This is a genomic window from Pseudomonas sp. KH_040, assembly GCF_057839305.1.
This window is the reverse complement of record NZ_CM174487.1, coordinates 1-57,073: the sequence shown is the minus strand read 5'-3', so window position 1 is coordinate 57,073 and position 57,073 is coordinate 1. Positions and strand designations below refer to the sequence as shown.

The 57,073-nt window shown below is 58.5% G+C and carries 55 protein-coding genes (1 of these 55 cut by a window edge); 28 read left to right on the top strand and 27 right to left on the bottom strand.

Annotated elements, in window-relative coordinates; all coding sequences use genetic code 11:
* Positions 1-274 carry the 5' portion of a sigma-54-dependent response regulator transcription factor AlgB gene (gene algB / locus AC3IUF_RS00275; RefSeq protein ID WP_007911789.1) on the bottom strand. Its footprint begins 1,073 nt before the window's first position, so 274 of the gene's 1,347 nt are visible here — the first part of the coding sequence; the start codon lies at positions 272-274; its stop codon lies off the left edge, out of view.
* 428 nt (positions 275-702) lie between these two features.
* On the opposite strand from algB, the gene AC3IUF_RS00270 reads away from it, so the two are divergent.
* The 5 genes from AC3IUF_RS00270 (at position 703) to AC3IUF_RS00250 (ending at position 5,091) form a co-directional block, all read left to right on the top strand.
* Positions 703-987, top strand: a complete 285-nt coding sequence (locus AC3IUF_RS00270; protein WP_489280044.1) for a hypothetical protein — start codon at positions 703-705, stop codon at positions 985-987.
* Between the two features lie 72 nt (positions 988-1,059).
* Positions 1,060-1,224 carry a DUF1328 domain-containing protein gene (locus AC3IUF_RS00265; protein WP_003177151.1) on the top strand — a complete coding sequence of 55 codons (165 nt, stop codon included), beginning with the start codon at positions 1,060-1,062 and terminating at the stop codon, positions 1,222-1,224.
* A gap of 2 nt (positions 1,225-1,226) precedes the next feature.
* Positions 1,227-1,691 (top strand): inhibitor of vertebrate lysozyme family protein, encoded by a 465-nt coding sequence (locus AC3IUF_RS00260; RefSeq protein ID WP_007911791.1) that lies wholly within the window; start codon positions 1,227-1,229, stop codon positions 1,689-1,691.
* Positions 1,692-2,393: 702 nt separating this feature from the next.
* Positions 2,394-3,725, top strand: a complete 1,332-nt coding sequence (gene gltP, locus AC3IUF_RS00255) for a glutamate/aspartate:proton symporter GltP (RefSeq protein WP_007911792.1) — start codon at positions 2,394-2,396, stop codon at positions 3,723-3,725.
* Between the two features lie 136 nt (positions 3,726-3,861).
* The gene (locus AC3IUF_RS00250) at positions 3,862-5,091 is read left to right on the top strand and encodes a nucleoside recognition domain-containing protein (protein ID WP_007911793.1); all 1,230 of its coding nucleotides are present in this window, start codon (positions 3,862-3,864) and stop codon (positions 5,089-5,091) included.
* A gap of 118 nt (positions 5,092-5,209) precedes the next feature.
* Here AC3IUF_RS00250 and AC3IUF_RS00245 read toward each other — a convergent pair whose 3' ends face one another.
* From AC3IUF_RS00245 to AC3IUF_RS00205, 9 genes are all read right to left on the bottom strand, one after another.
* Positions 5,210-5,836, bottom strand: coding sequence for an ABC-type transport auxiliary lipoprotein family protein (locus AC3IUF_RS00245; protein ID WP_489280042.1), 627 nt, complete (start codon positions 5,834-5,836; stop codon positions 5,210-5,212).
* Positions 5,833-6,771: an MlaD family protein gene (locus AC3IUF_RS00240; protein WP_016986431.1), complete on the bottom strand. Its 939-nt coding sequence runs from the start codon at positions 6,769-6,771 to the stop codon at positions 5,833-5,835. The genes AC3IUF_RS00245 and AC3IUF_RS00240 overlap by 4 nt, the downstream gene beginning before the upstream one ends.
* Position 6,772: 1 nt before the next feature.
* Positions 6,773-7,576 (bottom strand): ABC transporter ATP-binding protein, encoded by an 804-nt coding sequence (locus tag AC3IUF_RS00235; RefSeq protein ID WP_095113112.1) that lies wholly within the window; start codon positions 7,574-7,576, stop codon positions 6,773-6,775.
* On the bottom strand, positions 7,573-8,721 hold the full coding sequence (locus tag AC3IUF_RS00230) for an ABC transporter permease (protein WP_007911798.1): 1,149 nt from the start codon (positions 8,719-8,721) through the stop codon (positions 7,573-7,575). Before AC3IUF_RS00230 ends, AC3IUF_RS00235 begins: the two co-directional genes overlap by 4 nt.
* 54 nt (positions 8,722-8,775) lie before the next feature.
* On the bottom strand, positions 8,776-9,804 hold the full coding sequence (locus tag AC3IUF_RS00225; RefSeq protein WP_095049553.1) for a DUF5924 family protein: 1,029 nt from the start codon (positions 9,802-9,804) through the stop codon (positions 8,776-8,778).
* A gap of 185 nt (positions 9,805-9,989) precedes the next feature.
* Positions 9,990-11,369, bottom strand: a complete 1,380-nt coding sequence (locus AC3IUF_RS00220) for a M16 family metallopeptidase (RefSeq protein ID WP_123376021.1) — start codon at positions 11,367-11,369, stop codon at positions 9,990-9,992.
* Between the two features lie 169 nt (positions 11,370-11,538).
* Entirely contained in the window at positions 11,539-13,197 is a 1,659-nt protein-coding gene (locus AC3IUF_RS00215; RefSeq protein WP_007911815.1) for a Na/Pi cotransporter family protein, read from the bottom strand.
* 432 nt (positions 13,198-13,629) lie between these two features.
* Complete coding sequence (locus AC3IUF_RS00210; RefSeq protein WP_007911817.1) at positions 13,630-14,397, bottom strand: TerC family protein; 768 nt, start codon at positions 14,395-14,397, stop codon at positions 13,630-13,632.
* A gap of 85 nt (positions 14,398-14,482) precedes the next feature.
* Positions 14,483-15,790 carry a CitMHS family transporter gene (locus AC3IUF_RS00205; RefSeq protein WP_489280039.1) on the bottom strand — a complete coding sequence of 436 codons (1,308 nt, stop codon included), beginning with the start codon at positions 15,788-15,790 and terminating at the stop codon, positions 14,483-14,485.
* Positions 15,791-16,113: 323 nt separating this feature from the next.
* Between AC3IUF_RS00205 and AC3IUF_RS00200 the strand changes: the two genes are divergently transcribed.
* The gene (locus AC3IUF_RS00200) at positions 16,114-16,515 is read left to right on the top strand and encodes a GFA family protein (RefSeq protein ID WP_489280037.1); all 402 of its coding nucleotides are present in this window, start codon (positions 16,114-16,116) and stop codon (positions 16,513-16,515) included.
* Here AC3IUF_RS00200 and AC3IUF_RS00195 read toward each other — a convergent pair whose 3' ends face one another.
* Positions 16,516-16,842 (bottom strand): DOPA 4,5-dioxygenase family protein, encoded by a 327-nt coding sequence (locus tag AC3IUF_RS00195; protein WP_007911836.1) that lies wholly within the window; start codon positions 16,840-16,842, stop codon positions 16,516-16,518. It lies immediately after the preceding gene.
* Between the two features lie 83 nt (positions 16,843-16,925).
* Between AC3IUF_RS00195 and AC3IUF_RS00190 the strand changes: the two genes are divergently transcribed.
* Positions 16,926-17,591, top strand: coding sequence for an NAD(P)-dependent oxidoreductase (locus tag AC3IUF_RS00190; RefSeq protein ID WP_095113116.1), 666 nt, complete (start codon positions 16,926-16,928; stop codon positions 17,589-17,591).
* A gap of 80 nt (positions 17,592-17,671) precedes the next feature.
* Here AC3IUF_RS00190 and AC3IUF_RS00185 read toward each other — a convergent pair whose 3' ends face one another.
* Positions 17,672-18,622, bottom strand: coding sequence for a choline sulfate utilization transcriptional regulator (locus AC3IUF_RS00185; RefSeq protein WP_007911840.1), 951 nt, complete (start codon positions 18,620-18,622; stop codon positions 17,672-17,674).
* Between the two features lie 114 nt (positions 18,623-18,736).
* On the opposite strand from AC3IUF_RS00185, the gene betC reads away from it, so the two are divergent.
* From betC to AC3IUF_RS00170, 3 genes are all read left to right on the top strand, one after another.
* The gene (gene betC / locus AC3IUF_RS00180) at positions 18,737-20,251 is read left to right on the top strand and encodes a choline-sulfatase (protein WP_463543907.1); all 1,515 of its coding nucleotides are present in this window, start codon (positions 18,737-18,739) and stop codon (positions 20,249-20,251) included.
* 16 nt (positions 20,252-20,267) lie between these two features.
* Positions 20,268-21,188 carry a choline ABC transporter substrate-binding protein gene (gene choX, locus AC3IUF_RS00175; protein WP_095113118.1) on the top strand — a complete coding sequence of 307 codons (921 nt, stop codon included), beginning with the start codon at positions 20,268-20,270 and terminating at the stop codon, positions 21,186-21,188.
* A gap of 257 nt (positions 21,189-21,445) precedes the next feature.
* Positions 21,446-23,014, top strand: a complete 1,569-nt coding sequence (locus tag AC3IUF_RS00170) for a SulP family inorganic anion transporter (protein ID WP_095113119.1) — start codon at positions 21,446-21,448, stop codon at positions 23,012-23,014.
* Between the two features lie 116 nt (positions 23,015-23,130).
* On the opposite strand, the gene aroE is transcribed toward AC3IUF_RS00170, so the two are convergent.
* Positions 23,131-23,952, bottom strand: a complete 822-nt coding sequence (gene aroE, locus AC3IUF_RS00165) for a shikimate dehydrogenase (RefSeq protein WP_489280035.1) — start codon at positions 23,950-23,952, stop codon at positions 23,131-23,133.
* A gap of 9 nt (positions 23,953-23,961) precedes the next feature.
* Positions 23,962-24,876 (bottom strand): oxygen-dependent coproporphyrinogen oxidase, encoded by a 915-nt coding sequence (gene hemF, locus AC3IUF_RS00160; RefSeq protein ID WP_007911850.1) that lies wholly within the window; start codon positions 24,874-24,876, stop codon positions 23,962-23,964.
* A 149-nt stretch (positions 24,877-25,025) separates the two neighbouring features.
* On the opposite strand from hemF, the gene AC3IUF_RS00155 reads away from it, so the two are divergent.
* Positions 25,026-26,003, top strand: a complete 978-nt coding sequence (locus AC3IUF_RS00155; protein ID WP_007911852.1) for a quinone oxidoreductase family protein — start codon at positions 25,026-25,028, stop codon at positions 26,001-26,003.
* A gap of 64 nt (positions 26,004-26,067) precedes the next feature.
* Here AC3IUF_RS00155 and AC3IUF_RS00150 read toward each other — a convergent pair whose 3' ends face one another.
* From AC3IUF_RS00150 to AC3IUF_RS00135, 4 genes are all read right to left on the bottom strand, one after another.
* Positions 26,068-26,742, bottom strand: coding sequence for a hypothetical protein (locus AC3IUF_RS00150; RefSeq protein ID WP_007911853.1), 675 nt, complete (start codon positions 26,740-26,742; stop codon positions 26,068-26,070).
* A gap of 240 nt (positions 26,743-26,982) precedes the next feature.
* Complete coding sequence (tsaC, locus tag AC3IUF_RS00145; RefSeq protein ID WP_007911854.1) at positions 26,983-27,540, bottom strand: L-threonylcarbamoyladenylate synthase type 1 TsaC; 558 nt, start codon at positions 27,538-27,540, stop codon at positions 26,983-26,985.
* Between the two features lie 55 nt (positions 27,541-27,595).
* Entirely contained in the window at positions 27,596-28,696 is a 1,101-nt protein-coding gene (gene dprA / locus AC3IUF_RS00140; protein WP_007911856.1) for a DNA-processing protein DprA, read from the bottom strand.
* An 80-nt stretch (positions 28,697-28,776) separates the two neighbouring features.
* Entirely contained in the window at positions 28,777-29,802 is a 1,026-nt protein-coding gene (locus tag AC3IUF_RS00135) for a LysM peptidoglycan-binding domain-containing protein (RefSeq protein ID WP_007911857.1), read from the bottom strand.
* Between the two features lie 160 nt (positions 29,803-29,962).
* On the opposite strand from AC3IUF_RS00135, the gene def reads away from it, so the two are divergent.
* From def to AC3IUF_RS00110, 5 genes are all read left to right on the top strand, one after another.
* Entirely contained in the window at positions 29,963-30,469 is a 507-nt protein-coding gene (def, locus tag AC3IUF_RS00130) for a peptide deformylase (protein ID WP_007911858.1), read from the top strand.
* 58 nt (positions 30,470-30,527) lie between these two features.
* Complete coding sequence (gene fmt, locus AC3IUF_RS00125) at positions 30,528-31,487, top strand: methionyl-tRNA formyltransferase (protein ID WP_414916328.1); 960 nt, start codon at positions 30,528-30,530, stop codon at positions 31,485-31,487.
* Complete coding sequence (gene rsmB / locus AC3IUF_RS00120) at positions 31,484-32,794, top strand: 16S rRNA (cytosine(967)-C(5))-methyltransferase RsmB (protein WP_095113124.1); 1,311 nt, start codon at positions 31,484-31,486, stop codon at positions 32,792-32,794. Before fmt ends, rsmB begins: the two co-directional genes overlap by 4 nt.
* Positions 32,795-32,816: 22 nt before the next feature.
* The gene (trkA, locus tag AC3IUF_RS00115) at positions 32,817-34,193 is read left to right on the top strand and encodes a Trk system potassium transporter TrkA (protein WP_007911861.1); all 1,377 of its coding nucleotides are present in this window, start codon (positions 32,817-32,819) and stop codon (positions 34,191-34,193) included.
* Positions 34,194-34,360: 167 nt separating this feature from the next.
* Positions 34,361-34,675, top strand: coding sequence for a tetratricopeptide repeat protein (locus tag AC3IUF_RS00110; protein ID WP_025112265.1), 315 nt, complete (start codon positions 34,361-34,363; stop codon positions 34,673-34,675).
* 1 nt (position 34,676) lies between these two features.
* On the opposite strand, the gene AC3IUF_RS00105 is transcribed toward AC3IUF_RS00110, so the two are convergent.
* The 3 genes from AC3IUF_RS00105 to AC3IUF_RS00095 all read right to left on the bottom strand — a co-directional run bounded on the left by AC3IUF_RS00105 (position 34,677) and on the right by AC3IUF_RS00095 (position 36,475).
* A complete protein-coding gene (locus AC3IUF_RS00105) occupies positions 34,677-34,916 on the bottom strand; it encodes a PilZ domain-containing protein (protein WP_007911864.1) in 240 nt (79 codons plus the stop codon).
* 73 nt (positions 34,917-34,989) lie between these two features.
* Positions 34,990-35,877: a lysophospholipid acyltransferase gene (locus AC3IUF_RS00100; RefSeq protein WP_008084359.1), complete on the bottom strand. Its 888-nt coding sequence runs from the start codon at positions 35,875-35,877 to the stop codon at positions 34,990-34,992.
* A 40-nt stretch (positions 35,878-35,917) separates the two neighbouring features.
* On the bottom strand, positions 35,918-36,475 hold the full coding sequence (locus AC3IUF_RS00095; RefSeq protein ID WP_095113126.1) for a DNA-3-methyladenine glycosylase I: 558 nt from the start codon (positions 36,473-36,475) through the stop codon (positions 35,918-35,920).
* Positions 36,476-36,556: 81 nt separating this feature from the next.
* Here AC3IUF_RS00095 and glyQ point away from each other — a divergent pair, with 81 nt between their 5' ends.
* From glyQ to AC3IUF_RS00075, 4 genes are all read left to right on the top strand, one after another.
* Complete coding sequence (glyQ, locus tag AC3IUF_RS00090; RefSeq protein ID WP_034152298.1) at positions 36,557-37,510, top strand: glycine--tRNA ligase subunit alpha; 954 nt, start codon at positions 36,557-36,559, stop codon at positions 37,508-37,510.
* Positions 37,507-39,561 (top strand): glycine--tRNA ligase subunit beta, encoded by a 2,055-nt coding sequence (gene glyS, locus AC3IUF_RS00085; RefSeq protein ID WP_007911868.1) that lies wholly within the window; start codon positions 37,507-37,509, stop codon positions 39,559-39,561. The genes glyQ and glyS overlap by 4 nt, the downstream gene beginning before the upstream one ends.
* A 4-nt stretch (positions 39,562-39,565) precedes the next feature.
* Positions 39,566-40,105, top strand: a complete 540-nt coding sequence (gene gmhB, locus AC3IUF_RS00080) for a D-glycero-beta-D-manno-heptose 1,7-bisphosphate 7-phosphatase (RefSeq protein WP_176472334.1) — start codon at positions 39,566-39,568, stop codon at positions 40,103-40,105.
* A gap of 83 nt (positions 40,106-40,188) precedes the next feature.
* Complete coding sequence (locus AC3IUF_RS00075) at positions 40,189-40,968, top strand: lysophospholipid acyltransferase family protein (RefSeq protein WP_463543900.1); 780 nt, start codon at positions 40,189-40,191, stop codon at positions 40,966-40,968.
* Positions 40,969-41,136: 168 nt separating this feature from the next.
* Here the strand turns inward: AC3IUF_RS00075 and AC3IUF_RS00070 are convergent, their stop codons facing one another.
* A complete protein-coding gene (locus AC3IUF_RS00070; protein ID WP_095113129.1) occupies positions 41,137-42,669 on the bottom strand; it encodes a sensor histidine kinase in 1,533 nt (510 codons plus the stop codon).
* 169 nt (positions 42,670-42,838) lie between these two features.
* Between AC3IUF_RS00070 and AC3IUF_RS00065 the strand changes: the two genes are divergently transcribed.
* The gene (locus AC3IUF_RS00065) at positions 42,839-43,555 is read left to right on the top strand and encodes a response regulator transcription factor (protein ID WP_007911873.1); all 717 of its coding nucleotides are present in this window, start codon (positions 42,839-42,841) and stop codon (positions 43,553-43,555) included.
* A 73-nt stretch (positions 43,556-43,628) separates the two neighbouring features.
* Here AC3IUF_RS00065 and AC3IUF_RS00060 read toward each other — a convergent pair whose 3' ends face one another.
* Positions 43,629-44,627 carry a LysR family transcriptional regulator ArgP gene (locus AC3IUF_RS00060; protein WP_007911875.1) on the bottom strand — a complete coding sequence of 333 codons (999 nt, stop codon included), beginning with the start codon at positions 44,625-44,627 and terminating at the stop codon, positions 43,629-43,631.
* Between the two features lie 317 nt (positions 44,628-44,944).
* Here AC3IUF_RS00060 and AC3IUF_RS00055 point away from each other — a divergent pair, with 317 nt between their 5' ends.
* The 7 genes from AC3IUF_RS00055 to AC3IUF_RS00025 all read left to right on the top strand — a co-directional run bounded on the left by AC3IUF_RS00055 (position 44,945) and on the right by AC3IUF_RS00025 (position 50,733).
* Positions 44,945-45,862, top strand: coding sequence for a fatty acid desaturase family protein (locus tag AC3IUF_RS00055; RefSeq protein ID WP_095113130.1), 918 nt, complete (start codon positions 44,945-44,947; stop codon positions 45,860-45,862).
* A 102-nt stretch (positions 45,863-45,964) separates the two neighbouring features.
* Positions 45,965-46,888 carry an iron-containing redox enzyme family protein gene (locus tag AC3IUF_RS00050; RefSeq protein ID WP_007911878.1) on the top strand — a complete coding sequence of 308 codons (924 nt, stop codon included), beginning with the start codon at positions 45,965-45,967 and terminating at the stop codon, positions 46,886-46,888.
* Between the two features lie 16 nt (positions 46,889-46,904).
* Complete coding sequence (locus tag AC3IUF_RS00045) at positions 46,905-47,627, top strand: 2OG-Fe dioxygenase family protein (protein WP_007911880.1); 723 nt, start codon at positions 46,905-46,907, stop codon at positions 47,625-47,627.
* Positions 47,628-47,672: 45 nt separating this feature from the next.
* A complete protein-coding gene (locus AC3IUF_RS00040; RefSeq protein ID WP_007949985.1) occupies positions 47,673-48,116 on the top strand; it encodes a GNAT family N-acetyltransferase in 444 nt (147 codons plus the stop codon).
* A 16-nt stretch (positions 48,117-48,132) separates the two neighbouring features.
* Positions 48,133-48,987 carry a ThiF family adenylyltransferase gene (locus AC3IUF_RS00035; RefSeq protein WP_489280031.1) on the top strand — a complete coding sequence of 285 codons (855 nt, stop codon included), beginning with the start codon at positions 48,133-48,135 and terminating at the stop codon, positions 48,985-48,987.
* A 74-nt stretch (positions 48,988-49,061) separates the two neighbouring features.
* The gene (gene argC, locus AC3IUF_RS00030; RefSeq protein WP_123376033.1) at positions 49,062-49,997 is read left to right on the top strand and encodes an N-acetyl-gamma-glutamyl-phosphate reductase; all 936 of its coding nucleotides are present in this window, start codon (positions 49,062-49,064) and stop codon (positions 49,995-49,997) included.
* 292 nt (positions 49,998-50,289) lie between these two features.
* A complete protein-coding gene (locus tag AC3IUF_RS00025; RefSeq protein ID WP_095113132.1) occupies positions 50,290-50,733 on the top strand; it encodes a DUF3291 domain-containing protein in 444 nt (147 codons plus the stop codon).
* A 126-nt stretch (positions 50,734-50,859) separates the two neighbouring features.
* Here AC3IUF_RS00025 and gyrB read toward each other — a convergent pair whose 3' ends face one another.
* From gyrB to dnaA, 4 genes are read right to left on the bottom strand one after another with little or no spacing between them, the layout of a single operon-like run.
* Complete coding sequence (gene gyrB / locus AC3IUF_RS00020) at positions 50,860-53,277, bottom strand: DNA topoisomerase (ATP-hydrolyzing) subunit B (protein ID WP_007911885.1); 2,418 nt, start codon at positions 53,275-53,277, stop codon at positions 50,860-50,862.
* A gap of 5 nt (positions 53,278-53,282) precedes the next feature.
* Positions 53,283-54,386, bottom strand: a complete 1,104-nt coding sequence (gene recF, locus AC3IUF_RS00015; protein ID WP_007911886.1) for a DNA replication/repair protein RecF — start codon at positions 54,384-54,386, stop codon at positions 53,283-53,285.
* Positions 54,387-54,400: 14 nt separating this feature from the next.
* Entirely contained in the window at positions 54,401-55,504 is a 1,104-nt protein-coding gene (dnaN, locus tag AC3IUF_RS00010) for a DNA polymerase III subunit beta (protein ID WP_007911887.1), read from the bottom strand.
* Between the two features lie 39 nt (positions 55,505-55,543).
* Positions 55,544-57,073: a chromosomal replication initiator protein DnaA gene (dnaA, locus tag AC3IUF_RS00005; protein WP_007911888.1), complete on the bottom strand. Its 1,530-nt coding sequence runs from the start codon at positions 57,071-57,073 to the stop codon at positions 55,544-55,546.

Below are 57,073 nucleotides of genomic sequence, written 5' to 3'. Positions count from 1 at the left end.
CAGCCGAATGCGCGGTGACGATGACCACACGCATCCACGGCGCCTGAATGCGCATCTGCGCCAGTACGTCGAGACCGTTGTCTTCGCCCAGACGTAAATCAAGGAAGCACAGGTCGAAGACCTGGCGTTGCAGCAGCGCGTCGGCCTGAGCCGCGCTGTTGGCTGTGGCAACCGTATAGCCTTCGTCTTCGAGGCAATAACGGAAGGTACGCAGGATGGCAGATTCGTCGTCCACCAGCAGAATGCGGCCTTGATGCTCAGTGGCAGATTCCATTTTTCCTACGCTCCATAGTGATTGGTCTTGGGTTAGTCCCGGAAAAATCGGGCAAGTTGCATGGTTGATTCTGAACGATGCCAGCCATAGGAGGGTAGCTCTCTCCTGCCATTACGGCCAAGTTGTTGGTTTTGCTGGTTTTTTAAACAATCACCGATTTGCAGGGCATTCCCTGCGTACTTTTCTGACATCTGCGCCCTGCTCTCAATTCCATAAGAATGAAATCTCCTACGAAAAAATCGTGCATTGCGCACGATCTCAGATGCCCCATCGTGCAGGATGCGTCGCAAACGTTTTTTATCACATGCATAACTTATTGATTTTATTGAATTTTTTTCATTTAAAAAACTGGCATGCAGGCTGCAATACCTCACTCAGCCCGGGCAGAACATGAACTGCCCTAACCGAATAAGAGTGAGGAACCCAGGATGACTCGCCAATGTGCCGCCCAAGTGCGTATCTCGCCACTGCACATCCAGCAAGGTCTGTTTGGCGTATTGGCGCTGTTGATCACCCTGATCGCTTGCCAGCAATACCTGAGCTGGGAAAACAGCCAGAAAGTTGAGCCGCTGATCTCGATCCAGCACAGCACGCAAACGCACTTCAGCGCCGTCAGCAGCAGTCAGGCCGAAAGCGCCTCGATGCGCATGATGGACGTCGATCAGGCGCAGCCGCTGGATCAACTGCCACGTGAAGAGCGTTGGGTTTTCTAAAGAGCAAACGAATTCGGGCGCACAGCGCCGGGACATGCAACACCCCTAAATAGAGAAGTAAGGAGAATCACCATGTTGAGCTGGGCAATTACATTCTTGATCATTGCCATCATCGCTGCAGTACTGGGCTTCGGTGGTATCGCGGGCACCGCCACGGGTATCGCCAAGATTCTCTTTGTCGTGTTCCTGGTGATGTTCATCGCTTCCTTCTTCTTTGGCCGTCGCGGCCGAGGTTAACGATGAGTGCGTTAAAGACACTGGCAGCCGCCCTGCTTCTGGGCGGTAGTGCCATGGCGATGGCGGCCAATGACGGCCAGGCGCGGGTCAACGAACTGCTCGCCTCTGACGAGCAGTACCGTGAGACCTGGGAAGGCGTGATAAAGAAAGAAGAGCGCGTACCGGAATGGGTGATCAACCTGTCCGGGGCCTCCGAACAACAGATGAACGCGGTTACTGAAGACGGCAACAAGTACTTGGTGGGCCCGCTCTGCGAGAATCAGGACAAGTGCCTGAACCACCGTTTGATCGTCGCATTCAGTTTCGACAAGGATGACGCCTACGCCATGCTGGTTGATGTGCCTGAAGGCCTGCCGCAAGACAAGTCGCCGACGCGACATGCGACCTATCGCTTCTTCGGCAAACCCGATCAAGGCATGCAGGATCTACTGATGGAAACCCTGAAGAAAGATCCGAAGTGGTACTGACTTGAACATGAAGGCAGCAGCCCTGCTGCCTTCCATTGCGCCCACCTGAGGAAGGCAGGCGCATGACCAAGGGGCCGGGACGTTCTGACTGTTGCAGGGTCGGAGTGACCTACGGGTACAGGGAGTGCCTGCGAGAGGGCCGGGTCAGGGTAAAAGCTGCGCCGCAGGTTCGCCGACCCACAGTGGCTCGACGGACTTGCGCTGAGCTTTCAAAAAGACAAAACATTGATCCAGAGCGTCCAGCTCGCTGTTTTTATCGCTGACACTGCGCGCGAAAACATTACGCGGTGTTTCCTGGCGACCGTATATCGACAAAAAAACCGCTTAAACAGTAGGACTTCTAGTCTTGCCACGTAGGCATTTTCCCAAAATTTTTGTCGATTTTTCTCGTTCAAAAAATAATCAACCTGCTCTGTGATGGCCGGTTCACGGCACTTATGCCGGCCGAAATGTCACAATCGAACCGGTTGGGACGCCAGTTTCAATTAAAAAAGCTCATGCCGATTCGGCATAGGGTAGGCGTTTACGGCATTAGACGGCGCAACCTTGCATCGGAATAGTTGCGCCTTTTTTCGCCTGCCGAAGAGCCGTAAATACGCGCTTCGGGGCACCTTATACGGAGGCAGATGCACAGACTTTTCCGCTAAAGAGCGTTCCAGTTCCTGCATGTGCCTGAGTCAAACGCAAGTAAGGGTAAAGATAATGAAGAAGGCAAAACTTAGCCTCGCCTGGCAGATCCTCATCGGTCTGGTATTGGGTATTGCAATTGGTGCGTTGCTCAACCACTTCAGTGCCGAGAAAGCCTGGTGGATCAGCAACGTCCTGCAACCGGCAGGCGATATCTTTATCCGTCTGATCAAGATGATCGTGATCCCGATCGTCATCTCTTCCCTGATTGTCGGTATCGCCGGCGTGGGTGACGCCAAGAAGCTCGGGCGCATCGGCCTGAAGACGATCATCTATTTCGAAATCGTCACCACCATTGCCATCCTCGTTGGTCTGGTATTGGCAAACGTGTTCCATCCGGGTGCCGGCATCGACATGAGCACCCTGGGCACGGTGGATATCTCCAAGTACCAGGCGACCGCCGCCGAAGTGCAGCATGAACACGCGTTCATCGAGACCATCCTCAACCTGATCCCGTCGAACATCTTCGCGGCCATGGCTCGCGGCGAAATGCTGCCGATCATCTTCTTCTCCGTGCTGTTCGGTCTCGGTCTGTCGAGCCTGCAGTCGGACCTGCGCGAGCCGCTGGTGAAGATGTTCCAGGGCGTCTCGGAAAGCATGTTCAAAGTCACCCACATGATCATGAACTATGCGCCGATCGGCGTATTCGCACTGATCGCGGTGACGGTGGCCAACTTCGGCTTCGCCTCGCTGGTGCCGCTGGCCAAACTGGTCATCCTGGTTTACTTCGCCATCGCCTTCTTCGCCTTCGTGGTGTTGGGCCTGATCGCCAAGATGTTCGGTTTCTCGGTGTTCAAGCTGATGCGCATCTTCAAGGATGAGCTGGTGCTGGCCTACTCCACCGCTTCTTCGGAAACCGTGCTGCCACGCGTGATCGAGAAGATGGAAGCCTACGGCGCGCCGAAAGCCATCTGCAGCTTCGTCGTGCCGACCGGTTACTCGTTCAACCTCGACGGTTCGACCCTGTACCAGTCGATCGCGGCAATCTTCATTGCGCAGCTGTACGGCATCGACCTGTCGATCAGCCAGCAACTGCTGCTGGTCCTGACCCTGATGGTCACCTCCAAAGGCATCGCCGGTGTACCGGGCGTGTCCTTCGTGGTGCTGCTGGCAACTCTGGGCAGCGTCGGTATTCCGCTGGAAGGCCTGGCGTTTATCGCCGGTGTCGACCGCGTCATGGACATGGCCCGTACCGCACTGAACGTGATTGGTAACGCGCTGGCCGTGCTGGTTATCGCCCGCTGGGAAGGCATGTACGACGACGCCAAGGGCGAGCGCTACTGGAACTCCCTGCCGCACTGGCGCAGCAAGGAAAAACTGCCAGCAGGCGAAATCTCCAAGAACTGACACACCCCTGTAGGAGATTGAGGTCAACCCGGTAAATGGGGTGGCAGCAGGTACACACAAACCCCGGAGAAATCCGGGGTTTGTCGTTTCTGGCGACCCCGCTATCATTCGCCGCATTCTTCGGGGGATTTGACTGATGCTTAATGGCCTGTGGCTTGGCTTCTTCATCGTGGCAGCCGTATCGGCGCTGGCGCAGTGGCTGATCGGCGGTAACGCCGGGATCTTTGCGGCGATGGTGGAAAGCATTTTCGCCATGGCCAAGCTCTCGGTCGAAGTCATGGTGCTGCTGTTCGGCACCCTCACCCTGTGGCTGGGCTTCCTGCGCATTGCCGAGAAGGCCGGGATCGTCGAGTGGCTGGCGAAAGTGCTCGGCCCGCTGTTTCTGCGGCTGATGCCGGAAGTCCCGGCCGGTCACCCTGCCCTTGGCCTGATCACCCTGAACTTCGCCGCCAACGGTCTCGGCCTCGACAACGCGGCCACGCCGATCGGCCTGAAAGCCATGAAGGCGCTGCAGGAGCTCAATCCCAGTGCCACCATCGCCAGTAACGCGCAAATCCTCTTCCTGGTGCTCAACGCCTCTTCCCTGACCCTGCTGCCGGTAACGATCTTCATGTACCGCGCCCAGCAAGGCGCACCCGACCCGACGCTGGTGTTCCTGCCAATTCTGCTGGCCACGAGCTGCTCGACGATTGTCGGCTTCCTCTCGGTGGCGTTCATGCAGCGTTTGCGGATCTGGGATCCGGTGGTGTTGGCTTATTTGATTCCGGGCGCACTGATTCTCGGTGGATTCATGGCCCTGTTGGGTACTCTTTCAGCAACGGCCTTGGCTGGATTGTCGTCGATCCTCGGCAATCTCACGCTGTTTGGGTTGATCATGCTGTTTTTGCTGATCGGCGCGTTGAAGAAGGTCAAGGTCTACGAGGCGTTTGTTGAGGGCGCCAAAGAAGGCTTCGACGTCGCGAAGAACCTGCTGCCGTATCTGGTCGCGATGCTCTGTGCGGTCGGCGTGCTGCGCGCCTCCGGGGCACTGGACTTTGGTCTGGACGGCATTCGGCATCTCGTCGAGTGGGCCGGTTGGGACACGCGGTTTGTCGATGCGCTGCCGACGGCGATGGTCAAACCGTTCTCCGGCAGTGCGGCGCGGGCGATGTTGATCGAGACGATGAAAACGTCCGGTGTCGACAGCTTCCCGGCGCTGGTCGCGGCGACGATTCAGGGCAGTACCGAAACCACGTTCTATGTGCTGGCGGTGTATTTCGGTGCGGTGGGGATTCAACGCGCGCGGCATGCGGTGGGGTGTGCGTTGTTGGCGGAGTTTGCTGGTGTGGTCGGGGCTATCTTCGTCTGCTACTGGTTCTTCGGCTGAACAAAAATCCAAACTGTAGGAGTGAGCCTGCTCGCGATAGCTGGGTGACAATCACCGATGATGGTGTCTTATAGACCGCTATCGCGAGCAGGCTCACTCCTACATGGATTGTGGTGAATCAGGGCTTTGGGGGAGCCAGTTTCTGGCCTTGCTCTACGGCCCAGGCGACTACTTTGGCGGTGAGACGATCACTGGCCTGACCAAACCCGGCGACCACCGCCGGCACCTGCACATCGTTCAATGGCTGACGCTCCTCAAACCGCCGACTGGCCAGAATCCGCTGGTCATAACCGCGCACCAGCAACGCATCAACCCGCACCACGACGCTGGCCTGCGTGCCCTGATACTCGGTCTGAAACGCCTGCAAACTCCCACCCAATTCCAGATCCGCAGCAAAGTTGCTGTCATCGGTACTCAGCAACGTCACCCTGCCATCACGCGCAAAGCCGTCGAGCAAACGATTACGCACCAGCACCGGTGCCGGATCGCTCCAGCGCGAGCCCTTGTAGCTGCTGATCACGTCACCCTGCGGAATCACCGCAATCGTCGGCCGGTTCAACGCTTCACTGGCCTGCAGCTTGTTCAACCGCAGCGACCACGACTGAGTCGCCGCCGAACTGGCCGAGGCGGGCGCCTGGGCAGTCGGCAGGCGATAGACATCCGACGGCTCGGACTCGGGCAGAATCGAACAGGCGCTGATCAAGGAAAAACCGGCAGCGAAGAGGGCGAGGCGAGTCAGCTTCATGGCGTGAATTCCTTGTTCTTGTCACGGCCCAGCAGGTAACCGCTGGGGTTGGCCTCAAGGCGTTGGGAAATGGCCCGCAGCGAGGTCAGCGTCTCACGCAGTTCGCGGATCGCCGGCGCCAGGCCATTGAGGCCCTGCATGCCGTTGTCGAGGGAGTTTTCGTTTTTGCTGAGCAAGGTGCTGATGGTGGTGGTGCTTTGTTCCAGCGACTTCATCGCTTGCTCGGCGCTGCCCAGTGCCTGCTTGCCTTGGTCGTTGATCAAACCGTTGGCGTTGCGCATCAGCAGCGAGGTCTGTTCGAGCATGCTGCCGGCCTGTTTGCCGACGGTCGCCAGTTGCTGCATGGCCTGTTTGATGTCACCGCGCTGATCGTTGATCGTCCCGGTGGTTTGCTCCAGATGGGCGAGGGTCTTGCTCACACGCTCGACGTTCTCGGCAGAGAACATCTGATTGGCGTTCTGCAGCAGCGCGGTGATGCCGGTCATCAAATCGTTGGAGTCATTGAGCAAGCGCGAAATAGGCGAGGGCGATGCAACGATGGTCGGCAGATTACCGTCATGCCCACGCAGTTTCGGGCTCTCGGGCGTGCCGCCGCTGAGCTGGATGATCGACGTCCCCGTAATCCCGGCCAGCGCCAGTTTGGCCTGGGTGTCTTCCTTGACCGGTGTGTCACCGGCCAGGCGAATCCGCGCCAGCACCCGCCGCGGATCCTTTGGATCAAGGCGCAGGTTGATCACGTCGCCGACCTTGATCCCGCTGTACTGCACCGGGCTGCCCTTGGACAAACCGCTGACCGCTTCGCTGAAGACAATCTCGTAGTCCTTGAACTCGGTATCGACACTGGACTTGGCCAGGAACAGACCGAAGAGCAGGGCGCCTGCCACCACAATCACGGTGAACAGGCCGATCAACACATGATGCGCTCGGGTTTCCATGTCAGACCTCGTTGAGCAATTTGGCGGCGTCCAGCGCCGAGCGGCCGCGCGGGCCGTGGAAGTATTCGTGGATCCACGCGTCGTCGGTTTCCGAGACCACGTCGATGGGACCGGCGACCAAGACCTTTTTCTGCGCCAGCACCGCCACGCGGTCGGTAATGGTGTAGAGCGTGTCGAGGTCGTGGGTCACCAGAAACACACTGAGGCCGAGCGCATCGCGCAGGGTCAGGATCAATTGATCGAACTGCGCTGCGCCAATCGGATCGAGGCCGGCAGTGGGTTCATCGAGAAACAGAATGTCCGGATCCAGCGCCAGCGCCCGCGCCAATGCCGCGCGTTTGATCATGCCGCCGGACAGCGACGCCGGGTATTTGTCCGCCGCCGACAACGGCAACCCGGCCAGCGCCAGCTTCACCGCCGCCAAGTGCTCGGCGTCGTTGCGGCTAAGGCCGGCGTGTTCGATAAGGGGCAGGGCGACGTTCTCGGTGACGGTCAGCGAGGAGAACAACGCGCCTTTCTGAAACAGCACGCCAAAACGCCGTTCGACCAGCGAACGCTCATGCTCGGACAGGCTCGGCAGGTTCTTGCCGAACACGGTGACCATGCCTTCGCTGGGCCGGCGCAGACCGACAATGCTGCGCAACAGCACCGATTTGCCGCTGCCGGAACCACCGACCACGGCGAGGATTTCGCCCTTGTACAAATCCAGATCGAGGTTCTCGTGCACGCTCTGGCTGCCAAAGCGATTGCACAGGCCGCGGACTTCGATCACCGCCTCCGAGGGCGCGCGGGGTAGACGACTCACCAGCCCATCTCCATGAAGAACAGCGCGGCCACCGCATCGAGCACGATCACCACGAAAATCGATTGCACCACAGCGGAGGTGGTGTGGGCGCCGACCGACTCGGCGCTGCCGCTGACCTTGAAGCCTTCCAGACAACCAATCGCGGCAATGATGAAGGCAAAGATCGGCGCCTTCACCAAGCCTACGAGAAAGTGCTGAACGCCGATGTCCGACTGCAACAGCGTCAGGAACATCGCTGGCGAAATATCCAGCGACACCGCGCAAACCACGCCGCCACCGATGATCCCGCACAGCATGGCGAGAAACGTCAGCATCGGCAGCGCCACCAGCATCGCCAGTACCCGCGGCACGACCAGCAACTCCATCGGGTCGAGGCCGAGGGTGCGGATCGCGTCGATTTCTTCGTTGGCCTTCATCGAGCCGATCTGCGCGGTGAAGGCACTGGCGGTGCGCCCGGCCATCAGGATCGCCGTGAGCAGCACGCCGAATTCACGCAGGAACGAGAACCCGACCAGGTCCACGGTAAAAATCGTCGCGCCGAAACTGGCCAGTACTGTGGCGCCGAGAAACGCCACCACCGCGCCGACCAGAAAGGTCAGCAACGCCACGATCGGCGCGGCGTCGAGGCCGGTCTGTTCGATGTGCGCGATCATCGGCGTGATCCGCCAGCGCTTGGGCCGGAACAGGCTGCGCGCGATGGTTTCCATGATCAGGCCGACGAAGCCGAGCAATTGCAGGGTGTCTTGCCAGACGGTATCGACGGCGCGACCGATGCGCGTGAGCAATTGCACGCTGACGCTGATTTCCGGCTCTTTGATCGGCACGCAGAAATCGGTCATCGAGCAGTACACGGTTTGCAGCAGCGCGCGGTCGGCGGAGGTCAGGGTGCAATCGGGATGTTCGGCGGATTGGCCGAGGCGTTCGGAGCCGAGCAGTTCGACCAGCAACGAAGCGCCAGCGGTGTCGAGAGCGCCGAGGCTATTGAGGTCGATCGGGGTGTTGGCGTCGTATTGGCCGTGGAGCTTTTCGCTCAGTTGCTTGAGCTCGGCGTAATGGGCAAGCGTCCAGTCCCCCGTGACCCGCAGGCGGGCAGGGGTTATCGACGTGTCCAGTTGGGCATTTCCGCTGATCGAGCTGCTGGTCATAAGCTCCGTGCTTGTTCGGCCTTTATGCGAACTAACGTAATAGCACGAACCGGATTACTTTTCTTTGATCGCTGTGCTGTCCGTGACTTCGAAGCGCAGCACGCCGATCACCTGGCCATCCTCGGTCAGCACGCGCACCTGCCATTTGCCCGCCGGGTTGCCGGGGAAGTTCTGCTTGTGCGTCCACGCCCGGTAGCCTTCCTTGCGCCCGCCGTGGATGTCGAGGGCGATGCGGTCGACCTCTTTGCCGTTGAATTGCCAGACGTGATAAATCCGCTCATCCAGCCCGCGCGGTGCGTTGATCGCGGTGTAGGCATACAGGCCATCGCCGCGAATCTGCTCGGCGCTGACCGTGTCGAGGCTGGCACCTGGGGTGCGGTCCTGCATTTGCGTGCTGATCGCCACGTCGGTCATCCACAGCGTCGCCGGCGGCACCCACGAACGCAGCGCCCAACCCACGCCACCAATGCCGACGGTGATGCACAGGATCGCCAGCGCGTTGCGCAGCGTGCGGATCGGAAAGATCGACGCCAGACTCGGGAACGACAACAGCACGGCAATGCCCAGCGCCCACTTGAAACTCTGCGCCGTGGTCAGGTGCATGATCACCGGCAACGCAGTGAGCAGGGCGGCGAACAGGGTCAGCGTGTGCAGCGCGAGAAACGCCCAGCGCCGTGGCGCCAGCCATTTGTAATAGAGCGGATCGACGATGGAAATCAGTGCCGCGACGCTGAGCAGGCCGGTGAAAAACAGCTGTCCGCTATTCCACGTCGTGGTGATGAAAAAGAACGGCAGGACGAAAAACAGGCTTTCCTGATGGATCATCTGCGTCGCGTAACGCAGCAACGGCTGGGGAATCTCGCGTTTGAACACGCGGGTGAAGAGGCCGGTGAGGGTGTTTTCCAGCATCAGCCAGATCCAGCTGAGCAGCATGATCACGGTGATCCAGCTCGCCAGGCCCTGCTGACGATCGACCATGATGAAACTGCCGACCCCGGAGATGAACCCGCCAAGCGCAATGACCCCGGGATAGCGCTTCATCAGTTCGAGAATGCGCTGGATCAGGAGCTGTATTTTTGGCATTTGGGCGGTTCACGACTTGAGGGGAAAAAACCTCGACAGAGTAGCGCCCGCCGGGCGTTGTGGCGAGGCTGCCGGTCACTTATTCGGTGCATTTCAGGGCCTCAAAAGATCGCAGCCTTCGGCAACTCCTACATTTGGAACGCAATCCCCTGTAGGAGCTGCCGCAGGCTGCGATCTTTTGATCTTCAACCCCGCTTGCGGTGCAAACGCCAGCCGATCAGGATCAACAACACCAGGCCCAAGCCACCCGCACTCAACCACAACACCTGATCATCACTGAGCAACGGCTTCTCGATCCGCAGATACCCCGGTTGCAGCAACAACTCGCGCATCGCCTTGTTCGCCGCTTCCAGCGTCACCCCTTGCAGCTCGCGCGCCGGATTGGCAAAGCGTCCGTCCTGGTAATCAGCGAGCGCGCTCCAGTAGTAATCCGCCATCGCGCTGTTGCCCTGCACCGCCCACGCCTGATGGGCGATCGAGGCCTGTTTGATCCGCGCAAAGGTGTCCGGGTCGAGACCGTTTTTCAGCAGGTCGGCCTTGAGGTCTTCCAGCACTTGAATGGCCTCGTCGACATCATCGCGATCGAGATCGGCATTCAGGCTCATAAAGCCGACACCGCCAAACACTTCACGCTCGGCCCATGGCCCGTAAGACAAGCCGTGGTTGAGGCGGATCTGTCGGTACAACGCCCAATCGAGGTAATCCTTCAGAATGTCGAACGTCTGGTCGTACTGATCATCGATCACCGGCTCCGGCACCAGCCAGTGCAGTTTGGCGCTGTCACCGATAAAGCCACGGGTGAGGGTGCGTTCATGGGCGGCACTGGTACGGATGTCCGGCAGCGGGCGGTGTTCGCTCGGCTCGACCGCTTCGAGTGCGCCCCAGGTGCGTTCCAGATAGGCCGGCAGCAGCTTGTCGAGTTCGCCGACGACGATCAGGGTCATGTTGTTCGGTGCGTACCAGGCCTTGCGAACTTTCTCCAGTTGTTCCTGAGTCAGGTGACCGACCTCGGCGCGCTGCGGGCATTTCAAGCCCAGTTCGACGGCGAGCTGATTGCTCGCGGTGTGGCCGAGATCCTGCCGATCGAGAAAGCGTTGCAGACGCGTGTAATGGCCGCCGTCCTCGCGCTCGACCACACGTTTGGCGGCGTTGATGGCGTTATCGTCGATGCGCGTTTGCGTAAGCAGAGCGAGCAGCAGGTCGAGCACTTTGCGTTGGTTTTTCGCCGGGGCCTCGATGACAAACGTGGTGTCGGCATTGCTGGTGAACGCGTTCCAGTCACCGCCCAGCGCCTGCATGCGCTCCTCTAAACCACCTTCGCCGGTCGCATCGATGCCGCTGAAGAGCAGGTGTTCGAGCAGGTGCGGCAACTCCTTTTCGTCACAGTCGAAATCATCGAGGCCGACACCGACCACCAGCCGGATCGCCACGTGCCCGCGCTCGGTGCCGGGTTTGAGCATCAGTTGCAAACCGTTGGGCAGCGCATAGCCTTCGACCTGAAAACGATCCAGGGCAAAGGCGGGCAGGGAACCGAGCAACAGACAGGCGAACAACAGGCAACGCATAACAGGCTTCCGTACGGCTGATTTGGAGATCCGTGTCGTCAGTCAGGCCCCCATCGCGAGCAGGCTCACTCCTGCATTTGGAATGCATCCCCCCTGTAGGAGTGAGCCTGCTCGCGATAGCGGCCTGAAGGCTGAATCAATGTAACTGACTAAACCCAGCCCCAGACGTTCAAGGCGAATGCGTAATGTCGGCAATATCATCCGCCGCCAGCGCCCCGGTATCCGCCGTTTCCAGCACCACATACGCACTGCCGCAAAACAGCGAATTCAAGCGTTTCATGTCGGCAATCAACTCCAGGTGCAGCGAACTGGTCTCGATACTCTGCACGATCTTGCGTTGCAAACGGCTGACATGCGCATGGGCCAGACGCCGTTCCTGAGCGCGGAAACGGCGTTTCTCGCGCAGCAATTGCCGGGCACTTTCGCGGTCACCACTGAGGAACACCGAAAGGCCCAAACGCAGGTTGGAAATCAGTTGCTGCTGCAATCCGGCCAGATCCTCCAGACCTTCTTCGGAAAACGAACGCCGCTGCGAGGTCTTCTGCTGCTGGATCTTGCGCAGCATGCGTTCGATCAGGTCGGCGGCCAGTTTCAGGTTGATTGAAAGCTCGATGATCTCGGCCCAGCGTCGACTGTCCTGCTCGCCGAGGTCTTCGCGGGGCATCTGCGCCAGGTACAACTTGATCGCGCTGTAGAGCGCTTCGACGTCGTCGGTCAATCGGCGCATTTCCTGGGTGACGGCGGTCTGCTTGCCGCGCAACACATCGAGGGTCGCGTCGAGCATGTTGTCGAGCAGATCGCCCATGCGCAGGGTTTCACGTGCGGCGTTGGCCAGCGCCAGGCTCGGTGTAACCAGCGCCGTCGCGTCGAGATGGCGCGGTTTGGCGGTGCCGTTGACCTCCGGCCGCTCTGGCAGCAGCCAGGCGCAGAGGCGTGCCATCGGCCCGACGCTTGGCAGCAGAATCAGGCAGCGCGCGGTGTTGTAGAGCAGGTGGAAGCCGATGACCATTTCCTGCGGGCTGAAATCGAGGCTGTCGATCCAGTGCACCAGCGGATCGAGCACCGGGATGATCAGCAGCAGACCGATCAGCTTGTACAACAGACTGCCCAACGCCACTTGCCGCCCGGCGGCGTTCTGCATGCTGGTGCTCATGAACGCGAGAATGCCGCTGCCGATGTTGGCGCCGATCACCAGACCGATCGCCACTGGCAGGCTGATCACACTGGCCCCGGCCAAGGTCGCCGTGAGCAGTACGGCGGCGAGACTGGAGTAGGAAATCATCGCGAACAACGCGCCGACCAGGGCGTCGAGGAGAATGTCACCGGTCAACGAAGCGAAAATCACCTTCACCCCTTGCGCGTGGGTGATTGGCGCAGCAGCCTCAACGATCAATTGCAGCGCGAGAATGATCAGCCCGAGGCCGATCGACACCCGGCCCATTTGCCCGAGCCGCGTCTGTTTGCGCGACAGAAAGAAAATTACCCCGAGAAAGATCAGCAGCGGCGACAGCCATGACAGGTCAAACGTCAGCACCCGCGCCATCAGCGCGGTACCGACGTCGGCGCCGAGCATGGTCGCCAGCGCCGGGGTCAGCGCCATCAGACCCTGACCCACGAAGGAGGTGACGAGCATGGCCGTGGCATTGCTGCTCTGCACCATGGCGGTAACGACAATGCCGGCAACGAACGCGAGCCAGCGCTTGGACATGTTCTGGCCAATCACATGGCGCAGGTTGGTGCCATACACCCGCAGGATGCCGGTTCTGACGATGTGCGTGCCCCAGATCAGCAGGGCGACGGCGGAAAGCAGATTGAGCAGGGTGAGCATGCAGACCCCCTGTAATAGCAGTGCCTCAGAGAGGCAAGTTGACGGTACCGCGCGGTTTCTACGTTTTTGATACTTAAGCTGTAGTTGGCTAACGGTCTGGGCGCCAGCATTGCACAGCTAAAGTGTCGATTGAAACAAAAGTGTCATGAAAAGCGCTTCATACACTCCCTTTAAATCAACGCCGTCTCCTGTGGGAGCTGGCTTGCCAGCGATGGCGTCAGCACAACCAACATTGATGTCGCCTGACACTCCGCTATCGCTGGCAAGCCAGCTCCCACAAGGTCCGCAGTGACTGAATGTTGCACAAACAAATGTGGGAGCGAGCCTGCTCGCGAAAGGGGTGGATCAGCCAACATTTCAGTCGACTGACACTCCGTCTTCGCGAGCAGGCTCGCTCCCACAGGGGGTACTGCGTATTGCCGGACTAGCAGATTACTGGCCCGGGATGTCCTTGCGCAGTTTCACCGGATCTTGCTGCTGTCGCTTCTTGGCCATTGCGCCGCGCAGCTTGATGTTGATCGCCTCAACCGCCAGCGAGAACGCCATGGCGAAGTAGACGTAGCCTTTCGGCACATGCACGTCGAACGACTCGGCAATCAGCACGGTACCGACCACCAGCAGGAACGACAGCGCCAGCATCTTCAGCGACGGGTGCTTGTCGATGAACTCGCTGATCTTGCCCGAGGCCAGCATCATCACCAGTACCGCCACAACGATCGCCGCGACCATCACCGGCACGTGGGAAACCATACCCACTGCAGTGATCACCGAATCCAGCGAGAAGACGATGTCGATGATCGCGATCTGGATGATGGTGTAAAGGAAGTTGCCACCCTTGCCACCCGGGGTTTCGTCGCTTTCGTCTTCGCCTTCCAGCGCGTGATACATCTCTTGCGAGCTCTTCCACAGCAGGAACAGACCACCGAAGAACAGAATCAGGTCACGGCCGGAAATGCCCTGACCGAACACTTCGAACAGGTCGGCGGTGAGGCGCATGACCCAGGTGATCGACAGCAGCAACAGGATGCGGGTGATCATGGCCAGGCCAAGACCGAAGATCCGGGTGCGCTGCTGCATGTGTTTCGGCATGCGGCTGACCAGGATCGAAATCATGATGATGTTATCGATGCCGAGGACGATTTCCAGGGCGGTCAGGGTGAAGAAGGCAACCCAGATTTCGGGGTTGGTCAGCCATTCCATGTGTATTCCTTTGAGCGATTGTTAAACCGAAAAAGGTCCGGGCTTCAAACCGCGAAGCCAGGACCCGAAACGGTGAGTCTTGGGCTTATAGAGTGCTGAACACCGGGAAAGTCCCCAACAGCAGTGCAGCAATCAGGATGCAGATACAAACCAGGATCGCCCATTTCAGGGTGAAACGCTGGTGGTCACCAAAATCAATGCCGGCCAAGGCTACCAACAGATACGTCGATGGCACCAACGGGCTCAGCAAGTGGACGGGCTGACCGACGATCGAGGCACGGGCCATTTCCACTGCGGTGATCCCGTAGTGGCTGGCGGCTTCGGCCAACACCGGCAACACGCCATAGTAAAACGCATCGTTGGACATGAAGAAGGTGAACGGCATGCTCACCAGCGCCGTGATCACCGCCAGGTACGGGCCGAGGAAATCCGGGATCACCGCCAACAGGCTCTTCGACATCGCATCGACCATGCCGGTGCCGCTCAGGATACCGGTGAAGATACCCGCCGCAAAGATCAGACCGACCACTGCCAGCACGCTACCGGCGTGAGCGGCGACACGATCCTTCTGCATCTGCAGGCAAGGGTAGTTGACGATCATGGCAATACTGAACGCAACCATGAACAGCACCGGCAATGGCAGCAGGCCGGCGATCAGCGTGCACATCAGGCCGAAAGTCAGGGCGCCGTTGAACCAGATCAGTTTTGGACGGCGGGCATCCGGGAACTGCGACACGCTGATTTCGCTGTGATCGATATCATCGCCAACCAGATGCAGCTCACCCAGACGCGCACGCTCACGTTTACCGTAGAAATAAGCGATAACCAGAATCGCCACCACACCAGCGGCCATGGCCGGAATCATCGGCACGAAAATGTCCGACGGATCGACATGCAGCGCACTCGCCGCACGCGCGGTCGGGCCGCCCCACGGCGTCATGTTCATCACGCCACCGGCGAGGATGATCAGACCGGCCATGATCCGCGGGCTCATGCCGATGCGGCTGTACAGCGGCAGCATGGCGGCCACGCAGATCATATAAGTGGTCGCGCCGTCACCATCGAGGGAAACGACGAGCGCCAGTACGGCGGTGCCGACCGAAACCTTCAGCGGGTCACCCTTGACCAGTTTGAGAATCTTGCGCACGGCCGGGTCAAACAGGCCGGAGTCGATCATCAGGGCGAAATAGAGAATCGCGAACATCAGCATCACGCCAGTCGGCGCGAGCTTGGCGATGCCTTCGAGCATCATCGGGCCGATCTTCGGTGCAAAACCGCCGAACAGGGCGAAGACGATCGGGATGATGATCAGAGCGATCAGCGCGGACAGGCGCTTGGTCATGATCAGGAACATGAACGTGATGACCATGGCGAAGCCAAGGAAAGTCAGCATGGGAATACTCCAGGCGTAGCGCGGCTAGTTAAATGAGCAGATCGGACGGGATCAGCGCAGAACGGGAAGCACGAGACGTACGGGCGGAGTGACAGCGAAAAGGCGGGCTACAGAGGACATCAGAATCACCATTGTTGTTGTTAATTGGGCCGTTCGTGCGAGGTATCACACGCGTTGGCCAACCGGTCTGTTGCCGGAAGTGGAGGCGATCCTAATCGGGGAAGCTTTCAGCTACCTTTCGCTTGAGAAAGCTTTGAATGAACGGTCAACCGGCCGTCGGATGCGAACTAGAGTCAATAAACACGGGAAGGGGAGCTTTCGAGATGAGCGAATTGCACAGCGGCAGCTGCCATTGCGGACACATTCGTTATCAGTTCAGCGGGGCCTTGCAGGATATCGCCCATTGCCATTGTTCGATTTGCCGCCGAGTCAGCGGCGGAATCGTCACGACCTGGATCACCGTGCCGGCAGCGAATTTTCAATGGCTGGCCGGCGTGCCTTCGCGATATGACTCGTCGGCCAGTTGCGCGCGGTTCTTCTGCCCGCACTGCGGCGCGCAACTGGCGCTGGTGACATTACTCAGCCCCGAGAGCATCGACGTGACCATCGCCACCCTTGATCACCCAGAGCAGGCACCCGCCGAGCGACACATCTGGACGGACAGCCAATTGCCCTGGCTGCATCTGGACGAGCATCTGCCAGGCGAGACAGCAGAAACGATTTGATCAAAAAATAGACAGATCCAGCGTTCGGATCGCGCCCATCCAGATCGCGTGCTCCGTATGGTCGAGCAAGTCATCGCCAGTGTCCGGGTGCAGAAACACCACCAAGCCTTTACGGTTCAGCGCCAGCCATGGCAGCACATCGCCAATCAGCTCGGGGCCGAAGGCCAATTGGCAACTCCAGTCCGGATGCGGCCCGACCGGGCGCTCGTGGACGCGGCCCATCTTCAATGAAAACAATTGCGCGGCCTGCTCGCACAAGGCCCGCGCCTGTTCAATGGTGTCGGCGTCAAAATAGACGTGGGCGTGGTAGCCCTTGATCGCTTGCATCGCAAACCCTCGGAAATCGGTTCGAACCCTCGGCGTTGCCCGTATGTCACACGCCATACAAGGGATAAGAAAAGGGATCAGCCATGAAAAATGCCGAAACCCCGGCGGTAAAAGTGGTGCTCTATGGTGCCATGAGTAGCCTGGGCAGCGCGTTGATGGCTGAATTGCTGCGTCGTCAGCACGAAGTCATCGCCATCCTCGACGATTTGACCGCACTCGCGCCGCGTCCTGGATTGCGCACCAAAACGGGCGATTTGTTCGACTCGGAACGGGTCAATCAGAGTGTGGCCGGCAGTTCGGCGGTCATCTGTTTACTGGATGCGCCGGGGTTACCGTTCAGCAGCGATCAGGTTGAACGCTCCGTAGTGCTCGGACCGGTCGAGCAAGTCCTGGCCGTCGACGCACTGGTTGATGGCCTGCAAGCGGCCAATGTGTCGCGGCTGTTTCTGGTGGGCGACTTTGCCGTACTTGATGAGCCGGATGTTGATGATCGCCTGCAACGTCATGCTGCCGAAGAAATTCGCGAAGCCGTGCAAAGCAGCCCGCTGCATTGGACGCTGGTCAATGCACCGCACGGCGTGGCCGGGCTGACCATCGAACATTTCAGTCAAGTCGGCGGCAACCTGGAACCGGGTCTGGCCGAACCGCTGGAGCGGCTGAATCGCGTGGCGGTGGGCATAGCCGATGAGCTAAGGCTGAATTTGCATGTGGGTGAACATGTGAATTTTGTGGCGGCTTCAGATTCGTAAAAGATCGCAGCCTTCGGCAGCTCCTACAGGGGACCGCGTTCCAGATGCAGGAGCTGCCGAAGGCTGCGATCTTTTGATCTTCAAACCGCAATCGAAGGCAATGCCAACCCATTGAGCGATTCAGCGCTACTCGCCTGCTCCACCATCAACCAATCGACAAACTGCTGAATCAGAGTGCCCCGGCGTTTGCGTTGCGGCAGCACCACGTAATAACCCAACCGCGACAGCGTCGTTTCAGCAATCGGCCGGCACAGCAAACCCTGACTCAGCAAGTTATCCACAAGGTGCCGCCAGCCAATCGCCACGCCTTGCCCGCCAATCGCCGCTTGAATCAACAGCGTGTAATTGTCGAAGCGCAATTGCCCCGGCGCTGGCGGTGTATTGATACCGAGTTCACGGAACAGACCACTCCAGTCAAACCAGTTGCTGCTGTTTTCCCCGCGCAGGTGCAGCAACGGAAACTCCAGCAACGCCTGAGCAGGCAAGGGCGGGGCGCGGTCCTTGAGCAATTGCGGACTGCACACGGGGAACACTTCTTCGCTGAACAGCCAATGGCTTTCACCCTGTTTAAAGCGCCCATCGCCAAACAGGATCGCCACATCGATATCGGTGCGCAGCATGTTGTGGTTGCGTTCGCTGGTCACGAGGCTGACGTCGACCTGCGGATTGGCTTCGTGAAAGCGATGCAGGCGCGGCATCAGCCAATACGCAGCGAAGGCAAAATCAGTGGCAACCTGCAGGACTTCATGTTGCTGCTGTGCACTGATCGCACTCAATCCTGCATCGATATTCTGCAAACCGAGGTTAACTTGCTCAAACAGTATCGCGCCGACTTCGGTCAGCTCGATGCCACGGTAGATGCGATCAAACAACCGCGTACCAAGTTTTTCTTCCAGCCGTTTGATCTGCTGGCTGATCGCCGGTTGTGTGGTGCCCAGCTCGACCGCCGCCGCGGTAAAACTGCGATGCCTGGCTGCGGCCTCGAAGGCGCGCAGCAGGTCGAGGGACAGATCCCCCAGAGCTTCATACATAAGCTGTACTTATCCTAGTCATTGTCCGGCGCGGGCTTTACCGAATACAGCATGGACTCCATGCTCGATCGCAGCAATGTCGCATAAATATTCACTATGGAATGCCGCGATCACATGAAGCGCAAGAATATTCTTTTCATCATGGCCGATCAGATGGCCGCGCCAATGTTGCCGATCTACGGCCCGTCGCCGATCAAACTGCCGAATCTTTCCCGCCTCGCCGCCCAAGGCGTGGTGTTCGATGCCGCTTACTGCAACAGCCCGTTATGCGCGCCGTCGCGTTTCACCCTGGTCAGCGGCCAGTTGCCGAGCAAGATTGGCGCCTATGACAACGCGGCGGATTTCCCCGCCGACATTCCGACCTACGCCCACTACCTGCGCCGCCTCGGCTACCGCACCGCGCTGTCGGGCAAGATGCATTTTTGCGGTCCGGACCAGTTGCATGGTTATGAAGAACGTCTGACCAGTGATATCTACCCAGCCGACTATGGCTGGGCCGTGAACTGGGATGAGCCGGACGTGCGGCCGAGTTGGTATCACAATATGTCTTCGGTGCTGCAGGCCGGGCCGTGTGTGCGCACCAACCAGCTCGATTTCGATGAAGAGGTGGTGTTCAAGGCGCAGCAATACCTGTTCGATCACATTCGCGAGGATGGCGATCGCCCGTTCTGCCTGACCGTATCGATGACTCACCCACACGATCCCTACACCATTCCCAAGGCGTTCTGGGATTTGTACAACGATGCCGATATCCCGCTTCCGATCACGCCGGATCAACACGAACTCGATCCGCACTCGCAACGTCTGCTCAAGGTTTACGACCTGTGGGACAAGCCGCTGCCTGTGGATAAGATCCGCGATGCACGCCGGGCCTACTTCGGCGCCTGCAGCTATATCGACGCCAACGTCGGCAAACTTCTGCAAACCCTCGAAGAAACCGGACTAATTGACGACACCATCATTGTGTTCTCCGGTGACCACGGCGACATGCTCGGCGAGAAAGGCCTCTGGTACAAAATGCACTGGTACGAGATGGCGGCCCGTGTGCCCCTGTTGATAAGTGCCCCAGGCCAGTTCGATGCCGGGCGGGTTAGCGCAGCCGTGTCGACCGCTGACCTGTTGCCGACCTTCGTTGAACTGGCCGGCGGAACGCTCGAACCGGGCTTGCCGCTGGACGGCCGCTCACTGGTTTCACACCTGCAAGGGCAGGGCGGCCATGACCAAGTGTTTGGCGAATACATGGCCGAAGGCACCATCAGCCCGTTGATGATGATCCGTCGCGGCGCCTACAAATTTATCTACAGTGAAAGCGACCCTTGCCTACTCTTCGACGTAAATAACGATCCGCGTGAACTGGAAGAACTCAGCCAATCGCCGCAACATCGCCAGCTTTTCGACGATTTTCTCGCCGAGGCGCGAGCCAAGTGGGACATCCCGGCAATACACCGCGACGTCCTCGCCAGCCAACGCCGTCGCCGATTTGTTGCCGACGCATTAACCATCGGCAAGCTGAAGAGCTGGGATCACCAGCCGCTGGTGGACGCCAGTCAGCAGTACATGCGCAACCACATCGACCTCGATGATCTGGAACGCAAAGCACGTTATCCACAACCCTGCCAAAACCAATAATGTTAAGGGGAAGTCCATGCGCAAGTTATCCACAGTAGTGACGGTTGGCCTGATCGCGTTGAGCAGCACTTCGGCCTTCGCCGAGCAGAGCTGCGACACGGTGAAAATGGCTGATCCGGGCTGGAGCGACATCGCCGCGACCAACGCCATCACCGGGTTTCTGCTGGACGGCATGGGCTACAAAGCTAAGGTCGACACCCTCGCGGTGCCGATTACTTTTGGCGGGTTGAAGGATGGCCAAGTGGATGTGTTCCTCGGCAACTGGATGCCGGCGCAGCAGGGCTTCTACGACAAGTTCGTCGCCACCGGCGATGTCACGCAACTGGCGAAAAACCTCGACGGCACCGAGTTCACCCTGGCTGTACCGGATTACGTGTGGGACGCCGGTGTGCATAACTTTGCCGACCTGAACAAATACGCCGACAAGTTCGAGCGCAAGATCTACGGCATCGGCTCGGGCGCGCCGGCAAACATCTCGCTGCAGGAGATCATCAAGAAGAACGACTTCGACATGGGCCAGTGGAAGCTGATCGAGTCCAGTGAACAGGCGATGCTGGCGGAAGTGTCGCGGGCGGTGAAGAAGCAGAAATTCGTCACCTTCCTCGGCTGGACCCCGCACCCGATGAACGTGCAGCTGAAAATGCATTACCTGAAGGGTGGCGAGAAATACTTTGGCGAGACTGGCAGCGTGTTTACGTTGACGCGCAAGGGCTACGCCGAGGCGTGTCCGAATGTGGGTAAATTGCTGACCAATCTTTCGTTCACTCAGGAGATGGAGAACAGCATCATGGCTGAGGTGGTGAACAAGAAGGTCACTAATGCCGAGGCGGCGAAGGCGTGGATCAAGGCGAATCCGGCGGTGCTGGACAAGTGGCTGGATGGGGTGAAGACCGTCGATGGCAAGGATGCGTTGGTGGCGGTGAAAGCGAAGCTCTGATCGTGGGGTTGCTGGAATTTTGCTTGGCTTGAGATTTTTGCCCCCTCACCCCAGCCCTCTCCCCCAGAGGGGGCGAGGGGGAAAGGGAGCCGATATTTGTTGCATTCAAAACTTGCGTTCAACTTTGAAATCGCAGGTTGATGAATCTCTGACAGACACCTCGGTCAGTCCCCTCTCCCTCTGGGAGAGGGCTAGGGTGAGGGGCCTTTCCCCTGACACCCTGATAACCTTGAATAAAACCCCAACCGCGAGGACCCATGGCCTTCCCCAGCCGCCACTCTCTCTTGCCCTTCCTCACCTGGCTACCGCGACAAACCCGCGCCAGCGTCGGACGGGACCTGATCGTCGGCCTCAGCGGTGCGATTCTCGCCTTACCCCAGTCGATTGCCTACGCGCTGATCGCCGGCCTCCCACCTGAATACGGCCTCTACGCCGCGATCATTCCGGTGTTGATCGCCTGCCTGTGGGGCTCATCCTGGCACTTGATCTGCGGTCCGACGGCGGCGATTTCGATTGTGCTGTACGCCAGCGTCAGTCCCTTGGCCGTGCCAGCCTCGCAGGACTACATCACCTTGATCCTGCTGCTGACGTTCCTGGCCGGGATTTTCCAGTGGCTGCTCGGTTTGCTGCGCTTCGGTGCGCTGGTGAATTTCGTTTCGCATTCGGTGGTGCTGGGATTCACCCTCGGCGCGGCGGTGGTGATTGCCATCGGGCAGTTGCCGAATCTGTTGGGACTGGAATTACCGGCGAAAGCCACGGCGCTGGCGAGTCTGATGGATCTGCTGCAGCACCTCAGGGCTGTGGATAAACCGTCGTTAGTTCTGGGCATAGCCACGGTGGTGGTCGGCGTGGTGCTGAAACAACTGCTGCCACGCTGGCCAACGCTGTTGATCACATTGGTGCTGGCCAGTCTGCTGGTGTGGCTGTGGCCGGCGATGTTCGGGCATGTGCATCTGGTCAGCGCGTTTGTCGGGCGCCTGCCGCCGTTCAGTGGCTTGCCGCTGGATCTGGATTTGATCCTGCGTTTGCTGCCGAGCGCCGTGGCGGTGGGCATGCTCGGGCTGGTCACCAGCCTGTCGATCGCGCGCTCGATTTCCGCTCGGTCGCAACAGTTGCTCGATGCCAATCAGGAAGTTCGCGCGCAGGGTTTATCGAACATCGTCGGGGCGTTTTTTTCCGGGTCGCTGTCAGCCGGATCGTTTACCCGTTCGGGGTTGAGCTACGAGGCGGGCGCCTGTTCGCCATTGGCCGGGATCTTTTCAGCGATCTGGGTGGCGTTGTTTGCGATTTTCGGCGCCGGTCTGATTTCGCACATTCCCATTCCGGCAATGGCGGGCAGCATTCTGCTGATCGCCTGGGGCTTGGTCGATCATCGCGGCATTCGCGCGTTGCTGCGAGTCAGCCGTGCCGAGTTCGTGGTCATGGCGCTGACTTGCCTGGCGACATTGCTGCTGGAATTGCAGACGGCGATTTATGCCGGGGTGCTGGCATCACTGTTCTTCTACCTCAAGCGCACCTCGCAACCGCGTGTGCAGCATTGGCGCGACGGTGAGGATGATGTTTTGCGCGTCGGCGGCTCGATCTTTTTCGGCGCCAGCCATTACCTGCAAGTGCGCCTGCAGCGCCTGCACGGCGCGCGGGTGGTGATCGAGGCGCAGCAAATCAACTTCATCGACTATTCGGGGGTTGAGATGCTGCATCAGGAGGCGCGGCGTTTATTGCGCCAGAATCGCAGCCTGACCTTGCGCCGGGCGCGGCCGCAGGTGGTGGAGGAATTGAGGAAGCTTGAGGGGCCGGAGAAATGTCCGATCCGGTTTGAGGATTGATTGGCGATCGAGGTAATCCTTGTGGGAGCGAGCCTGCTCGCGAAGACTGCGGCACATCCAACATTGATGTGTCAGACAGACCGCTTTCGCGAGCAGGCTCGCTCCCACATGGGTACTTATTGGGCCAGTTGCCGGCGCAGTTCGGCGAGTACTGGCGCGGTGTCCGGGCGTAAACCGCGCCACAGGAAGAACGCCTCAGCCGCCTGTTCAGCAAGCATCCCCAAGCCATCCATCACCACCGCTGCGCCATGCTCATTGGCCCAACGGCAGAACGCTGTCGGTTCCTTGCCGTACATCATGTCGTAGCACAGGGTCTTGCCCGGCTCGATCAGGCTCGGCGCAATCGGCGGCACATCACCGGTCAGGCTGGCAGATGTAGCGTTGATGATCACGTCCACCGGCTCGCGCAACCAGTCGAAACCACTGGCCGACACCGGCCCGAGGTCGCAGAACAACTCGGCCAGCAATTCAGCCTTGTCCACCGTGCGGTTGGCGATGATCACCGAGGCCGGTTGTTCCGCCAGCAACGGCTCCAGCGCACCGCGCACCGCGCCACCGGCACCCAGCAGCAGAATACGTTTGCCGGTCAGGCTGAACCCGGCGTTCACCGTCAGATCACGCACCAGTCCGGCGCCGTCGGTGTTGTCACCCAGCAGCGAGCCGTCCGCCAGTTTGCTCAAGGTATTCACCGCACCGGCCCGCTGCGCACGAGCAGTCAGGCTATTGGCCAAACGGTAAGCGTCTTCCTTGAACGGCACGGTAACGTTGGCACCGCGACCGTCCTGGAAAAACGCCGTGGCGCAGCCGGCGAAATCATCAAGCGGCGCCAGCAGCGTGCAGTAGTCGAGGCTCTGACCGGTCTGCGCAGCGAACAGTTTGTGAATCATCGGCGATTTGCTGTGGCCGATCGGGTTACCGAAAACGACGTAACGATCCATCAGAAATCCTCAGGCTTCGCCTAACCAGTCGCGGTCTTGCAGGAAGTACTCGGTCAGGCGCGCTTCTTCGCTGCCAGGTGCAGCCTTCCAGTCATAACCCCAGCGCACTTGCGGCGGCAGCGACATCAGGATCGATTCGGTTCGCCCGCCCGATTGCAGGCCGAACAGCGTGCCACGGTCGTACACCAGGTTGAACTCGACGTAACGGCCACGGCGGAATTCCTGGAATTCACGCTGCTGCGCGGTGAAAGCATCGTTTTTACGGCGCTGCACGATCGGCAGATAGGCGTCGATGTAAGCGTCGCCGATGGCGCGCATGAAGGCGAAGCTGGTGTCGAAGTCCCACTCGTTCAGGTCATCGAAGAACAGACCGCCGATGCCGCGCGGTTCGTGGCGATGCTTGATGTGGAAGTAGGTGTCGCACCAGGCTTTATAGCGCGGGTAGACATCCGCCCCGAACGGCGCGCAAGCCTGCTCGGCGACGCGGTGCCAGTGGATGCAGTCTTCTTCGTTGCCGTAATACGGGGTCAGGTCGAAGCCGCCGCCGAACCACCAGACCGGCTCTTCACCTTCCTTCTCGGCAATGAAAAAACGCACGTTGGCGTGGGAAGTCGGTACATGCGGGTTGTGCGGGTGGATCACCAGCGACACGCCAAGCGCTTCGAAACCGCGACCGGCCAATTCCGGGCGATGGGCGCTGGCCGACGGTGGCAGACCACTGCCGAAGACGTGGGAAAAGTTGACACCTCCCTTTTCGATCACCGTACCGTTCTCGATCACGCGGGTGCGACCGCCACCGCCGGCGGGCCGGGTCCAGGCGTCTTCGACGAAGCGCGTGCCGCCGTCCTCGGTTTCGAGAGCCGCGCAGATGCGGTCTTGCAGGTCGAGCAGATAGGCCTTTACGGCGTCGGTGCGGGTCGTCATGGCTTCACCTTGAATCGGGCGGCGCCCCGCAGGCGGGCGACGCAAATGGGCGCGTAGCATACCACCGCACAACGGCGCGCCGCAGTTGACGAAGATCAAGCATGGGAGTTGGATAGGGGGCTCACAAAAGACCCAAGGAGAGCAGGCAAATGGCAAAGCGTATCCAGTTCCGCGCCCACGGCGGCCCCGAAGTGCTCGAATATGTTGACTATCAACCCGCCACCCCCGGCCCGAATCAGGTACGCGTTGCCAACAAGGCCATCGGCCTGAACTTCATCGATACCTATTTCCGTAGCGGCCTGTATGCGCCGCCAGCCTTGCCGTCCGGCCTGGGCGCTGAAGGTGCGGGCATCGTCGAGGCCGTGGGCAGCGACGTCACCCGCTTCAAGGTCGGTGATCGCGTGGCCTACGGCAGCGGCCCGTTGGGGGCCTACAGCGAATTGCATGTGCTGCCCCAGGACAATCTGGTGCACCTGCCCGACGAAATCAGCTTCGAAACGGCTGCCGGGGTCATGCTCAAAGGCCTGACCGTGCAGTATCTGTTGCGTCAGACTTATGAGCTCAAGGGCGGTGAAACCATTCTGTTCCACGCTGCGGCAGGGGGTGTCGGTTCGCTCGCCTGCCAATGGGCCAAGGCCTTGGGCGTGAAGCTGATCGGCACCGTCAGCTCCAAAGAGAAGGCCGAGCTGGCCAAGGCCAATGGCGCCTGGGCGACCATCGATTACAGCCACGAAAACGTTGCGCAACGCGTGCTGGAGTTGACCGATGGCAAGAAAGTCCCGGTGGTCTATGACGGCGTCGGCAAGGACACCTGGCTGACCTCTCTCGACAGTGTGTCGCCGCGCGGTCTGGTCGTAAGCTTCGGTAATGCTTCCGGCGCGGTGGACGGGGTCAATCTGGGCATTCTTGCCGCCAAAGGCTCGCTCTACGTAACCCGGCCGACACTGGCAACTTATGCCAACAATGCCGAAAACCTGCAGCGGATGGCCGATGAATTGTTCGAGATGATCATCAGCGGCAAGTTGAAGGTGGACATCAGCCAGCGTTATCCACTGGCTGATGCGGCGAAGGCACAAACCGAACTGTCGGCACGCCGCACCACCGGTTCCACCGTCCTGCTGCCTTGATACCTCCCGGCGTCCTGCCAGTCAGGGTTTCAGATCCATGACTGGCAGGACGCTTCGAGCGTGTTCAGTACTTCTGTGGATGAGCCGCCGACGGTCTTGGCGTCCGATGACCGACAGTCGCGGAATCAGGCTGTTGCAACGCTGCGAGGATTTGCCGCCACTCGGCTGACAGCACCCAGTAATCCCCGCGTGCGCGCTGTTCGATATGCATGGGATTGGAGGCAACCGGCATCAGACCGAAACGCTGGTACAGGCGCAACTGCGATGCCCTGCACAACGCAGTGACACCTTGATAGCCCTGTTTTATGGCCCACTCGGCAGCGGCCGCCATCAGACTGTCGACGGCAATAGGCTGTTCGCTGGGCGCGTACGAGATCAAGCGACTGAGTTCGACATGGCGTGACAACGCCACCGTGGGCGAAACATGCTGCTGCGCCAGTGAAGCCCACTCGAACGGCGCCGGAGTGGCCCTCAATACCGCCAGCAACTGATCGTGCCGATACAACAGAAAGTGGGTACTTCGCGGCCGTGTCGCCAGTCGGGTTTCGAGCATCCGCGCCCTGGATGTCAGCATGTAATGCTGCAGCCGAAGCCGAAATTGCCGTTCGATAAACCGATCGAACACTTGGGTATCCGACCCCGCTTCAAGCATCACGATCCGGCATCCCTCCTGATGACTGTTTAACGTCACCTGAAGCGTCTGCAAGTATTCCGTGAGTTGCAAATCCGTAGTGTCCATTCTTTCTCCGCAGACCTTAACTTATCGAAGTGTTTCGAGTGCAGGGAAAGGATGGTTGCTTTTGGCGATACCGCCACGAAACGCGGTCTGATAATCAGGTGGGAAAATTCAGTTAATTCAGATAGTTGATGATTTTTCCGACGCAACAACAAGCATCATTGCAGGATAAATCGCAGGCACGCGTAGTACTCCTCGCCGTCAAGGCGAGGAGTACTCACGTTACTAATGTTAGAGGCTGGATCAGTCGGGACGGATGACTTTGCCGGTCGCCAGATCACGAATCACGCTGGGGTTCTTGCGCCCACCCAGTTGCCCGCCCAGTATCAGATCGATCTGCCCACGGAAATATTGCTCAACCCGCAAGCGAGTGCGCGCTGCCGGGCGCCCCTGTGGGTTGGCAGAGGTCGAAATCAACGGCCCGACCATCGAGCACAGATCGCGCACCTGCGGGTGATCACTGACCCGTAGCGCCACGGTGTCGTGCATACCGGTCACCCATTCGGGCAACAAACCTTGATGCGGCACCAGCCAAGTGTTCGGCCCCGGCCAGGTGCTGGCCATGCGGTCAATCCACTCTGGCGGGAAGTCTTCGAACAGAAAATCGAACTGGCGAATATTGTCGGCAACCAGAATCAGCCCTTTGACCACCGATCGATTCTTGATCGCCAGCAACCGATCCACGGCCTCTTCGTTCCATGGGTCGCAACCCAGCCCCCAGACGGCTTCGGTTGGATAGGCAATCACCGCCCCGGCGCGAATCTCTCGTGCGGCTTGTTGCACACGCCAACTGTTGACCATGAAAAAACTCTCCGCAATCAGGTTTCGCGCAGTTTACCGATCTTCCTTGTAAAACCTAGCTTGTCCTGGCCAACCAGCGACCGTTTTCGCATACCGCGCGGCCGTCCATTTCCAGTTCGGTGAGTGCCGCCAGCACTTTCGGTAACGCCCAGCCGCTGCTGTCGGCCAAACCTTCGCTGGTGTGCGGCGCGGCGTGCAGCAATATGAGCAATGGATGATCGACTTTCGCGGTGTCTGCGGACAATGGCAAATGCTGCCAGCCACGCAGGGCTTCGAGGATGTGCTCGATGGTTTCCACCAACACCGCGCCGTCGCGAATCAATTGGTGACAACCGCGCGCGCCGGGGTGATGAATCGAGCCGGGAATCGCATACACCTCGCGCCCCTGTTCGGCTGCCAGCCGCGCAGTGATCAATGAACCGCTGGCAACGCTGGCCTCGACCACCAGCACTCCCAGAGACAATCCGCTGATGATCCGGTTACGACGCGGGAAGTTGCTCGCCGTCGGCCCGGCATCCAGCGGGAACTCCGAAAGCACTGCGCTGCCGGACGCGATCATCGCGTCAGCCAGGCGCCGATTGCGCTGTGGATAAAAATTTTCCAGCCCGGTACCCAACACACCGACGGTCAAGCCACCGACATCCAGTGCCGCCTGATGCGCAGCGGCATCAATGCCCAGTGCCAGACCGCTGGTGATGACAAAACCGGCCCCGGCGAGGCTGCGGGAAAACGCCGCTGCCGTGTCCATTCCCGGACGCGAAGCGCGTCGGCTACCCACCATTGCCAGTTGCGGTTTTTCCAGAATCAGTGGATCCCCGGCGACAAACAGCAACGGCGGTGGATCCGGAATCTGTGCCAGCAGCGCCGGATAATCCGCCTGATCCCACATCAGCAAATGATGATCCGACCGCTCTAGCCAGCGCATTGCATGGCTCGCGCCATCGCGCACCTCAGGACAGCGTCGCGCTTCGGCGCAGGCCGCCGGCATTCCCAGCGAGCGCCAGGCACTCGCTGGCGCGCTGATGGCTTTGGACGCCGAGCCGAAAGCTTCGAGCAATTTGGCAAACCGCTTCGGACCGATGTCCGGCAAGCGGTGCAGGCGCAGACGCGCTTCCAGTTCCGCTGGCGAAACCGGCGTGCAGACAGACAGCATCATGGATCATCCTTGATCGTTATAAGTCCCGAACCATTCGGAACAAGCTGTGGATAACTCTGTTGGTAACTTGTGAAGCAAGCTTACGGATTTCGCACCTTGTCGAGCACCGCCAGCGAGCGCGATGCGTTGAGCACGAGGCCATAGCTGAGTTTGTCGTAGGTGCGGAACACCATCAGCAAACCGGCGCGCTCATCGGGAATTTTCAGCGGCTGACCGGTGATGCGATCACGCACGGTTTCGCCGGTTTTCATCACCACCAACACGTTGCCTTCGGCCAGACCGTCGCGCTTGCCCTTGTTCAACGTGACCACGTCCATCACGCCAATCTGGGTAACACCGCGCGGCACATCGATGATCACTCCGTTGATGTTGGTCGTTGGTGCGCTGGGCATGAAGGTCGAGTTGATCGAGCGCTCTTCGCCGCTGAACAAACGATCGCCGAGGCGTACTTCCTGAGTGGTGCGTTGCAGGGCGAGAGTGGCGACGTCGCCTTCGGTCGCGACAATCTCACCGCCACCGATGTCGTCGGCATTGATCCCGAGGAACTCCTTGGTCTGCGGATCGGTGTAGACCTTGCCCTGACGGAAGATGCCGTAGACCGGTTGATCGGGGTCGAAATGGCCGCGAGCGAAGATGCGGTCACCGGTACCGCTGAGCACGCGTTCGGCATCGCCGGCGACGATGTACGGCGCCTTGTCGAAGTCCTCGGCCTTGTCGACGATGCGATTGCTCAGCAGAAAGCTGTTGATGGATTTCAGCGGAATGCTCGGAATCGCCTCGGCCACCGGGCTGGTACGGATCCGTGGCGAGAGCTTGATGGTGCCGCGCGACTCGCCGCGATTGACGGTCAGACGCGGCTGACCGTCGACATAACTGAGGGTCAGCGTGTCGCCGGGATAGATCAGGTTGGGGTTTTCAATTTGCGGATTGGCCCGCCACAGTTGTGGCCACTGCCAGGGCTCGCGCAGGTATTTGCCGGATATGTCCCAGAGTGTGTCCCCCGAAACCACCGTGTATTGCTGTGGAAAACCATCCCTGAGTTGCACTTGCCCTTGCACCACGCCGGCCGAAGCCAACAGCAGCAGGGCGAGTAGTGTTTTCCTCATGCAGTGAATCCCTTTATCATGTGCATTCGCGTGAACCGTCAGAGCCCCCGTGGCTCGCTTGTGCAAAATGCACAAGCTACGCTTCACAACGGTAGCCTGCATCTTCGGACCTGCCAGGCCATCGCCCGACTTTACTCAACGTGTGCAGCAATCAAAGCCTATGGCCATTTTAAACATCCTCGAATTCCCGGACCCGCGTCTGCGCACTATCGCCAAGCCTGTGGCTGTAGTGGACGACGAAGTGCGTCAGTTGGTCGATGACATGTTTGAAACAATGTATGAAGCGCCGGGCATCGGCCTTGCCGCGACCCAGGTCAACGTGCACAAACGTATCGTCGTGATGGACCTTTCCGAAGACCGCACCGAACCGCGGGTGTTCATCAACCCCGAGTTCGAATCGCTGACCGAAGAAATGGACCAATACCAGGAAGGCTGCCTGTCGGTACCGGGTTTCTACGAAAACGTCGACCGCCCGCAAAAGGTCAGGATCAAGGCGCTGGACCGCGACGGCAAGCCTTATGAGCTGATCGCCGAAGGCCTGCTCGCGGTGTGCATCCAGCACGAATGCGACCACCTCAACGGCAAATTGTTCGTCGATTACCTGTCCACGCTCAAACGCGACCGGATCAAGAAGAAACTGGAAAAGCAGCACCGCCAGAACGCTTGATGCCCCTCCTTCAAAGGCTTGCTGCGGCAAGCCTTTTTCTTTTTATGAGACGCCCTTCATGACTGAGCCACTGCGCATCGTTTTTGCCGGCACCCCGGAATTCGCCGCCGAACACCTCAAGGCCCTGCTGAACAGCCCCTACGAGATCGTTGCGGTCTACACCCAACCGGATCGCCCGGCCGGTCGCGGGCAAAAACTGATGCCGAGCCCGGTCAAGCAGCTCGCCCTGGAAAATAATATCCAGGTGTTGCAGCCGCCGACTTTGCGCAACGCCGATGCACAGGCTGAACTGGCCGCGCTGAAACCGGACTTGCTGGTGGTGGTCGCCTACGGCCTGATCCTGCCGCAAGTGGTGCTGGATATTCCGCGTCTGGGCTGCATCAACAGCCATGCCTCGTTGCTGCCACGCTGGCGCGGTGCGGCGCCGATCCAGCGCGCCGTCGAACACGGTGATGCCGAGAGCGGCGTTACCGTAATGCGCATGGAGGCCGGCCTCGACACCGGGCCGATGTTGCTCAAGGTCGTCACGCCGATCACCGGTGAAGACACTGGCGGCTCCTTGCATGATCGTCTCGCCGAGATGGGTCCGCCGGCCGTGGTGCAAGCGATTGCCGGTCTGGCTGCTGGCACGCTGGAAGGCGAAGTGCAAAACGACGAGCTCGCCACCTACGCGCACAAGCTCAACAAGGACGAAGCACGCATCGACTGGAGCCGCCCGGCGGTTGAGCTGGAGCGACTGGTGCGCGCCTTCAACCCATGGCCGATCACCCACAGCACCCTTAACGGTGAAGCACTGAAAGTGCTGGCGGCGACGCTTGCCGAGGGCAATGGCGCGCCGGGTGAAATCCTCAGCGCCAGCAAGGACGGCCTGGTCGTCGCTTGCGGCGAACAAGCGCTGTGCCTGACCCGTCTGCAATTGCCTGGCGGCAAGGCACTGAACTTCAGCGACCTGTTCAACAGCCGCCGTGAGAAATTTGCTCTCGGCACCGTACTCGGCGCAGCGGTGGACGCGCAATGAACCCGCGTCTGGCCGCCGCCAAGGCACTCGCCGCCGTGCTCAGCGGCAAAGCCTCGCTGAACAGTTCGCTGCCGACGCAACTGGACAAGGTCGAGGATCGCGATCGCGGCTTCACTCAGGATCTGGCCTTCGGCACCGCGCGCTGGCAGCCACGCTTGTCGGCACTGGCGGAGAAGCTGCTGCAGAAACCGTTCAAGGCCGCCGACGCCGATGTCGAAGCGCTGCTGCTGGTCGGTCTCTACCAATTGCTCTACACCCGCGTGCCGGCCCACGCCGCCATCGGCGAAACCGTCGGTTGCGCCGACAAGTTGAAAAAGCCGTGGGCCAAAGGCCTGCTCAACGCCGTGTTGCGCAACGCCCAGCGCGAAAGCGAAACAATTTTCGCCGAACTGGAACGTGATCCGGTGGTGCGCACTGCTCACCCGCGCTGGCTGCAAAAATCCCTCAAGGCCTTCTGGCCTGAGCAGTGGGAAGCCATTTGCGAAGCGAACAATGCGCATCCGCCGATGATTCTGCGGGTCAACCGCCGCCATCACAGCCGCGACGCCTACCTTGGTCTGCTGACCGAGGCGGGCATTGCTGCGACGCCATGCGTTTACAGCCGCGACGGCATCATTCTCGAAGCCGCTGCCGACGTGCGCAGCCTGCCAGGTTTCGCCGAAGGCTGGATCAGCGTGCAGGACGAAGCGGCGCAACTGGCCGCCGACCTGCTCGATCTGGCACCGGGTCAACGCGTGCTCGACGCCTGTTGCGCCCCTGGTGGCAAGACCTGCCACATTCTCGAAGCCGAACCGGCGCTGGCCGGCGTAGTCGCGGTGGATCTGGAAGCCAAACGACTGGTGCGGGTTAAGGAAAACCTTGAACGCCTTGGTCTGAATGCCGAACTGATCGCCGCCGACGGTCGCGACACCGAGAAATGGTGGGACGGCAAACCGTTCCAGCGCATTCTGCTCGACGCACCATGCTCAGCCACCGGCGTGATCCGCCGCCACCCAGACATCAAGCTGACGCGTCAACCGGACGACATCGTTGCCCTCGCGCAATTGCAAGGCGAGCTGCTCGACGCCATGTGGAAAACCCTCGAAGTCGGCGGCATCCTGCTCTACGCCACCTGCTCGACCCTGCCGACCGAGAACACCGAAGTCATCGCCGCGTTCCTCGAGCGCACCCCGGGTGCCCGCGAACTCGATCTGGCCACCCCGGCCGGAATCAAACAGCCCCATGGTCGCCAATTGCTGGCCCAGCAGGGCGGGCATGACGGGTTCTACTACGCCAAGCTGATCAAGATCGCTGCCGCGCGCGGCTAAACGGATTCAACGGAGTGACTGGATGAAAATCATCATCCTCGGTGCGGGACAGGTCGGCGGTTCGCTGGCCGAGCATTTGGCCAGTGAAGCCAACGACATTACGGTGGTCGACACCGACGGCGAACGCCTGCGCGACCTCGGCGACCGCCTCGACATCCGCACCGTGCAGGGCCGTGGCTCGCTGCCGTCGGTGCTGCGTCAGGCCGGTGCCGACGACGCCGACATGCTGGTGGCGGTGACCAACAGCGACGAGACCAACATGGTCGCCTGCCAGGTGGCCCACACCCTGTTCCACACCCCGACCAAAATCGCCCGGGTGCGCGAAGCGTCTTACCTCAATCGCGAGGAACAGCTGTTCCAGAACGAAGCGATTCCGGTCGACGTGTTGATCAGCCCCGAGCAAGTGGTGACCAACTACATCAAGCGCCTGATCCAGCATCCCGGCGCGTTGCAGGTGATCGATTTCGCCGAAGGCGCTGCGCAATTGGTGGCGGTGCGTGCCTATTACGGCGGGCCGTTGGTGGGTCAGCAACTGCGTCAGTTGCGTGAACACATGCCGAATGTCGAGACGCGCGTGGCAGCGATTTTCCGCCGTGACCGACCGATTCTGCCGCAGGGCGATACGGTGATCGAGGCCGATGACGAAGTCTTCTTCATCGCTGCCCGTGAGAATATTCGTGCGGTGATGAGCGAAATGCGCCGCCTCGACGAAACCTACAAACGCATTGTCATTGCCGGTGGCGGGCAGATCGGCGAGCGTCTGGCCGAGGCCATCGAAAGCCGTTATCAGGTGAAAATCATCGAGATGAGCCCGGCGCGTTGCCGTTATCTCTCCGACACCCTCGACAGCACCGTGGTGTTGCAGGGCAGCGCTTCTGACCGTGATTTGCTGCTGGAAGAGAACATCGCCGACGCCGACATTTTTCTCGCGCTGACCAACGATGACGAAGCCAACATCATGTCGTCGCTGCTGGCCAAACGGCTGGGGGCGAAAAAGGTCATGACGATCATCAACAACCCGGCCTACGTTGATCTGATCCAGGGCGGCGACATCGACATCGCCATCAGCCCGCAGCTGGCGACCATCGGCACGCTGCTGGCCCACGTGCGTCGTGGCGATATCGTCAGCGTGCATTCATTGCGTCGCGGTGCCGCAGAAGCGATCGAGGCGATTGCTCACGGTGATGCGAAGTCGAGCAAGGTCATCGGCAAACCGATCGAGAAGATCGGCCTGCCGCCCGGCACTACGATTGGTGCGGTGATCCGCAATGAACAAGTGATCATTGCCCACGACGACACGGTGATCGAAGCGGGCGACCATGTGATTCTATTCCTTGTGGATAAAAAGCATATTCGCGATGTGGAGAAGCTGTTCCATGTGGGGTTGAGCTTCTTCTGATCCTGAATGAGCGGTGCCTTCATTGGCCCCATCGCTGGCAAGCCAGCTCCCACAGGTTTTTCGGTTGTTCACAAATGTGATGTGCACCCGAGATCCTTGTGGGAGCTGGCTTGCCAGCGATGGCGGCACCGCAGATCTTTCTGACGCACTAGAAAAGGAATCCACCGATGCTCGAATCCCTGGAAAAAATGCTCGCCAAGGGTGTGGATAACTCCTTGCTGCGCTTCGGCCTGGGCAAGGGTTATCTGGATCTGGGCGAAAACGCCAAGGCTGCCGAGCATTTCCAGCGCTGTGTCGGTTTTGATCCGAAGTATTCGGCGGCATGGAAACTATTGGGCAAGGCGCATCTGGCGCTGGGCGATCACGCCGCCGCGCGGCAAGCGTGGGAACAAGGTCTGGAAGCGGCCCGCGCCCATGGCGACAAGCAGGCCGAAAAGGAAATGACGGTGTTTCTGAAGAAGCTGGATCGTCAGGCGCAGTAAATCAAAGGTAGCGAAGTCCGATACCGTCGGCATCCACCGTTACCACTTCCATGCGCACCCGCGGCGCGCCTGTGGGTAGTCCCTGCACCTGGCCGTAAACCACTGCACCTTTGGGTAAAGAAGCCAAAACCGGATGCTGCACAAACACCCCGGTGGGCGACAGATTGCGCGTCTGCCCGAGGCATTCGCCAAAGCTGTCGTGGGTAATCTTGATGCGGAAAGATTTGCGGTGTTCGGACATCTTGTTGCGCCCTTTGATGAACGGTTGTGGATAACCTCACCAGAGAAGTTATCCACAGATCATGCCAATCAGCTCAATACCAGCGCTCTTCGCCCGGCGGACGCTTTTTGAAGCGCTTCATGCTCCACATGTACTGGCTCGGATACGCCGCCACATAACGCTCGACGACTTTGCTCATCGCTGCGCAGGATTCGGCGGTATCGGTGCTGTACATGGCTTCTGGCGCGGCTTCGAGGATCACTTTGTAGCCAGATCCATCGGGCAGGCGCAACGCATGCAGGAACACGCCGACGGCTTTGCCACCGGCCAACATGTTCGGCACGAATTTGCTGGTCAGCGCTTGCGTGGCGAAGAACGGCACGAAGATCCCGGCGGATTCGGCCGGTTCCGGGTCAGCGGGAATGCCCACTGCACCACCTTTGCGCACTTCCTTGATCACGCTGAGGATGCCTTCCTTGGTCGACGCGGCGACTTTGTTGCCCAGTTGCACGCGTTGTTTGCGCAGCAATTCGTCCACTGCCTTAAGCTTCGGCGGACGGTAGAAAATGATCGGTTTGCACTGGCTGCAGTAGAAGTGATTGAGCACTTCCCAGTTACCGAGATGGCTGGTGATGCCGACTACGCCTTTGCCCGAGGCCAGAGCATCTTTCAGCACGTCGAGGCCTTCGACTTCGCGCACCAGGTCGATCGAGCGCTGCGCTGGCCAGATCCACGCGCAGGCGCTTTCGGTCAGCGACTTGCCGATGTCTTTCAGGCTCTGCCCGACCAGACGCTCACGTTCGGCCGGATCCATCTGTGGAAAACATTTCGCTAGGTTGATCCGCACCACGTCGCGGGAGCGGTTGGGGGTTTTCCACATGATCCAGCCGATCGCCGAACCCACGGCCTGCACGGCCCGCCATGGCAGCAGGGCAAACAGCCGCAGAGCGCCTACCAGCAAGGCGCCTTTAAACTTTTCCACAGGTCACTCCTGATCTTGTGCGGTGCGCGAGGCGGCCATTCTAACCGCCGTTGGCGAGCTGCGCGTAGCGGTCGCAATCCTGAGTGTGATCCATGACCATGCCCGAGGCTTGCATCAATGCGTAGCAAATGGTCGGGCCGACGAACGTGAACCCGGCCTTTTTCAAGGCTTTGCTCATCGCCAGCGCTTCGGGGGTGATCGCCGGGACTTCGCTGCGATCCTTGAAATGATTGATGATCGGTTGGTCGTTAACAAACGACCAGAGGAACCCCACCGGGTCCTCCAGCGCCAGCCAGGCCTGGGCATTACGGCGGGCGGCATTGAGTTTGAGGCGGTTGCGGATGATCCCCGGATCGAGCATCAACTCGTCGATTTCGGCGTCGCTCATCTGCGCCACGCGCTGCACATCGAAGCCGAACAACACCTCGCGATAACGCTCGCGTTTGCGCAGTACAGTGATCCAGGACAGCCCGGCCTGGAACCCTTCGAGCAAAAGCAACTCGAACAAACCCTGCGCATCGCGTAGCGGCGTGCCCCACTCCTGGTCGTGATAAGCCATGTACAGCGGATCTTCGGTACACCAAAAGCAGCGTGGCATAAGGCTCCAGGGGGCGTGCGCAGCAATGAATCGGGTATACTCCCGCTCTTTAAATCGCAGCCCAAGAAACAGGTGAATTTCGTGAGCCAGCCTACGCCAGCCGTGCGTACCTTCCAAGACTTGATCCTCGCGCTCCAGCAATACTGGGCCGAGCAAGGTTGCGTGGTACTTCAGCCCTACGATATGGAAGTAGGCGCCGGCACTTTCCACACCGCGACCTTCCTCCGCGCCATCGGCCCGGAAACCTGGAACGCCGCTTACGTGCAGCCAAGCCGCCGTCCGACTGACGGCCGTTACGGTGAAAACCCGAACCGTCTGCAGCACTACTATCAGTTCCAGGTCGTCCTGAAACCGAACCCGGACAACTTCCAGGAACTGTACCTGGGCTCGCTCAAGCATGTCGGCCTGGACCCGCTGGTCCACGACATTCGCTTCGTCGAAGACAACTGGGAATCGCCGACCCTCGGCGCCTGGGGTCTGGGCTGGGAAGTCTGGCTGAACGGTATGGAAGTGACTCAGTTCACTTACTTCCAGCAGGCGGGCGGCATCGAGTGCTACCCGGTAACCGGCGAGATCACCTACGGTCTCGAGCGTCTGGCCATGTACCTGCAAGGCGTGGACTCGGTCTACGACCTGGTCTGGGCTGACGGCCCGATGGGCAAAGTCACCTACGGCGACGTGTTCCACCAGAACGAAGTGGAGCAGTCCACTTACAACTTCGAGCACGCCAACGTCGACAAACTGTTCGAACTGTTCGACTTCTATGAAGGCGAAGCCAAGCGTCTGATCGAGCTCGACCAGCCGCTGCCGTTGCCGAGCTACGAAATGGTCCTGAAGGCCTCGCACACCTTCAACCTGCTGGATGCGCGCCGGGCGATCTCGGTGACCGCGCGTCAGCAATACATTCTGCGCGTACGCACCCTGGCGCGTTCCGTTGCGCAAGCCTACCTGCTGGCACGCGCCAAGCTGGGCTTCCCGATGGCGACCCCGGACCTGCGTGACGAAGTACTGGCCAAGCTGGAGGCAGCACAATGAGTGCGCAAGATTTTCTGGTTGAACTGGGCACCGAAGAACTGCCACCGAAAGCCCTGAACACCTTGGCTGAAGCGTTCCTCGCCGGTATCGATAAGGGCCTGCAAGCCGCTGGCCTGAGCTACGAGACTAAAACCGTCTACGCCGCGCCGCGTCGTCTGGCTGTGCTGATCACCGCGCTGGCGACTCAGCAACCGGATCGCAGCATCAACCTCGATGGCCCGCCACGTCAGGCGGCGTTCGACGCTGAAGGCAATCCAACGCAAGCAGCCTTGGGTTTTGCCAAGAAGTGCGGCGTCGATCTGAGCGAAATCGATCAGAGCGGCCCGAAACTGCGCTACAGCCAGAGCATCGCCGGCAAGCCGACCGCAAGCCTGCTGCCGACCATCGTCGAAGATTCGCTGAACGACCTGCCAATCCCGAAACGCATGCGTTGGGGTGCGCGCAAGGAAGAGTTCGTGCGTCCGACCCAATGGCTGGTGATGCTGCTCGGTGACCAGGTCATCGACTGCACCATCCTCGCGCAAAAGGCTGGCCGTGATTCCCGTGGTCACCGTTTCCATCACCCGCAAAGCGTGCGCATCGGTTCGCCGTCGAGCTACCTCGCCGACCTGCGTGCCGCTTACGTGCTGGCCGATGCCAACGAACGTCGCGAGATCATCAGCAAGCGCACCGAAGAGCTGGCCACCCGTCAGGAAGGCACGGCAATCGTTCCGCCAGCACTGCTCGACGAAGTGACCGCGCTGGTTGAATGGCCGGTGCCGCTGGTGTGCTCGTTCGAGGAACGCTTCCTCGACGTGCCGCAAGAAGCGCTGATCACCACCATGCAGGACAACCAGAAGTACTTCTGCCTGCTGGATGCCGACGGCAAGTTGCTGCCACGTTTCATTACTGTGGCCAACATCGAAAGCAAAGACCCGCAACAGATCATCGCCGGTAACGAGAAAGTGGTTCGTCCACGCCTGACCGACGCCGAGTTCTTCTTCAAGCAAGACAAGAAGCAGAAACTCGAAGCCTTCAATGATCGCCTGAAGAACGTGGTGTTCCAGGAAAAACTCGGCAGCGTCTACGACAAGGCCGAGCGCGTTTCCAAGCTGGCCGCATACATTGCCGCACGCATTGGCGGCAACGCTTCGTGGGCTGCCCGTGCAGGCCTGCTGTCGAAGTGCGACCTGGCCACCGAAATGGTCGGCGAGTTCCCGGAGATGCAAGGTGTCGCCGGTTACTACTACGCCCTCAATGACGGCGAGCCGGAAGACGTCGCGCTGGCGCTGAACGAGCAGTACATGCCACGCGGTGCCGGTGCAGAACTGCCAGCGACCCTGACCGGTGCAGCCGTTGCCATCGCTGACAAACTCGACACCCTGGTCGGTATCTTCGGTATCGGCATGCTGCCAACCGGCAGCAAAGACCCGTATGCCCTGCGCCGTGCGGCACTGGGTGTGCTGCGTATCCTGATCGAGAAAAAACTCGATCTGGACCTGAACGATGCCGTCGCATTCGCGGTGAATGCGTTCGGTGCCAAGGTCAAGGCAGCCGGTCTCAACGAAGCCGTTCTGGAATTCATCTTCGACCGTCTGCGTGCGCGTTACGAAGATGAAGGCGTCGAAGTAGCCACTTACCTGTCGGTACGTGCCCTGAAGCCGGGTTCGGCGCTGGACTTCGACCAACGTGTGCAAGCGGTGCAAGCCTTCCGCAAACTGCCGGAAGCGGCAGCGCTGGCGGCGGTGAACAAGCGTGTATCGAACCTGTTGAGCAAACTCGAAGGCGCGGTACCGACCGAGGTGCAAGCCAAGTACTTCGACAACGCCAACGAGTTCTCGCTGTACTCGGCGATCCAGCAAGCGGATCAGGCTGTACAGCCAATGGCCGCTGCCCGTCAGTACAACGAATCGCTGGCACGCCTGGCGGCATTGCGTGAGCCGGTCGATGCGTTCTTCGACGCGGTGATGGTCAATGCCGACGACGCCAATGTGCGGGCCAACCGTTACGCGCTGTTGGCGCGTTTGCGTGGTCTGTTCCTCGGTGTTGCCGACATTTCGCTGCTGGGTTGAGGGATTGCTGTTGAAACTGCTGATTCTCGATCGGGACGGAGTGATCAATTACGACTCCGACGCTTACATCAAGTCAGTGGCGGAGTGGATTCCGTTGCCCGGCTCGATCGAAGCGATTGCGCAGTTGAGCAAGGCCGGCTGGACGGTGGCAGTGGCCACCAACCAGTCGGGCATTGCGCGCGGCTATTACGACCTCGCCACCCTGGATGCCATGCACGCGCGCTTGCGCGAACTGGTCGCGGAGCAGGGCGGTGAAGTCGGGCTGATCGTGTATTGCCCGCATGGGCCGGACGAAGGCTGCGATTGCCGCAAGCCGAAACCGGGGATGTTGAAAACCATCGCGGCGCATTACAACGTCGAACTGAACAATGTCTGGTTCGTCGGCGACAGCCTTGGTGACCTGGAGGCCGCCAAAGCCGTCGATTCACAGCCAGTTTTGGTAAAGACCGGAAAAGGCGCAAAGACTCAGGGCAAAACCCTGCCGGTTGGCACTCTGATTTTTGACGATCTGGCGGCGATTGCCGCAGAACTTATCCACAACTAGAGTACTTCTGAATTTCCTGACCAGGGATTGATCGGGAGTGCGCTTGAACACTCGGGCATTGCCCCGTAACGGTAAACGTCACTATGTCGATACTGCGGGCCATCAGGATTTTTCTCTTTTACCTGCTGCTGGGCACCACCTCCCTGCTGTGGTGCAGCTTGAGTTTTTTTATCGCGCCGTTTCTGCCGTTCAAGGCGCGCTATCGTTTTATCAACGTGTACTGGTGCCGTTGCGCCTTGTGGTTGACCAAGGTGTTCCTCGGTATTCGTTACGAAATCAAAGGTGCGGAAAACGTGCCTGACCGGCCCTGCGTGATTCAGTCGAACCATCAGAGCACCTGGGAGACGTTCTTTCTCTCCGCTTATTTTTCGCCATTGAGCCAAGTGCTCAAACGCGAATTGCTTTACGTGCCGTTCTTCGGCTGGGCCATGGCCATGTTGCGGCCGATCGCGATTGATCGCGACAACCCGAAAGCTGCTTTGAAACAGGTCGCCGCCAAAGGTGATGAACTGCTCAAGGACAACGTTTGGGTGCTGATCTTCCCGGAAGGTACGCGTGTTCCTTACGGCACTGTCGGCAAATTCTCCCGCAGTGGTAGCGCTTTGGCGGTGAATGCGGCGCTTCCGGTCCTGCCGATTGCACACAATGCCGGCAAGTTCTGGCCGAAAATCGGTTGGGGCAAGAAGTCTGGCGTGATCACTGTCGTCATCGGCGAGCCGATGTACGCCGACGGTACTGGCCCTCGCGCCATCGCCGAGCTGAACGACCGGGTGCAAGCCTGGAACGAGAAGACTCAGCGGGAAATGGGTTCGCTGCCACCGGCCCCGCAGGCACCGGCCGCAAGTGATCAGATCGCTGTCTGAGATTTTGTGGATAACCTGTGTACGGTTTTGTTGAAAACGCTTGAATATTGAAATTAAGTGATTGATTTACTTATATATTTCTCAAGCTCATAAAACACCGTAAAAGGTGCATAAGTTTTTTTCGGAAGTAAAAAAACCGGCTGATATAGCCGGTTTTTTTGTGCCTGATCATTCGGGGATCAACGGTAACTCAAGCAGGAACGTGGTGCCTTGATCGACCATGCTGCGGCATTCGATTCTGCCGCCATGGTGATCGACCACCGCTTTGACCATCGACAGGCCGAGGCCCACGCCGTCGATGCCCTGGGCCGAGGAAAAGCGTCGGTACTGACTGAACAGATCAGGCAACTCTTGTTCGGCGATGCCTTTGCCTTGATCGGTCAGTTCGCAACATAGCCACTCTCCGTGGCAACTGACTCGTAGTTCAATCGTGGTGTCTGCCGGGCTGTACTTGATCGCGTTTTCCAGCAGGTTGAACAGCGCACGCGTCAGTAGTCCCTGGTCAGCCATGATCAGGCGCTCCTGGGATTGCTCATCCATGTCGTGCAGCAGTTCGATACGTTTCTGCTGGGCGATGGGCAAAGCCTGATCCAGCACGTCCAGCACCAACATCGCGAACAGGCTCGGCTGGAACTGATAGGCCTCGGACTCGGCCCGCGCCAGCAAGACGAAACCATCGGTCAGATCCAGCGCGCGACGCACCTGCCGCTCGATCTGGTCGAACAACGGCGAATCCACCTGGGCCTGATGGCGATGAACATCGAGCAGGGCGAGGATGGCCGAATGCGGGGCACGCAGATCATGGGAAAGAAAGCGCAGTAATACTCCACGTTGCTCCTCGGCAGCACGTTCGGCGCTGAGATCGGTAAGGCTCAGCAGCCAACCGATTGGCGTGTCTCCGTCCACCGGCAGCAGTGCGGCACGCTCCAGGCGCAGACTGCGTTCCTTGTGATCGCGAAACTCCAACAACGGCATGGCCGACAGCGACGGGCGCGGCTCTGTGGACAACTCCGGATAACCGAGGCTGGCCAGTTGATCGAGGACGTCGTCCCCCACCAGATTGTGATCGAATAGCTGACGAGCCTTGCGATTGCCCAACAGGATCTGGCCTCTGGGATCGCTGATCAGTGTGGCGACGGGCAAGTACTCCAGACCGTCGGCAATAAAGCGACGGGTATCTCGGGTGCGACTCATGGCCTGTTCAAGCGCCATGATCTGGCCCTGCAAGCGATCAGTCCCGGTAAATTGCGTACGACGACGTTCGGGGAACACTTTCGGCTCGCTGTCCAGCCGCGCCAGCTCCCAGCCGAAATACGTCAGCACCACACTCAGACGCCGCCAGTTCCAGATCAAATAGCCGAACAACATACCCAGCACCGCCGGTGTCGGCGACCACCAGTGGCGCATTTCCGCTAGCCCGGCACTGATCAACAACACACACGCCATGCCGATCAGCGTTAGCCAAAGTGCCCATCGCGGTCGCCACAACAGCAACCCCAGCACACAAGCCACCAGCCCTACCGATAACAACGCTCCCGTAACAGGCGTTGCATCGTGCAGATTGACCTGCGCGCGATACGACAACAGCGCAGTCAGCGGCAACAGCACTAGACTTATCCACAACCACTCGCGCACCAGCTGTCGAAACAGTCGCTGCACTTGGCTCGGCTCTCGGCTTTCACGCCGACGATTGTTGTTCATAGGGAAACAGGGCAGGGCGATGTGAATGGTTTCATGGGCCACAGGTCTGAGACGTAGACCCGAAGAATCATAGCGGACGTCGACCAATGGCGGGCCGCTTACTTTCCCAGCAATGGCGGAGCGACTATGGTTGTCGGCCAACTGCCCAAGCATCAAGGAATCATCGCGTATGCGCGTTGCGATACTGGACGACGAACCCGCCGAACTGCGTCGGGTCGAGCAAACCCTGCAGCAAATGGCCGACGCTGGCGAGCAGCCGTGGTCGCTGCACAGCTTCGAGCGTGGTGAAGACCTGCTGCGACAGCTACGCCGGGAAACCTTCGACCTGCTGATCCTCGATTGGCAGTTACCCGATCTCACGGGGCTGGCCCTGCTGCGCTGGACCCGCGAACACATGGAAGCGCCACCGGCAGCGATCATGCTGACCAGTCGCGATGGCGAAAGCGATATCGTCCAGGCCTTGAACGCAGGCGCCGACGATTACGTGAGTAAACCGTTCCGTCCCAATGAACTGAAAGCACGCGTGGCGGCGGTATTGCGCCGGCACAGTCAACAGCGTCCAGCCGCTGCCGAAGTGCTGAGTTTCAATGACTTGGCGTTTGACGATGCGGAACTGACGGTCACCCGCGAGGGCAAGCCGATCGTCATGACCGAACGGGAATACCGTCTCGCGCGTTGCCTGTTCAGCAACCTCGGACGGCCATTGTCGCGGGACTACCTGTATGAACGGTTCTGGCCCCATGAGGAAATGGCTTCGTCGCGACCGTTGGACACGCATATCTATCGCCTGCGCAACAAGCTCGGACTGACGGCGGATCGTGGCTGGCAACTGCTGACAATTTATGGCTACGGCTATCGGTTGGAAAGTGTGGCGGCCGTCACCTGAACGGCTGAGCCGAAACTGTCAGGGGGCGCGTTATCCCCACCTGACAGTCCTGTTTCAGTTCAACACAACGTTCTTATACTTTGCTGCTCATCGTCAGACAGGAATGACTGTCGTGCTCAGTGGGCATCGGGAAACGTGGCTGATGAATGGAAGCGATATGGCGAGGAATGTTTGCCAGGGAATCCAGCGGCACCAGCCACCGTTTTGATGATTGCGCGAGATGTTCGGTCAGCTTGCCCAACAACTCGCCACTATTGCGCCAATGGTGCCAGTACAACGGCACATCGGTTGGCTTGTCGGGTATCAACTCGACCAGCAAGCCACGCTGCAGATGATCGAGAATCTGCAACTCCGGAACCAGACCCCAACCCAATCCGGCCTCTGTCAGTCGTATAAATCCTTCTGATGACGGACAGAAATGGTGCTCGAAACTTCCGAGCACGCCCAAGGCTGCGAGATAACGGTGCTGCAGAAAATCGTCGGGGCCAAACACCAGCGCCGGCGTGCGGGCAATCAACTGGGCATTGATACCGTTCGGAAAATGTCGGGCGATAAACTCCGGACTCGCCACTGCGCGGTAGCGCATGGCACCGAGCAACAGACTGCGCGCCCCCGCCATTGGCCGTTCAGTGGCACACACACAGGCCGCCACCTCACCAGCACGCATACGCCTGAGACTGACCGCTTGATCCTCGACGACCAGATCCAGCAACAAATTCTGCTCGGCGCAAAAATCGCCCACTGATCGCGCCCACCATGTCGCCAGGCTGTCAGCGTTCAGGGCGACACGCAGGCGTTCCGGGGACCCGTCTTCATCCAGAGAAGGCACGTGACTCTGAAGATCGCGCTCAAGTAACCGCACCTGCTGAACATGATAAAGCAGCCGCCGCCCTATCTCGGTTGGCACCGGTGGCGTCACGCGCACTAACACCGGACGGCCGACCCTGGCCTCCAATAGCTTGATTCGCTGTGACACTGCGGGTTGGGACAGACCAAGAACCTGGGCTGCTCGTTCGAAGCCTCCCTGTTCAATGACCGCAGAGAGAGCAGAAAGCAATTTGTAATCAAACATCCGTTTTCCTTATGGGTGATCAACAATATCTTTTTTACTTCGAAGCGGAATCTATTGAGAATCGATACTGCAGGCACAACCGTTAGATCCCTCACAGTTGTACTGCGCGCGATTGCTTGGCGTTATTGCCATTCATCAAACTTGATGTATTTCAGAAGCACCCGAGCTGAACAATTAAACATTCAAACCGGAGGTATTAGTTAACACCAGAGCCTGTAAAAGGTACACATAATGGAATGATTAAAAATCAACTCGATAGCTTGCCTAACGATTAGAAAATATCAGCGAAATTCTTGTTCAGTTCGACGGAGTGAGTTGTGCAGAGAACTACATTTACTAATGCCAATCGATTGGCATTGGCCGATATTCAGAGCAGGTCCAGCGATGTAACGTTTGCACTGAAATTTGCAATCTACTTAGCGCTGATTGTAACCGGTGGTTGTCTGGCACTGAGTGGTCATCCATGGGAAATCGCCATAGGCGTCATTCTTCTTGGATCAATGTTCGCCCATGGCGTGGAACTTCAACATCAAGTCCTGCACTCACAGGGATTCCGGAATAAAAAGCTTAACGAGCTGTTCGGCATACTGCTCGGTCTGCCAATGTTGGTTTCATTTGCTGATTACAAAGCCAGCCATATGCACCACCATCGTTACCTGGGCACTCCGGAAAATCGGGAGTTCTTTGATTACGGTGATCAATATGGTGAGTTATCCCTTCGTTCCATCAGCGCGCTATTAACCAGACTTTTGATGGTTTCGCACTACCCACGTTTTTTCAAAAATGTGTTCATTGCGTTTAGCTCGCAGTACCAAAACGTTTCCAGCAACGTTTCCAAACGGATCAAGCGAGATCATCTTTCGATGGTATTGATGATTGCGTTATTGGGTTTGGTCTCCTTTCAGTTCGGTTATGAAATCATCGTCTATCTGTGGATTATTCCGCTCATGTTTGTCGCGGCTCCGGTACACGCCCTGATTGAGATGCCAGAGCATTTCCGTTGCGCAACGGATTCGACAGACCCCTACGAAAACACCAGAACCATCAAAAGCAACGCATTCATGAACTGGTTCACCAACGGCAATAACTACCACGTTGAGCATCATCTGATGCCCGGATTGCCTATTGACCGTCTGCACGACCTGCACGAAAAAATTCATGAAAACTGCCGTTACCTGGAAGTCTCCTATAAAAGTTTTTACTTGGGACTGCTCCGCTCAATGCGCAAAAGCTGACCCGCGCAGCGCCTGTTGCAAGACTGAACGCTAACTCCGACGGGGCGTGGCACGTGCTCGCGTCTGGCGACTGCTCGCCCCTGGTGAAGCAAAGGAACTGAAATGACTCTACAAGATCGTTCCACGGATCAGACGACCACGCCGCCGTCGACCATAAACTCGCTATCGGAACAGACCGCGCTCAACTCGTTTTATCTTCGTGAACTGGCCGAACCAAGCGCTTACAAAATGGCGCCGATTCACCACGAATATACGCGCACCCATAGACTGGAAGATGAATGGAACGCCTACGAAGAAAGTCGTCTCGATAAAACCCGGTTGCCAAAGAACGCTGCCGAGTTTTTGAAGTGGTACACCCGCCTGCATTCGACTCATCGCGATGAGGTTTCAGCGTTTTTCACTTGGCTGGCTGAAGAGTCGACGCTTGAAGAACTGAGCTTTTACATCGCCATGGAAGAGCAGGTCGACGGTCGCTTCGATGACGTCATCGCCCTGGCACAATTGGGCATGACAGGCGATATGAAGTTGGCGCTTGCGGAAAACTACTGGGACGAAATGGGCCTGGGTACGCTATCCGAAATGCATACCGTGCTGTTCCGTAAATCCGCAGCAACACTGCACGAACTCATCGGCCCCCAGGCCCGCGTTCAACAAGCGCCGGCGGAGGCCCTGAAGAACGGCAATCTGCTGCTGATGTACGCACTACGGCGCCAGTATCACCCTCGTCTACTGGGCGCACTGGCGATTCTTGAACACACTGCGCCCTACCGGTTCTCCCGAACAGTCAAGGCCATGCGTCGTCTGCACATGCCCGAAGACGTCATCTATTACCACGACATGCATATAAAGATTGATGCCAATCACGGCAAGCAACTTCTCTATCGCGTGCTGATGCCATTGGCGAAGTCATGCCCTGAAGCCATTGAAGAAATGTGTATCGGCTGCCTGATCCGATACAACGTAGCCGTCGACTATTACAAAAGCATCGAACTGGCTATGAAAAACAACAAAACGCTGTTGACGTGATACTTAGAGAACTCTTATGAAAAGCAATCTTGCCAATACTGAGCCACAGACTGTCTGGGCACTCAACAACAGCCGATTTGTTGCAGGGCACTCCGCTGAACTGCTGGGTGTGGATTTTTCCGAGATGCCCGAGTGGGCGCAATTTCAGGGTTATTGGGAAAACCTCGAACTTGATCGTTACATGAACGATGGAGGCATGTACCGCTATCGCCGTTTCGGTAAATTCAAGTGGTATGCGAACGGCAATCGCCTGGAGCAGCAGCCCCATGTACCGTATTCCCAACCGGAGTATTTCAATCCGCTGAACGGTGGCATCGACCGGCACTTCGCCCCCGTCACTGCGGAGATGGCCGACAATGAAGTGCTGAAGAAGCTTCTACTGAAACTCGCCAACACCTTCAGTGAAATCGAAGATGTCCAAGGCTGGAAGATCAACACCTATTTCAATCGTATCCTCGCCACTCCAGACATGACGGGATTGCCGGTACCCGAAGGCAAACATCGGGATGGGGTGAAATTCAGTTGCCTGTTCATGGCCGACAGAAGTGGTGTAGTCGGAGGCGAAACGACCCTGGTCGATATCATGCACCAGCAGCCTATTTATGTGGGCACGCTGGAGAAGCCTTGTCAGGCACTGTTGTTCAGGGATGACACGGTTTTTCACGATACGACAGCCATTCAGATCTGTAATGGAGCTGACAGCGGTTATCGCGATCTGCTGGTTATCGAGTTCCACTGACCGTTCTCGTCCAGTCTTATAAACGTGTCTGGGTGAGGGGGTTGCATGCACAAGGCTGAACGTATGGAGACGGCAGTGACGATCAGGGTTATGCAGAATTATGAATTGCCCATGACGCTGGCGTTGCTGTCGACTTTTTATCCGGATTTGAATAAAGACCTGCTGTTAGAACGATTGGAAACTGTCGCCAAGTTGAATTGGCAGTGTGTTGGGGTATTCGCAGGAACCGAGTTGGTGGGCCTGACCGGCTATTGGCTGAATACCCGGATTTACTGCGGCAAATATTTATATATCGATCATTTCATCATCAAGCCGGGAAACCGATCTCGTGGAGTGGGGGCACAACTGCTCAGCTACGTAAGAGCCTTGGCCGATCATTACCAGTGTGAACAGGTCTGCCTTGATACATTCGTTAGCAATTCGATGGCGCAGTCTTTCTGGACCCGACACGGTTTCTCAATCGTTGGTTTTCACTACGTCGCCAAATAAATACAAGGAGCGTTATATGCAAAATGAATATTCCCGCGAAGTCATTTACAGTCGAATGATCGGCTTGATCAGCCAGGAAGAACTGGCACTGTTAGCCAGCAAGACAATTGCAGTTCCAGGATGCGGCGGTGTCGGATATACCCACGCGGAGACACTGGTACGCATGGGCGTTGGCGGAATCAAAATTGCTGATTTCGATACCTTCGGACCAGAGAACTTCAACCGCCAATTTGGCGCAACGACTCATACAGTCGGACTGAAGAAGGCCGATGTCCTGCGTGAGCGTCTGTTGTCGATCAATCCGGCCTTGCGCATTGAACAGTACAACGGGGTGAGCGCTGAAACAGTCGATGACTTTTTGACCGGTGTGGACATGTTATGCGACGCCATGGACTACTTCGTGATTGAGCCGCGAATTCAGATGTACCAAAAGGCGCGGGAACTGGGTATCCCGGCGGTCGTTTCCTGCCCTATAGGCTTTGGCGGAACGTTGCATCACTTCCATCCGGATTCGATGTCATTCGAAGAATATTTTGCGTTGACGCCCGATATGACTGAGACGGAGAAACTGATCAATTTCGGTATGGGCCTCGACCCGCTGCATTTGCACCGTGCCTATCTGGAAGATCCGAAGCTTGATTTCGAGGAACGTAAAGTTGCCTCTCTAAGCTCTGCCTGTTTATTAGCTACAACCCTGACCTCGACGTTTACCCTGACCAAGTTGTTGAATCGGGAAATGTTCTTTAAACCAGTACCTTATGTATATCAAATTGACTTCATGGCGGGAAAGTTCGAAGAGACATTGGTCAGTGACGGGGTAGCAGGACTAAAAAACAATATTTCAAATAAACCTGAAAAACTGTTTGCATAAAAACGTCACCCTGCGCAGCACAGTAAAGGTGTGATAAAGTTTCAAAACACTCATTATCGTGAATTTTCGTGAACATGAAGCCACTTATTTTTATCGACGGGGAAGCCGGTACGACTGGACTTCAGATACATTCGCGTCTGAACGGTCGCACGGATATTGAGCTTTTGCAGTTGCCCTATGCCGATCGCAAGGACCCGGTAAAAAGGGCTGAAGCACTTAACACCTGTGATGTCGCGATTCTCTGCCTGCCGGACGATGCCGCTGTTGAGGCGGTGTCGTTCATCGAGAATCCAAAGGTACGTGTACTTGATCCCAGCTCTGCCCATCGCACCACACCAGGTTGGGTGTATGGTCTGCCGGAACTGACTGCAGGTCAGGCTGACATCATCACGACAGCCAAGCGTGTATCCAATCCTGGCTGCTACCCGACAGGCGCCATCGCGCTGTTGCGTCCGCTGACGGAAGCCGGTGTGGTACCCAAGGACTACCCGGTGAATGTGCATGCCATTTCCGGGTATTCCGGTTCGGGCAAATCACTGATCGACGCCTATGAAATCCCGGATCATCCGCAACACACGGACGCTCCATACCGCGGTTATGGCCTGAACCTTAACCACAAGCACGTCCCGGAGATGATGTCCGAGGCATTGCTGGATCATCGGCCGATCTTCACGCCTGGCTATGGCAAGTACCGCCAAGGCATCGTCTTGTACGTGCCGCTGCATTTGCGCTTGTTGCCCGCTGGCGCCTCGGTGCAACAGATCCACGCCTGCCTCAGCAACCATTACGCCAAATCCGAGTTCATCAAGGTTGTTCCGCTGGATCAGGTCAAGACCGTTACGCAACTGGACCCTGAATACCTGAATGACACCAATCGCCTGGACATCTATGTCTTCTCGGATGAGAAGTCAGGCCAGGTATTGCTTGCCGCGGTGTACGACAACCTCGGCAAGGGCGCATCAGGCGCCGCAGTACAGAACCTCAATTTGATGTTGAACGGTCAGGCCTGATTGCAAGCGAATCTCCCTGTCACCTGGCAAGCTCAATGGTGGCAGGGCAGATTCAAGCATTCACAGCTTACAGATGAGATGACATATTCATGCCTCCTCGCCGTTTAAAAAAATCATAGTTCACGGCATGTAACTTTAATAAAGCGCGTACTGACTTCTCGATAATTAATAGCCGTCTGATTACTGCAAAGTAACCTGGATGTTGGCGCTCGCCTGCAAACCCGTTCATAACTTCACTAGTAACTACACAACTTTTTAACAGCCTCTAGCCTTATTAAAGGATTAACAGTCAATGGCTATTCTCGCGCAGTTTGATCTGGTCAAACCAAAACATTTAAAATCTGATCCGCGCATGGACGGTTTTTATTCTTCTACCGCCTACGTAAATGGTCTAGCCGACGCGCATCCTGGTTTTATATGGCGGGAAGTTCAGGACAATCAACAGCTTCTCGATGAACTATGGGGAGAAGGGTATCTTTATACACTTTCGCTGTGGAAGAGCCCGGCGGCCTTGAAAGATTTCTTGTATAAAACACCGCACAACGACTTTCGTTTGAGAGGTGCGGAGTGGTTCCTGCCTATCAGCAAACCACGGGTTGTGATGTGGTGGGTGGATGAAGGTCATATTCCGACATTGTACGAAGCCCACCAGCGCTTGCAGTTGCTTTGGGAAATTGGACCTTCGCGCGAAGCGTTTGATTTGAAATCGAGTGAGTCCGCGATTGTTCTGAGTTGAACATTGCCTCGGCCCGCTCTAATGAATTCAGGGACCAGCGGTTTATTACTAAGAACACCCATAAAAAAGGCCCGCTTATGCGGGCCTTTTTTGTTTCGGCAACACACACCTAATTGCTTGCGCGGATCAGAAGTCCAGGTTGGACACCGCCAGCGCGTTACTCTCGATGAAGTCACGGCGAGGTTCGACCGCATCACCCATCAGGGTGTTGAAGATCTGGTCTGCGCCAATGGCGTCTTCGATGGTGACTTTCAGCATGCGGCGCACGCTTGGGTCCATGGTGGTTTCCCACAGCTGATCCGGGTTCATTTCGCCCAGACCTTTGTATCGCTGAATGGTGTGGCGCTTGGTGCTTTCAGCCATCAGCCAGTCCAAGGCTTCCTTGAACTCGGTGACCGCTTTCTTGCGTTCGCCACGCTGGATATACGCGCCTTCGTCGAGCAGGGTGCTCAGTTGAGCGCCGAGGGTGACGACGGTTTTGTAGTCGTTGCTGCCGAAGAAGTCGCGGTTGAAGGTGACGTAGTTCGACAGGCCGTGGGAGATCAGTTCGACCTCTGGCAGCCACACGCCACGTTCACGATCTTCACGCAGGCTGGCCTTGTAGACCAGACCGGATTTTTCCACGGTGCGCAGACGCGCTTCGTATTGGGCCAGCCACTCTTGCATCGCTGCGTGGTCGCCGAGCTTTTCCAGGCTTACGGCCGGCAGGTAGATGAAGTGCTCGGTCAGCTCCTGCGGGTACAGGCGCGACAGACGCTTGAGAGTCTTCATCACCATGCGGAAGTCGTTAACCAGACGTTCCAGCGCTTCACCGGAAATGCCCGGAGCTTCTTCGTTCAGGTGCAGGCTCGCATCTTCCAGGGCCGACTGCGTCATGTACTCTTCCATGGCGTCGTCGTCTTTGATGTATTGCTCTTGCTTGCCTTTCTTGACCTTGTACAGCGGCGGCTGGGCGATGTAGATGTAGCCGCGCTCGATCAGCTCCGGCAACTGACGGAAGAAGAAGGTCAGCAGCAGGGTACGGATGTGCGAACCGTCGACGTCAGCATCGGTCATGATGATGATGTTGTGATAACGCAGCTTGTCGATGTTGTATTCGTCGCGACCGATACCGCAGCCCAGTGCGGTGATCAAGGTGCCCACTTCCTGGGAAGAGATCATCTTGTCGAAACGCGCTTTCTCGACGTTGAGGATCTTACCCTTCAACGGCAGGATCGCCTGAGTCTTGCGGTTACGTCCCTGCTTGGCAGAGCCGCCCGCGGAGTCACCTTCCACCAGGTACAGTTCGGACAGCGCCGGGTCTTTTTCCTGGCAGTCAGCGAGCTTGCCTGGCAGACCGGCGATGTCCAGCGCGCCTTTGCGGCGGGTCATCTCACGGGCCTTGCGCGCGGCTTCACGGGCACGAGCGGCGTCGATCATCTTGCCGACGACCAGTTTCGCTTCGTTCGGGTTTTCCAGGAGGAAGTCGGAGAAGTACTTGCCCATTTCCTGTTCGACCGCGGTCTTCACTTCGGAAGAGACCAGCTTGTCTTTGGTCTGCGAGCTGAACTTCGGATCCGGCACTTTCACCGAGATGATCGCAGTCAGGCCTTCACGGGCATCGTCACCGGTGGTGGCGACTTTGTGCTTCTTCGCCAGACCTTCCTGCTCAATGTAGTTGTTCAGGTTACGCGTCAGTGCCGAACGGAAGCCCACCAGGTGGGTACCGCCGTCGCGCTGCGGAATGTTGTTGGTGAAGCACAACAGGTTCTCGTTGAAGCTGTCGTTCCACTGCAGGGCGATTTCCACGCCGATGCCGTCTTCACGCTGGATGTTGAAGTGGAACACCTGGTTGACCGCGGTCTTGTTGGTGTTCAGGTATTCAACGAACGCACGCAGGCCGCCTTCGTACTTGAACAGCTCTTCCTTGCCGCTGCGCTCATCCTTGAGGACGATGCCGACACCGGAGTTGAGGAAGGACAGTTCACGAATGCGCTTGGCCAGGATGTCCCAGCTGAAGTGAATGTTCTTGAAGGTTTCGCTGGAAGCCTTGAAGTGGATCTGGGTGCCGGTGGTTTCGCTGTCGCCAACGATGGCCATCGGTGCCTGAGGTACGCCGTGGACGTAGGTCTGTTCCCAGATCTTGCCGCTGCGGCGAACAGTCAGAACCAGCTCTTCGGACAGTGCGTTCACTACCGACACACCTACACCGTGCAGACCGCCGGATACCTTGTAGGAGTTGTCGTCGAACTTACCGCCAGCGTGGAGGACGGTCATGATGACCTCGGCCGCGGAAACGCCTTCCTCTTTGTGCACGTCTACCGGGATGCCACGGCCGTTGTCTTTAACGGTGATGGACTCATCCGGGTGGATGATGATGCTGATGTCGTCGCAGTGGCCGGCGAGGGCTTCGTCGATCGAGTTGTCGACCACCTCGAACACCATGTGGTGCAGACCGCTGCCATCGTCGGTGTCACCAATGTACATACCGGGACGTTTGCGTACGGCATCCAGGCCTTTCAGCACTTTAATGCTCGTTGAGTCGTACGTATTTTCTTCGCTCAATGCCTTCACTCCCGATGGTCGTGGGTCTGGGTGATACGGCCCTGTTCCACGTGGAACAGAGCGACTGGCGTTTCCGTCTGCCAGCCTTCCCTCAATAATTCGTGATCTACACAGGTGATGAACACCTGGCAGCGTAAGTCTTCCAGCAAGCGGCACAGCGCGCGACGGTGGCTCTCGTCCAGCTCGGACGGCAAGTCATCCACCAGATAAATACACTGACCGCGGCGGGCCTGGCTGACCAGATGCCCTTGGGCAATCCGCAGTGCACAGACCACCAACTTCTGCTGACCCCGGGACAAAATGTCCGCGGCGTTGTGTGCACCCAATCTAAGACGCAAATCAGCCCGTTGCGGTCCGGCCTGGGTATGACCCATTTGCTGATCCCGTTGCAGGGATCCGGCCAGTACGGCACTCAATTCCCGGTCTTTGTCCCAGCCTCGGTAATAGCTGAGCGTCAAACCTTCGAGCTCAACCAGTTCGCTCAAGGTTTGTTCAAAGACTGGTTTCAAGGCTTTGATGTAAGCGCGGCGGTATTCATCGATTTCAGCGCTGGCCTGGCACAGTTCCCTGTCCCAAACCGCTTGCGAAACGGCGTCAAGTGTACCATGCCGCAGCCAGGAGTTTCTCTGGCGCAAGGCCTTCTGCAAACGCTGCCAAGTGGCCATGAACCGCGGCTCGACGTGGAACACACCCCAATCGAGAAACTGCCGGCGAATCTTCGGCGCGCCTTCAAGCAGACGGAAGCTGTCGGGGTTGATCAACTGCAGCGGCAGGATCTCTGCCAGTTGCGCTGCGCTGCGGGCGTTCTGGCCGTCGATGCGTATCTGGAATTCGCCCTGACGGTCGCGCGAGATACCCAAAGCGCTATGCCCACCCTCGGCCAGTTCGACCTGACCGAACACGGTACAGGCGAGCTGCTCGTACTGGATGACCGGCAAAAGCCGCGTGCTACGAAACGAACGGGCAAGCCCCAGCAGATGAATGGCTTCCAGAACACTGGTTTTGCCGCTGCCGTTGGCGCCGTAAAGAATGTTGATGCGGGGGGAGGGGGAGAAGGTCACCGGGTGCAGATTGCGCACCGCGGTGACCGAAACACGACTTAAGGACATCCAGAGTCAGCTGATTACAGACGCATCGGCATGACAACGTAAGCCGAATCGTCGTTGTCCGACTCTTGCACCAGCGCACTGCTGTTGGAGTCGGACAGGATCAGGCGAACCTGCTCGGTGGTCATCACGCCCAGCACGTCGAGCAAGTAGCTCACGTTGAAGCCGATTTCCAGGGAGCCGCCGTTGTATTCAACGCCCACTTCTTCTTCCGCTTCTTCCTGCTCCGGGTTGTTGGCCTGGATCTTTAACTGACCGCTGGCCAGCTGCAGACGGATACCACGGTACTTCTCGTTGGACAGAATCGCGGTACGGCTGAACGCTTCGCGCAGCGCCTGGCGATCGCCCAATACCAGCTTGTCGCCGCCCTTAGGCAACACGCGCTCGTAGTCCGGGAATTTGCCGTCGACCAGTTTCGAGGTGAAGGTGAATTCGCCGGTGGTCGCGCGGATGTGGTGCTGACCCAGCACGATGCTGACATTGCCGTCCGGCTCGGTGAGCAGACGCGCCAGTTCGAGGATACCTTTGCGCGGCACGATCACCTGGTGACGATCCGGCTGGCCGATATCGGCTTTCATCGAGCACATGGCCAGACGGTGACCGTCGGTGGCCACAGCGCGGATGATGCCCTCGGACACTTCCAGCAACATGCCGTTTAGGTAGTAACGCACGTCCTGCTGAGCCATGGCGAAGCTGGTGCGTTCGATCAGGCGACGCAGTTTGCTTTGCTCGAGGCTGCAGGTCAGCGAACCCGGGCCTTCTTCAACGGTCGGGAAATCGTTGGCCGGCAAGGTCGACAGGGTAAAACGGCTACGGCCGGCTTTTACCACCAGCTTCTGCTCGTCGACCTTGATGTCGATCAGCGCGTCGTTGGGCAGGCTTTTGCAGATATCCATCAGCTTGCGCGCAGGCACGGTGATGGAACCTGTTTCTGCCGGCTCCTCGAGTTGCACACGACCGACCAGTTCGACCTCAAGATCGGTACCGGTCAGCGACAGTTGCTGGCCTTCGACTACCAACAGCACGTTGGACAGTACCGGCAAGGTCTGTCGACGCTCGACGACGCCTGCGACCAGTTGCAGGGGTTTCAACAGGGCTTCGCGTTGAATGGTGAAATGCATGGTCTAGTCCCTTGCCTTAATAAGCTGCGCTGGTGTTCATCAAGTGGTCAGTGTACGCAGCAGGTTCTTGTAGTCCTCGCGGATGTCCGCGTCGGATTCCTTAAGTTCGTTGATCTTGCGGCAGGCGTGCAACACGGTGGTGTGGTCACGGCCGCCAAACACATCGCCGATTTCCGGCAGGCTGTGGTTGGTCAGCTCCTTGGACAACGCCATGGCTACCTGACGCGGACGCGCTACCGAGCGCGAACGGCGCTTGGACAGCAGGTCCGAGATCTTGATCTTGTAGTACTCAGCGACGGTGCGCTGAATGTTATCCACAGAGACCAGTTTGTCCTGCAACGCCAACAGGTCTTTCAGGGATTCGCGAATCAGCTCGATGGTGATGTCGCGGCCCATGAAGTGCGAGTGGGCGATCACGCGTTTCAACGCGCCTTCCAGCTCACGGACGTTGGAGCGAATACGCTGGGCAATGAAGAACGCGGCGTCGTGCGGCAAGTCGACTTTGGCCTGGTCGGCCTTCTTCATCAAGATCGCCACGCGCGTTTCCAGTTCCGGCGGCTCGACGGCAACCGTCAGGCCCCAGCCGAAGCGGGATTTGAGGCGCTCTTCAAGGCCTTCGATTTCTTTCGGGTAGCGGTCACTGGTGAGAATGACCTGCTGGCCACCTTCAAGCAGGGCGTTGAAAGTGTGGAAAAACTCTTCCTGCGAACGCTCCTTGCGAGCAAAGAACTGAATGTCGTCGATCAGCAAGGCATCCACCGAACGGTAGAAACGCTTGAACTCGTTGATCGCGTTCAGTTGCAGCGCCTTGACCATGTCGGCGACGAAACGCTCGGAATGCAGGTACACGACCTTGGCATTCGGGTTCTTCTTTAACAGGTGGTTACCCACCGCGTGCATCAAGTGGGTTTTACCCAGGCCGACGCCACCATAAAGGAACAGTGGGTTGTAGCCGTGCTTGGGGTTGTCCGCCACTTGCCAGGCCGCCGCGCGGGCGAGCTGGTTGGATTTACCTTCGACGAAGTTTTCGAAGGTGAAGGTGCGATTCAGGTAACTGGTGTGCTTGAGCGCGCCTTCGACCTGCACGGTACGCTGTTCGGCGCGGACCGGGGCTTGCTGGGAAGCGGCACCGGACATCGGGTCGAAACTGTCGCGAGACGGTTCATCGCTGACTTCGGGGCTTTTCTGCGTCGAACGCTTGGCTGCCGGCGCTGACGTCTGGGTGGGTGCCGGGGTACTCACAGGCGTGGCATTTGCCTGGGCCTGCTGGGAAACCTGCGCGGCTGCAAGCGGCGCGTTCGGTGCGGCACGCGGAGCGGAACTGCGTTTGCTGCCTATTAATAAGGAGAGCGCTGGCGCCATGCCGTTGCCATGCTCATCCAGCAGCTCAAGGACACGACCCAGGTACTTTTCGTTGACCCAGTCCAGCACAAAACGGTTCGGTGCGTAGACGCGCAACTCGTCGCCTTCGGCTTCGACCTGTAGTGGACGGATCCAGGTGTTGAATTGTTGGGCAGGCAGCTCCTCGCGCAAAAGCTCCACGCACTGCTGCCAAAGTTCCACTGACAC

Bases quoted from the DNA above. Each gene is read 5' to 3' on its own strand.
- AC3IUF_RS00270 (WP_489280044.1), top strand. From the start codon at position 703: ATGACTCGCCAATGTGCCGCCCAAGTGCGTATCTCGCCACTGCACATC.
- AC3IUF_RS00265 (WP_003177151.1), top strand. From the start codon at position 1,060: ATGTTGAGCTGGGCAATTACATTCTTGATCATTGCCATCATCGCTGCA.
- AC3IUF_RS00260 (WP_007911791.1), top strand. From the start codon at position 1,227: ATGAGTGCGTTAAAGACACTGGCAGCCGCCCTGCTTCTGGGCGGTAGT.
- gltP (WP_007911792.1), top strand. From the start codon at position 2,394: ATGAAGAAGGCAAAACTTAGCCTCGCCTGGCAGATCCTCATCGGTCTG.
- AC3IUF_RS00250 (WP_007911793.1), top strand. From the start codon at position 3,862: ATGCTTAATGGCCTGTGGCTTGGCTTCTTCATCGTGGCAGCCGTATCG.
- AC3IUF_RS00245 (WP_489280042.1), bottom strand. From the start codon at position 5,836: ATGAAGCTGACTCGCCTCGCCCTCTTCGCTGCCGGTTTTTCCTTGATC.
- AC3IUF_RS00240 (WP_016986431.1), bottom strand. From the start codon at position 6,771: ATGGAAACCCGAGCGCATCATGTGTTGATCGGCCTGTTCACCGTGATT.
- AC3IUF_RS00230 (WP_007911798.1), bottom strand. From the start codon at position 8,721: ATGACCAGCAGCTCGATCAGCGGAAATGCCCAACTGGACACGTCGATA.
- AC3IUF_RS00225 (WP_095049553.1), bottom strand. From the start codon at position 9,804: ATGCCAAAAATACAGCTCCTGATCCAGCGCATTCTCGAACTGATGAAG.
- AC3IUF_RS00220 (WP_123376021.1), bottom strand. From the start codon at position 11,369: ATGCGTTGCCTGTTGTTCGCCTGTCTGTTGCTCGGTTCCCTGCCCGCC.
- AC3IUF_RS00215 (WP_007911815.1), bottom strand. From the start codon at position 13,197: ATGCTCACCCTGCTCAATCTGCTTTCCGCCGTCGCCCTGCTGATCTGG.
- AC3IUF_RS00210 (WP_007911817.1), bottom strand. From the start codon at position 14,397: ATGGAATGGCTGACCAACCCCGAAATCTGGGTTGCCTTCTTCACCCTG.
- AC3IUF_RS00205 (WP_489280039.1), bottom strand. From the start codon at position 15,790: ATGCTGACTTTCCTTGGCTTCGCCATGGTCATCACGTTCATGTTCCTG.
- AC3IUF_RS00200 (WP_489280037.1), top strand. From the start codon at position 16,114: ATGAGCGAATTGCACAGCGGCAGCTGCCATTGCGGACACATTCGTTAT.
- AC3IUF_RS00195 (WP_007911836.1), bottom strand. From the start codon at position 16,842: ATGCAAGCGATCAAGGGCTACCACGCCCACGTCTATTTTGACGCCGAC.
- AC3IUF_RS00190 (WP_095113116.1), top strand. From the start codon at position 16,926: ATGAAAAATGCCGAAACCCCGGCGGTAAAAGTGGTGCTCTATGGTGCC.
- AC3IUF_RS00185 (WP_007911840.1), bottom strand. From the start codon at position 18,622: ATGTATGAAGCTCTGGGGGATCTGTCCCTCGACCTGCTGCGCGCCTTC.
- betC (WP_463543907.1), top strand. From the start codon at position 18,737: ATGAAGCGCAAGAATATTCTTTTCATCATGGCCGATCAGATGGCCGCG.
- choX (WP_095113118.1), top strand. From the start codon at position 20,268: ATGCGCAAGTTATCCACAGTAGTGACGGTTGGCCTGATCGCGTTGAGC.
- AC3IUF_RS00170 (WP_095113119.1), top strand. From the start codon at position 21,446: ATGGCCTTCCCCAGCCGCCACTCTCTCTTGCCCTTCCTCACCTGGCTA.
- aroE (WP_489280035.1), bottom strand. From the start codon at position 23,952: ATGGATCGTTACGTCGTTTTCGGTAACCCGATCGGCCACAGCAAATCG.
- hemF (WP_007911850.1), bottom strand. From the start codon at position 24,876: ATGACGACCCGCACCGACGCCGTAAAGGCCTATCTGCTCGACCTGCAA.
- AC3IUF_RS00155 (WP_007911852.1), top strand. From the start codon at position 25,026: ATGGCAAAGCGTATCCAGTTCCGCGCCCACGGCGGCCCCGAAGTGCTC.
- AC3IUF_RS00150 (WP_007911853.1), bottom strand. From the start codon at position 26,742: ATGGACACTACGGATTTGCAACTCACGGAATACTTGCAGACGCTTCAG.
- tsaC (WP_007911854.1), bottom strand. From the start codon at position 27,540: ATGGTCAACAGTTGGCGTGTGCAACAAGCCGCACGAGAGATTCGCGCC.
- dprA (WP_007911856.1), bottom strand. From the start codon at position 28,696: ATGATGCTGTCTGTCTGCACGCCGGTTTCGCCAGCGGAACTGGAAGCG.
- AC3IUF_RS00135 (WP_007911857.1), bottom strand. From the start codon at position 29,802: ATGAGGAAAACACTACTCGCCCTGCTGCTGTTGGCTTCGGCCGGCGTG.
- def (WP_007911858.1), top strand. From the start codon at position 29,963: ATGGCCATTTTAAACATCCTCGAATTCCCGGACCCGCGTCTGCGCACT.
- fmt (WP_414916328.1), top strand. From the start codon at position 30,528: ATGACTGAGCCACTGCGCATCGTTTTTGCCGGCACCCCGGAATTCGCC.
- rsmB (WP_095113124.1), top strand. From the start codon at position 31,484: ATGAACCCGCGTCTGGCCGCCGCCAAGGCACTCGCCGCCGTGCTCAGC.
- trkA (WP_007911861.1), top strand. From the start codon at position 32,817: ATGAAAATCATCATCCTCGGTGCGGGACAGGTCGGCGGTTCGCTGGCC.
- AC3IUF_RS00110 (WP_025112265.1), top strand. From the start codon at position 34,361: ATGCTCGAATCCCTGGAAAAAATGCTCGCCAAGGGTGTGGATAACTCC.
- AC3IUF_RS00105 (WP_007911864.1), bottom strand. From the start codon at position 34,916: ATGTCCGAACACCGCAAATCTTTCCGCATCAAGATTACCCACGACAGC.
- AC3IUF_RS00095 (WP_095113126.1), bottom strand. From the start codon at position 36,475: ATGCCACGCTGCTTTTGGTGTACCGAAGATCCGCTGTACATGGCTTAT.
- glyS (WP_007911868.1), top strand. From the start codon at position 37,507: ATGAGTGCGCAAGATTTTCTGGTTGAACTGGGCACCGAAGAACTGCCA.
- AC3IUF_RS00075 (WP_463543900.1), top strand. From the start codon at position 40,189: ATGTCGATACTGCGGGCCATCAGGATTTTTCTCTTTTACCTGCTGCTG.
- AC3IUF_RS00070 (WP_095113129.1), bottom strand. From the start codon at position 42,669: ATGAACAACAATCGTCGGCGTGAAAGCCGAGAGCCGAGCCAAGTGCAG.
- AC3IUF_RS00065 (WP_007911873.1), top strand. From the start codon at position 42,839: ATGCGCGTTGCGATACTGGACGACGAACCCGCCGAACTGCGTCGGGTC.
- AC3IUF_RS00060 (WP_007911875.1), bottom strand. From the start codon at position 44,627: ATGTTTGATTACAAATTGCTTTCTGCTCTCTCTGCGGTCATTGAACAG.
- AC3IUF_RS00050 (WP_007911878.1), top strand. From the start codon at position 45,965: ATGACTCTACAAGATCGTTCCACGGATCAGACGACCACGCCGCCGTCG.
- AC3IUF_RS00045 (WP_007911880.1), top strand. From the start codon at position 46,905: ATGAAAAGCAATCTTGCCAATACTGAGCCACAGACTGTCTGGGCACTC.
- AC3IUF_RS00040 (WP_007949985.1), top strand. From the start codon at position 47,673: ATGCACAAGGCTGAACGTATGGAGACGGCAGTGACGATCAGGGTTATG.
- AC3IUF_RS00035 (WP_489280031.1), top strand. From the start codon at position 48,133: ATGCAAAATGAATATTCCCGCGAAGTCATTTACAGTCGAATGATCGGC.
- argC (WP_123376033.1), top strand. From the start codon at position 49,062: ATGAAGCCACTTATTTTTATCGACGGGGAAGCCGGTACGACTGGACTT.
- AC3IUF_RS00025 (WP_095113132.1), top strand. From the start codon at position 50,290: ATGGCTATTCTCGCGCAGTTTGATCTGGTCAAACCAAAACATTTAAAA.
- recF (WP_007911886.1), bottom strand. From the start codon at position 54,386: ATGTCCTTAAGTCGTGTTTCGGTCACCGCGGTGCGCAATCTGCACCCG.
- dnaN (WP_007911887.1), bottom strand. From the start codon at position 55,504: ATGCATTTCACCATTCAACGCGAAGCCCTGTTGAAACCCCTGCAACTG.